This is a genomic window from Streptomyces sp. NPDC056600, from assembly GCF_042792855.1.
GTDB lineage: Bacteria > Actinomycetota > Actinomycetes > Streptomycetales > Streptomycetaceae > Streptomyces.
The window spans coordinates 1-57671 of the sequence record NZ_JBHTVQ010000043.1; the positions used below are offsets into that span (position 1 = coordinate 1).

The following is a 57671-nucleotide window of genomic DNA, read 5'->3' on the forward strand; positions in this document are numbered from 1 at the left end:
GGGGCGCGCGGGGGGGGGGTGCGGGGGGGGCCGGGCGCGCCCGGTTTGCCGCCCCCCCGCCGCCCCCGCCGCCCCCCCCCCACGTCCGGCGCTCAGGCCGTCACGGCGTGTACACCGACGGCCGCGGCGCGGTGGGCATGCCGTCGCCGAGGAAGAAGCTCGGGTGCGGGGGCTGGTTGTAGGCCGTGTTCTGCCAGGCCACCGCCACCCGGTACTGGGTGTCGTGCATCAAGGTGGTGATGCGCCGGCTCGTCTCGTTCGGCGAGGAGTACACGCGCAGGGCCCGGTTGTCGGTGGTGGGCCAGACCGCCTCCTCACGCCAGTCGCCGAACAGGTCCGCGGTGAGGGCCGGGTTGGCCTTGGTGCCGTTGTTGGAGTGGACGCCCGAGGCGGTCAGCAGGCGGGTGTCGGAGCCGGTGCCGTACTTGTCGATGTGGGTGCCGTCGAGGAGTTCGCGCACCGGGTCGCCGTCCCACCAGATCACGAAGTTGCTGGAGGACGGCTTGCGGCCGATGTTGCGGCCCTTGGTGTCGGACAGGCCGGAGACCGCCGAGGACCAGGACTCCGCCCCGGGGCTGCCGGCGTACACGTCGGCCGAGACACCGCGGCCGTTGTCGCAGCCGCAGGAGGCGTGGCTCCACAGGATCTGGCCGGTGCGGGCGTCGGCGACCCAGTCGGCGTACTTGCTGCCGTCCTCGTCGACCTTGAACACCTCGAGACCCGCGTGGGACGGGTCGAGGTCGCCGACGTGCAGGGCGTCGCCGTGGCCCTGTCCGGTGTTCCACAGGCCGCGGCCGGTGTCGTCCAGGGTCATCGCCCCGTAGACGATCTCGTCCCTGCCGTCGGCGTCCACGTCGGCGACCGAGAGCTGGTGGTTGCCCTGGCCCGCGTAAGAGCTGTTGCCGCTCGCGTTGCTGTCGAAGGTCCAGCGGCGGGTGAGCTTGCCGTCGCGCCAGTCCCAGGCGGTGACGACGGTGCGGGTGTAGTACCCGCGGGCCATGACGAGGGAGGGCCGCTGCCCGTCGAGGTAGGCGGTGCCGGCGAGGAAACGGTCCACGCGGTTGCCGTAGTTGTCGCCCCACGAGGAGACCGTGCCGCGCGGCGGCTCGTAGTTCACCGTCTGGAGGGCCGCGCCGCTCTGCCCGTCGAAGACGGTCAGGTACTCCGGGCCGGCCAGGACGTAGCCGGAGGAGTTGCGGTGGTCGGCGCTCGCGCTGCCGATCACCTTGCCGGCTCCGTCGACGGTACCGTCGGCGGTCTTCATCGCCACCTCGGCCCTGCCGTCGCCGTCGTAGTCGTAGACCTGGAACTGCGTGTAGTGGGCGCCGGAGCGGATGTTGCGGCCGAGGTCGATGCGCCACATCCGGGTGCCGTCGAGCTTGTACGCGTCGACGATCGTGTTGCCGGTGTACCCGGACTGGGAGTTGTCCTTGGCGTCGGTCGGGGTCCACTTGACGACGAACTCGTAGCGGCCGTCCCCGTCGAGGTCGCCGACGCTGGTGTCGTTGGCCTCGTAGGTGGAGGAGCCGCTCGCGTTCGAGCCGCCCGGCGGGGGCGAGATCGGCACGTCGCGGTAGCCGCTCGCGAGGGCAAGGGAGGCCGGGGAGGCGGCCTGCTCGGCGCCGCCCACCACGGCCCGCACGGTGTACGAGGCGCTCGCGGACGCGCCGGCGTCGAGGAGGTTCGTGGCGCCGGTCAGCGGGGAGGAGTTCACCTTCGTCCCGTCGCGGTACACGTTGAACGCGACGTCGCCCGGGTCGGTGGCCAGCCAGCGCCAGGACACCAGGTTGCCGGTGCCGCTGCGCACCGAGACGACGCCCCGGTCGAGCTTCTCGACCTGCCGGCCCTGGCCGGCGGGCGCGGTGGGTCCGCCCGTCGAACCGCCGGTGGTGCTCCCGCTCGTGGCCCCGGAGGTCGACGACCCCGAGGTGGTGCCGGACGTGGTGCCGGACGTGGTGGAGCCCGACGTCGAACCCGACGTGGTCCCCGAGCTGGTGCCGCCGCTCGTCGTGGAGCCGTCGCAGACCGTGCCGTTGAGGGTGAACGAGGACGGCACCACCGGCGTCGCCGAGCCGGACAGTGAGCCGTTGAAGCCGAAGCTCACCGTGGCGCCGGAGGCGATGGACCCGTTGTAGCTCAGGTTCTTCGCCGTCACCTCGGTGCTGCCCAGGGTCACGTCGGCGCCCCAGGCCTGGGTCACCGCCTCGCCGCCGGCCATCGTCCACCGCAGCGACCACGCGGTGACCGGGTCGCCGAGGTTGGTGATCTCGACGTTGGCGCCGAACCCGCCCTGCCAGGCGTTGGTGACGGAGTAGTTCACCCGGCAGCCGCCCGCCGCCTCGGCGGCGCCGGCCGACAGCTGCGTGGCCCAGATCGCGGCGCCCGCGACGAGGGCGCCGGCGGTCAGCACCGCGGCCGGGCGTAAGGCCGAGGACACACCTCGGGGAGTCTTGGTTCTCACTGGTCCTCCGGAGGACATGGGGGGGAGACGGGAGCCGTCCCGCGCCCCGGAACGGACGGTGGGAGCGCTCCCAGGAAGTCGGGGACCATCAACCCAGACACCGCTGCCGCCGTCAACGGCCGGGACCCGGTTGGCGCGAAAGTTTCGGACCGGGAGGGTGGAGCGGCTGCCGCACGGCGGAGGGGAGCCCGCGGCACCGGGCCTCCCCTCCTCTCCCGCGGCGGGCAGGTGCGGTCAGTAGGCCCGCCGCGCCTCGGCGAGGCGGCCGGTGATCAGGTCCTCCGCCTCCGCCACGATGCGCTGGACGAGCCGGCGGACCGTGGGGATGTCGTCGATCAGGGCCTGGGCGAGACCGGCGCTCCAGATGCCCGCCTCCAGGTCGCCCTCCTCGAACACCCTGCGACCCCGCGCACCGGCCACCAGGTCCCGCACGTCGGGGAACTGGCCGCCCTCGGCAAGCACTTCGACGACCTTGCGGCTGACCGTGTTGCTCGCCACCCGGGCGGTGTTGCGCAGCGGACGGAAGATCAGCTCGGTGTCGAGTTCGCCGGCCTCGACGATCCGCTCCTTGACCCGCCGGTGCACCGGCGCCTCCTCGGTGCACAGGAAACGGGTGCCCATGGTGACGCCCTCCGCGCCCAGCGCGAGCGCCGCGACCAGTCCGGCCCCGTCGGTGAAGCCGCCGGAGGCGATCACCGGGACGCTCAGCCGCCGGGCGGCGGCCGGGACGAGGATCAGGCCGGGGACGTCGTCCTCGCCGGGGTGGCCGGCGCACTCGAAGCCGTCGATGCTCACCGCGTCCACGCCGATGCGCTCGGCCTTCACCGCGTGCCGGACGCTGGTGCACTTGTGCAGCACCTTGACGCCGTGGGCGTGCAGGTCCGGGAGGTGCTCCTCGGGGCTGGCGCCGGCCGTCTCGACGATCCGCACCCCGGACTCGACGATCGCCCGGCGGTACTCGTCGTAGGGGGGCGGGCTGATCGACGGCAGGATCGTCAGGTTGACCCCGAAGGGCTGGTCGGTCATCTCGCGGCAGCGCGCGATCTCCCGCGCCAGCGCCTCGGGCGTGGGCTGGGTGAGCGCGGTGAGGAAGCCGAGCGCGCCCGCCTCCGCGACGGCGGAGACCAGCTCCGCCCGGCCCACCCACTGCATCCCGCCCTGCACGATCGGGTGCCGCACCCCGAACATCTCGGTGAAGCGTGTCCTCAGCATCGCCGCCCCCGCCGCCTACAGTCCGTACGTCTTGCCGATGATGTCCCGCTGGATCTCGCTGGTGCCGCCGTACACCGTGGAGACGACGGTCTGGCGCAGCAGTCCTTCCATGCCGTACTCGGTGGCGTAGCCGTAGCCGCCGAGCATCTGCATGCCCTCCAGGGCGACGTGCTTGGCGAGTTCCGTGCACTTGAGCTTGGCCATGGACGCCTCGCGGGCGAAGACGCGGTCCGGTGCGGCGTCGATCGCGGCGGCGGTGTCGTCCAGCAGCAGCCGGGCGCACTCGAGTTCGGTGGCCATGTCGGCGATGCGGTGCTTGAGGGCCTGGAAGGAGCCGATCGGCCGGCCGAACTGCTCGCGCCGGCGCACGTAGTCGAGGGTGTCGTCGAAGGCGCGGCGGGCGACGCCGAGCATCAGCGCGGCGAGGATCATCCGTTCCAGGTTGAGCCCGGCCATCAGCTGGCCCCAGGCCTGGCCGACCGTGCCGACGACGGCCGAGTCGGGCAGGAAGCAGTCGGTGAAGTAGAGGTCGTTGACCTCCTTGCCGCCCATCGTCTCGATGCCGTGGATCCGCAGGCCCTCGGCGTCGGTGGGCACCATGAACTGGGTGAGCCCCTGGTGCTTGGAGTCCTCCCGCGAGGTGCGGGCGATGAGCAGGATGTGGTCGGCGAAGTGGGCGTTGGAGCACCAGGTCTTCTGGCCGTTGACCAGGTAGCCGCCGTCGACGCGCTCGGCGCGGCAGGTGAGCGCGCCCACGTCGGAGCCGGCGCCGGGCTCGGACATCGAGACGGCCTCGACCCGACCGCGCACCACCCCTTCGAGGATGACGCGCTTCTGCTCCTCGGTGCCGAACTTCTCGTAGGCGGCCGCGGTGATGATCGTCGTGCCGAAGCCGCTGATGGGGGCGCGCCCGTAGGCGGTCTCCTCCAGGAAGAGGCACAGGTCGACCATGCCCTGGCCGGCGCCGCCGTACTCCTCGGGGAGGGCGATGCCGAGCCAGCCGAGGTCGGCCATCTTCTCGTACAGCCGCTGGTTGTGCGGTTCCTGGCCGTTCGCGGTGAGCTTGTCGCGCTGCTCCTTGGTGCCGCACTCGCGGCGGCAGAAGTCGCCTATCGCCTTGACCAGGTCGCGGCGCTCGTCAGTCAGGACTCGGGGCATGGGGGTGCTTCCTCCTTGAGAGGCGGTTCGGTCACTCGTCGTCCCGCACGGCCGGGAAGACCGTGTTCACCAGGTGCAGCACGGTGCGGGTCAGCATCACGTGCAGGTCGCTGCGGCTGAGCGTGGAACGCACCAGCCACTCGCGGGAGGCGGCCTTGAGCATGCCGCCGTGGGCGCGGATCATCGCCCGGAGCTTCTGCCGTCCCTCGACGACGTCGGTCATCATGGCGGCCTCGAGGACCCGGTCGGTGGCGATCTCGTCGGCCTCGAGCATGATCTGGTCGATCTCGGGGTCGTTGCCGAGGGCCTCCAGGCCGATCGCGGAGAGCCACATGTCCCGGTTGCGCTCGACGACCTCGAGCCACCGGTCCACGCAGATGGAGACCCGCTCCTCGGCGGTGGTGGGCGGCAGCCGCTCGGAGACGGAGGCGGGGATCACCATCATCTGGCGCACCACCTCCAGGTACAGCTGCCGCTTCCCGCCGAAGTAGTGGTTGATCAGCGCCCGTGCCACCCCGGCCTCGGCCGCGATGTCCGAGGTGGACACCGTGGCGTAGCTGCTGGCCCCGAAGAGCCTGCGGGCGACGGCGAGGATCTCCGCCCTGCGGGCGTCCGGATCCATCCTGCGTCGTTGTACCTGGCGCTGACCGCCCATGGCGTCCATCCCTCTCGTCGGTCCGCCGTCGTCGTGTCGACGGCCGACCTATGTGTACATCGACTCGATCGTCGTGGCGTGCAGCCGGTCGACGTCCCTGCGGCGCAGGCTCAGCTTCGGGGTCAGCTCGCCGGACTCCGCGGTCCACGGGCCGGGCAGGACCCGGTGCCGCTTCACCTGCTCGGGGCGGGCCAGCCGCGCGTTGGCCTCGGCGACCGCGGCGTCGAGGGCGGCCAGCACCTCGGGGTGGCGGGCCAGTTCCTCCAGGCCGCCGGCGTCGATGCCGTTGGCCTTCGCCCACAGGGGCGCCATCTCCTCGTCGAGCACCAGCAGTGCCGTGATGTACGGGCGCCGGTCGCCGATCGCGACGGCCTGGGCGACCAGCGGGTGGGCGCGCAGCAGGGACTCCACCTTGGTGGGGGCGATGTTCTTGCCCCCGTCGGTGATGATGATCTCCTTCTTGCGGTCGGTGACGGTGACGATGCCCCGGTCGTCGATCGTGCCGACGTCGCCGGTGGCCAGCCAGCCGTCCGCGTCGGCAGCCGGCTCGATGCCGCCCTCGGCCCGCAGGTAGCCGGGGACCACGACCGGGCCGCGGACGAGGAGTTCGCCGTCCTCGGCGGCCTTCACCTCGATGCCGGGGCCGGGCCGGCCGACCGCACCGAGGGCGAACGCGCCGGGGATGCTCACGGTCGCCGCGCCGGTGGTCTCGCTCAGTCCCCACACCTCGTACACCGCGAGTCCGACGCTCGCCAGGAACTCCAGGACGGCGGTGGGGATGGGGGCGGCGCCGCTGAAGGCGCGGCGGCACTCGTCGAAGCCGACGGCGGCGCGGATGGGCAGCAGCACCTGTTCGTCGGCCTGCCGCAGCGAGTCGGCGACGTCCTCGGGCACCTCGCGGCCCTCGGAGCGCAGCCGGAACGCCTCCAGGGCGAGCTTCTGCGCCTGCCCCACGGCGGCGGCCCGTTCCCCGGTGAGCGTGGAGAGCTTCGCCCGCAGCCCGGCGGCGAGTTTCTCCCAGACCCGGGGGACGCCGAAGAAGCCGTGCGGGCGCACCTGGAGCAGTCCGGGCAGGAGTTGGGCCGGGTCGGGGCAGATCGTGACGTGGCCGGCGTTGCAGATCGGCATGTAGATGCCGAGCACCCGTTCGGCGATGTGCGCCATCGGCAGGTAGGCCAGTGTCCGCGGGTGCTCGGGGACGGCGACCAGTTCGTCCTGCATGAGCGACTCGTAGATGACGTTGCGGTGGGTGAGCACCACGCCCTTGGGGTCGCCGGTGGTGCCCGAGGTGTACACGACGGTCAGCGGCTGGTCGGTGGTGACGGCGTCGGTGAGCGCCTCGAAGGCCGCCTCGTCGGGCTTCACGCCGCCGCGCACGGCCTGGTAGCTGACGAACCGCTCGTCGCCCTCGGGGGCGACGGACCAGTCGAGGACGACGACGGCCCGCAGGTCGGGAAGGTCGTCGAGGACGGGGCCCCAGCGGCGCATCTGCTCCTCGCCCTCCAGGACGAGGACGGTGGCCGCGCTGTGCCGGGCGACGAAGCGGATCTGCTCGGTGCTCAGGGTGTCGTAGGTCGAGCAGGACAGCGCCCCGAGGTGGACGGCGGCCAGGTCGGCGACCCAGTGCTCGGCGCGCTTGGACATCGCGATCAGCATGCGCTCGCCCTCGCGCAGGCCGAGCGCGGCGAGACCGCGGGTCAGGGCGGCGACCTCGGCGCGCAGCTGGAACCAGGTCAGCGTGCCCTCGTCGGGGCCGACGCCGGTGGTGAGTGCGGGAAGTGCGGGGAACTGCTCGGCGTTGCGCCGTAGCAGCCTGGGAATCGTCGACCCTTCGACGGTCTGCTGCAGTTGCTCTGCTATGGCCACGGCGGGCTCCCTCCATCGCGAACCGTGAGCGGACTCCTCGAGCGGGGCCCACAGTGGACCGGGGATTGGCCGGGTGTCAATAGACCGCGCGCCGACGAGCGTGACTTCCTGCTGAAGCCCACAACTACCTTGCACCAACGGGCTTGTGTCGCAACGGGAGCTATTGACATAGCGCCAACAACTGCCCTTTCCTGTTGCTCGCCGGATGCTCCCGCGGGCCGTCGCACCGCTTCTGCGGCCGGCTCCGCGGGAGCACGTCGCACCGACAAGAGGAAGTGCGAGGACAGTGACCGAGGCATTCATCTACGACGCGATCCGCACCCCACGCGGCAAGGGCCGCGGAGGCGCACTGCGCCACGTCAAACCGGTGTCGCTGGTGACCGGGCTGATCGACGAGCTCCGCCGCCGCCACCCGCAGCTCGACCCCGCCCGGATCGACGACATCGTGCTCGGCGTCGTCTCGCCGGTCGGCGACCAGGGCATGGACGTCGCCAAGACCGCCGCGCTGGTGGCCGGGCTGCCGGACCACGTGGCCGGGATGCAGCTCAACCGCTTCTGCGCCTCCGGCCTGGAGGCCGTCAACGTGGCCGCGCAGAAGGTCCGTTCGGGCTGGGAGCAGCTGGTGCTGGCCGGCGGCGTGGAGTCCATGTCGCGTGTGCCGATGGGCAGCGACGGCGGGGCGATGGCCGCCGACCCGGAGACGGCGTACGACACGTACTTCGTGCCGCAGGGCGTCGGCGCGGACCTGATCGCGACGATCGAGGGGTTCACCCGCGAGGACGTCGACCGCTACGCGGTGCGCTCCCAGGACCTGGCCGCCAAGGCCTGGTCCGGCGGGCACTTCGCCAAGTCCGTGGTGCCGGTGCGCGACCGCAACGGGATCACGGTGCTCGCCGAGGACGAGCACCCGCGTCCGGGGACGACGGTGGAGACGCTGGCCGCGCTGAAGCCCTCGTTCGCCGCCGTCGGCGATCTGGGCGGCTTCGACGCGGTGGCGCTGCAGAAGTACCACTGGGTGGAGCGGATCGAGCACGTCCACACCCCGGGGAACTCCTCGGGGATCGTGGACGGTTCGGCGCTGGTCCTGGTCGGCTCGGAGCGGGCCGGGGCGGAGCTCGGCCTGACCCCGCGCGCCCGGGTGGTCGCCACCGCGGTCAGCGGCGCCGACCCGACGATCATGCTCGTCGGCCCGGCCCCGGCGACCCGCAAGGCGCTGGAGCTCGCCGGGCTGACGGTGGACGACATCGACCTCTTCGAGATCAACGAGGCGTTCGCCTCGGTGGTGCTCCGCTACGTCCAGGACCTCGCCCTGCCCTGGGAGAAGGTCAACGTCAACGGCGGCGCGATCGCCATGGGGCACCCGCTCGGGGCCACCGGGGCGATGCTCGTCGGCACCGTCGTGGACGAGCTGGAACGCCGCGCGGCGCGGCGCGCGGTGGTCAGCCTCTGCGTCGGCGGCGGCATGGGCATCGCCACCGTGATCGAGCGACTGTGACCCCGCCGCGCCCGCGGGACCTGCCGGACCCCCTCGGCTCGCTGGACCCGCCGGACCCGCTGTGGTCCGTGCCCACCTGGAGAGGAACGCCGTACCGATGCCGCACACGAACATGATCGCCTGGGAGCAGGACGCCGACGGCGTCGTCGTGCTGACGATGGACGACCCCGGCCGGCCGGTCAACACGATGAACCGCACCTGGACCGACTCGATGGGCGCCACCCTCGACCGGCTCGAGGCCGAACGCGACGGCGTCACCGGTGTCGTCCTCACCTCCGCGAAGAAGAGCTTCTTCGCGGGCGGCGACGTCGACTTCATGAGCCGGGCCCGGCCGGAGAACGCCGCCGAACTGGCCGAGACCTGTGCCCTGCTGAAGTCGCAGCTGCGCCGCCTGGAGACGCTGGGCCGGCCGGTCGCCGCGGCCGTCAACGGCACGGCGCTGGGCGGCGGGCTGGAGGTCGCGCTCGCCTGCCACCACCGCGTCGCGCTGGACGTCCCGGACAGCCGCATCGGGCTGCCGGAGGTGACGCTCGGACTGCTGCCCGGCTGCGGCGGGGTCAGCCGGACGGTGCGGCTGCTGGGGGTGCGGACGGCGCTCACGGAGGTCCTGCTGCAGGGGCAGCGCTACCGGCCGGCCGACGCGCTGGCCAAGGGCCTGGTCCACGAACTCGCCGCGAAGCGCGATGAGTTGCTGGCGAAGGCCAGGCAGTGGGTGCTGGACCATCCGGACGCCGCCCAGCCCTGGGACCGTCCCGGCTTCCGGATCCCCGGCGGGGACCCCTCGCACCCGAAGCTCGCGGCGGCCCTTCCGGCCTTCGCGGCGAACCTGCGCAAGCAGCTCAAGGGGGCGCCGATGCCGGCGCCCCGCAACATCCTGGCCGCGGCCGTCGAGAGCGCGCAGACCGACTTCGAGGCCGGGGAGCGGATCGAGACCGCCTACCTGGTGGAGCTGATGACCGGCCAGGTCGCGAAGAACATGATGCGGGCGTTCTTCTACGACACCCAGCACATCGCGTCCGGCCGCAGCCGCCCGGCCGGGCACCCGCCGCACACCGCGCGCCGGGTCGCCGTGCTGGGCGCGGGCATGATGGGCGCGGGCATCGCGTACTCCTGCGCCCGAGGCGGCCTGGAGGTGGTCCTGAAGGACGTCTCGCCCGAGGCCGCCGAACGGGGCCGGCGGTACTCCGAGAAGCTGCTCGCCAAGGCCGTCGCGCGCGGCCGGACGAGCCGGGAGGAGGCGGACGCCGTCCTTGCCCGGATCACCCCGACCGCCGAGGCCGCGGACCTGGCCGGCTGCGACCTGGTGATCGAGGCCGTCTTCGAGGACCCCGCCCTCAAGCACCGGGTGTTCGCCGAGATCGAGCACGTGGTCGCACCGGACGCACTGCTGGGCTCCAACACCTCCACGCTGCCCATCACCCAGCTCGCCGAAGGGGTGGGCCGGCCGGAGGACTTCATCGGCCTGCACTTCTTCTCGCCGGTCGACCGGATGCCGCTGCTGGAGATCGTCACCGGCGCGAAGACCGACGAGCGCACGGTGGCCCGGGCGCTCGACCTCGCGGCGCGGATCGGCAAGACGCCGATCGTGGTCAACGACAGCCGGGGCTTCTTCACCAGCCGTGTCATCGCCCGGTTCCTCGACGAGGCGGTGGCGATGGTCGGCGAGGGCCTGCACCCCGCCTCGGTGGAGCAGGCCGGCTCCCAGGCGGGCTATCCGGCGCCGCCGTTGCGGCTGATGGACGAGCTGACGCTGACGCTGCCCCGCCGGATCCGGGAGGAGACCAGGGCGGCGGTGCTCGCCGAGGGCGGGCAGTGGCGTCCGCACGGCTCGGAGGCGGTGGTGGACCGCATGATCGACGAGTTCGGGCGCGGCGGGCGCTCCTCGGGCGCCGGCTTCCACGCCTACGAGGACGGACGCCGCACGGGTCTGTGGCCGGGCCTGTACGAGCACTTCACCAGGCCGGGACGGGAGATCCCGTTCGAGGACATGAAGGAGCGGATGCTCTTCGCCGAGAGCCTGGACGCCGTGCGCTGCCTCGACGAGGGCGTCCTGCGCTCGGTGGCGGACGCCAATGTCGGATCGATCCTGGGCATCGGCTTCCCCGCCTGGACCGGCGGCGTGCTGCAGTACGCCAACGGCTATCCGGGCGGCCTGCCCGGCTTCGTCGCCCGGGCCAGGGAGCTGACCGACCGGTACGGGGAGCGGTTCGAGCCGCCCGCCTCCCTGGTGGCGCGGGCGGAGAGCGGGGAGCTCTACGAGTGAGCCGGGCGCGGTGGCTCGAGCATCGGCACCAGGAACCGCCGGGCCACCGCGCGCATCTGCTCGTCGTCCTCGAGGTCGACGACGTGACTCGGGATGACCAGGAAGGACGCGGAGATCCGCACCATCATCTCGGCCACCAGATCGACGTCGACGTCCTCGGAGACGTTCCCGGCCTGCTGCTCGCGGCGCAGCCCTCCGGCCAGGAACTGGCGGACCGCGGCCAGGGTGCGGCCGCCGTCGCTGGTCATGGACGGCACCACCGCGTCCGGCTCGACGGCCATCAGGCCGCCGATGAGGGCGTTGCGGCGGATGGCGCGCAGCGAGCTGACGAAGCCCAGCTCGACCCGGTCGGCGACCGTCTCGGCGCCCTGGACGTCGTGCACGAACCGGTCGAAGTAGCGCCGGAACTCCCGCCGGACGACCTGCTCGACCAGTACGTCCTTGGTGGCGAAACGGCGGTAGACGGTGATGCGGGAGACGCCGGCCAGCTTGGCCACGTCCGCCATGGTGGACCGCTTGATGCCGATCCGGCAGAACTGCTCGTAGGCGGCGTCGAGCAGGCGCGCGGCGATGTCGTCGTCCGGATCCGCGCCCTCGACGGCCTCGGTGAACGCTATCTCGATCAGCGACGGGACGTCCGAGGAGGTCATGAGCACCGACCGTACAGGCTGCGTGCGGGCTCCCGCCCCCTCCGGTTGTGCCAGTGCCACGGGTTCCTCCCTGATGCCGTCGAACCTCTGGCGTTCATGACCCGCTTGTGCTCATCTGGAGATACAAAGAAACGGGTCGTGTTTCACGATATCAAACGGGACGAGCGCGGCACGGGACCCGAGGAGGAGTCGGAAGTCATGGACGGACTCAGCAGGCGCAGGATGCTGCTCACCGGCGGCACGCTGGGGGTGTTCGGGGCGCTGGGCCTGGCGTCCCCGGCCGGGGCCAGGTCCCTGTGGACCTGGTCGCCGGCCGGATCGGTGGCGGGCGCCGGTGCGGGCGTCGACCCCGAGTGGGTGTGGGACGAGGAGGTCGACCGGCTGATGGCCTCCGTGCTCGACCGGGGCGACGTGGCCCGGGTCAACGAGGCGCTGCGCGGGTGGACCCGCAACGACCAGCCGGCGCCCACGGGCCTGCCCGCCGACGTGCGGGACTGGGCGGAGGAGGCCCGCCGGCTGCCGTCCTGGGCGGACCGCTCGAAGCTGGAGCTGGCGGCCGACTTCAACAAGCGCCGGGGCGTCTACCTCAACCTGCTCAACGGGGTGGGCGGCGGCATGCTCAGCACCGCCATCCCCCGCGAGGCGCGAGCGGTGTACTGGTCCAAGGGCGGCGCCGACATGGAGGACCGGGTCGCCAAGACCAGCCTCCTGGGCTTCGCCGTCGGCGCCCTGAACGCCTACCGGCCCGACGGCAAGGTGATCGTGGAGTCGGTCAAGACGCGGATGGTGCACGCCGCCGTGCGGCACCTGCTGCCGCGGTCGCCGGGCTGGGCGGCCACCAGCGGCGGCCAGACCGTCCCCATCAGCCAGGCCGACATGATGGTCACCTGGCACAGCCTGCCCACCTACGCGATGCGCACCCTGCTGCAGTGGAAGGTGCCGATGCCCGCCGCCGACAAGGAGGCGTACCTGCACCTGTGGCAGGTGAGCGCGCACATGCTCGGTATCCGGGACGAGTACATCCCGGCCACCTGGGACGACGCCAACGCCCAGTACCGGCAGGTGCTCGAGCCGATCCTGACCTCCACGCGCGAGGGCGTGGAGCTGACCGACATCCTGCTCGGCCAGCTCGCCGAGCAGACCAGCCCCGGCGGCATCGACCGGCCGCTGTGCGACGCGCTGGCGCGGTACCTGGTCGGCGACGAGATCGCCGACATGGACGGCATCGGGCGCGAGCCGTTCTGGGAGGGGGCGATCCGCACCGCCTGGCCGGCCCTGGTGGCCTTCCGGGAGAAGCTGATCCCGCTCCCTCTGGTGCCGCCGCTCGCCTGGACGATCGACGAGGCCGTCCGCCAGTACATCCTCTTCTACCTGACCAAGGGGCAGGGCACGCACATCGAGATCCCCGACACCAACCGTCCCACCGACGCGTGACATTCCCGAAGGAGTTCACACCATGGCAGACATCGACAGGCGGAGATTACTGCTCGCGGGCGCGGGCGGCGCGCTGGGCGCGTTCGGCGCGCTGAGCCTGGCCTCGCCGGCCCGGGCCAGGTCCCTGTGGACCTGGTCGCCGGCCGGCTCCGTGGCCGGCACGGGCGCGGGCGTCGACCCCGAGTGGGTGTGGGACGAGGAGGTCGACGCGGTCGTCGCGAACCTGATCGACCGCGGTCAAGTGCCCCTCGTCAACGACCTGCTGCGCGACTGGGTGCGCAACGACCAGCCGCTGCCGGCCGGCCTCCCCGGGGAGCTGCGGGCCTGGATGGAGGAGGCCCGCAAGCTGCCCACCTGGGCGAACACCACCAAGCTCCAGGCGGCGGTCGACTTCACGAAGAAGAAGGGGCTCTACACCGGCGCCCTCTACGGCCTGGGCAGCGGCCTGCTGTCCACCGCCATCCCCCGCGAGGCCCGCGCCGTGTACTACTCCAAGGGCGGCGCCGACATGAAGGACCGGGTGGCCAAGACCGCCCAGCTCGGCTACGACGTCGGTGACGTGTACGCCTACAAGCCGCAGGGCGGCATGATCGCGACCACCGTGCGCACCCGCCTGGTGCACGCGGCCGTGCGCCACCTGCTGCCGCAGTCCCCGGGCTGGTCGCAGACCAGCGGCGGGCAGAGCATCCCGATCAGCCAGGCCGACATGATGGTGACCTGGCACAGCCTCCCTACGTATGTCATGAGCAGGCTGAAACAGTGGAGGGTGCCGATCTCGGCCGCCGAGTCGGAGGGCTTCCTGCACGTGTGGCAGGTGACCGCCCACATGCTCGGCATCAAGGACGAGTACATCCCCGCCACCTGGGCCGACGCCAACGCCCAGTCCGCACAGGTCCTCGACCCGATCGTGGCCCACACGCCCGAGGGCGCGGCGCTCACCGACGCGCTGCTCGGCATCATCGCCGAGGTGGACGCCGGCCTCACCGAGCCGCTGATCAACGCGTTCTCCCGGTACATCGTCGGCGACCGGGTCGGCGACCTCATCGGCCTGGACCGCGAGCCGCTCCTCCAGCCGATCGTCAGCGGCGCCTGGCCGCTGGTCGTGGCCTTCCGCGAGGCCCTCATCCCGTTCCCGGGCGTGCCCTCCATCGCCTGGGTGCTGGAGGAGGCGCTGCGCAAGTTCGTCCTGCTCTTCATGGCCGAGGGACGCCCCATCCACCTCGAGATCCCCGACGCCAACCGCCCCCTGTGACCCGCTCCGCCCGCTGACCCGCCCCCCACGAGCGAGGGGGCCCCGGTTCCTTCACGGGACCCCCTCGCTTCCTCCCTTGCCGTCATGGCGCGCCCATGGAAAGGTGCGCGCCTGAACCGTTCCTGTGCAGTGAGTGGGAGTGAGCCCACTCACTGGCGCGCCCCGAACGGTCTTGGGCGAACTGGTCCCCGGCGTACTCAACCCCGGGTGGCGACACGCATCCTGTGCGTGTTCCGCTCCCGGGAGGCCAGTTCCCTGCACGGCCTGGCCCGACGGGTGGGCCAACGGCGGGCGGAGAGGGCCTGCCCCATCACTCCGGTGGAACAGGAGCCCCGCTCGCTGACGCCGCACCCGGCGATCCAGATCGCGAAACCACGCTAACCCACCCACGTCAAGCACCCACAAGCCCCGCCGACATCAATCGCACGATCGAGCTAATTCGACTTTGTACCCGATACCTGACAGCCAGCTCGAACCCCCCTTCCACGACGGGACGTCGACGAACATGCGCAGTGACGAGCGGGAGCCCGGGTCCGCCGCGCGGCCGGCTCCACCGCGCGGCGGGCGGCCCCTGGGCCGGCGCCGCTTCCTCGGCTACGTGCTGGCCGCGCCCACCCTGGTGACCGCCGCCGAGATCGTGGCGGCCCCGCCCGCCGGTGCGGCCACGCCGCCCTCCGAGGGCGCGGCCGTGGAGATCCCCTCCCCCGAGATCACCGAACTGGTCGACCTCAACGACGTGATGACCCTGGCGGCGCTGCCCACCTCGGCCCTGATCACCGTCGAGGTGCACCAGGACGGCACGGTGTCCTTCGCCCTGCCGCGCGCCGAGGTCGGCCAGGGCATCACCACCTCGACGGCGATGCTGATCGCCGAGGAGATGGACGTGCCGGTGGACCGGGTCCGGGTCACCCTGGCCGACGCGCGCCCCGAGCTGCTCTTCAACCAGCTCACCGGCGCCTCCAACACCACCATCTCGACGTACACGCCGATCCGGGTGGCCGCCGCCGTCGCCCGGCAGCGGCTGCTGCTGGCCGCGGCCGGGCGGCTCGGCGCGCCGGTCGGCGACCTTACGCTGAAGGCCGGCGTCGTCACCGGACCCGGCGGGAGCCGCGTCGGCATCGGGGACCTGTCCGCGCCGGCCGCCGCCCTGCGCACCGAGCGGGTGTCCGTGGAGCTCAAGGCGACCGACGAGTTCACCGTCGTCGGACGCCCGCACAACCGCGTCGACGCGCTCGCCGCGGTCACCGGCCGCAAGAGGTTCACCATGGACCTCGACGTCCCCGACGCCCTGCCGACCATGGTGTGCCGCCCGCCGACGATCAACGGCAGGCCCGGCGAGGTCGCCAACCTCGCGGAGGTCCGCGCCATGCCGGGCGTCACCGACGTGGTGACGGTCTCCACGGGCGTCGCGGTGCGGGCGCGGACCTTCGGGCGGTGCATCGACGCCGTGCGCGCCCTGCGGGTGGCGTGGCGGCCGGGCACCGCGGAGGGCAAGTCCGACGCGACCGTGCTGCGCGAGCTGCGCTCCGCCGAACCCCCCATGGGGCTGCCGCCGTTGACGCCGAGCGTGGAGGGCGAGTTCACCTTCCACTTCCGCAGCAACAGCGCGCTGGAGACCAACTGCGCGATCGCCGACGTGCGGTCGGACCGCGCGGAGATCTGGGCGTCGCTGAAGTCGCCGGTCGTCGCCCAGGAGACCCTCGCCGTCAAGCTGGGGCTGCCGGTGGGCTCGGTGCGCGTCCATGTCACCGAGGGCGGCGGCTCGTTCGGCCGCAAGCTCTTCTTCGACGCCGCGCTGGAGGCCGCCGAGGTCTCGAAGAAGATCGGCAAGCCGGTCCGGCTGATGTGGCACCGCGCCGACGACTCCCGGCAGGGCCGCACGCACCCGATGGCCCGCTCGCGGGTGCGCATCGATCACCTGGGCCCGACCGTGCTCGGCTACAAGCAGCGGCACACCGGCGTGGCCACCGACCTCGGCCACGGGCTCGGCGAGCTGCTCACCTCGGTGGCCGCGCAACTGCCGATCGGCGACGCCACCTTCGCCCAGACCTTCTTCCAGCTCTCGCAGTCGATGCCGTACCGCTTCGGCGCCAACAGCCGCCTGCTGAACGAGGTGGACAAGGGCTTCAACACCGGCAGCATGCGCAACGTCTACTCCCCCGACGTCACCTGCGCCCGGGAGCTGATGGTGGACAAGCTCGCCGCGAAGCTGGGACGGGACCCCTACGAGTTCCGGCGCGACGTCCTCCAGGACGACCGGGCCCGGGCGGTGCTGGAGGCGGTCGCGGAGGCCGGGAAGTGGGGGCGCGCCATGCCGGCCGGCACGGCGCAGGGCATCGCGCTGCACACCGAGTACCACTCCGCCAACGCGGTGCTTGTGGAGATCGACTGCCGCCCGGAGACGGTGAACCGCCCGGTCCGCGACGGGGTGGCCGGGCCGCGCGTCACGCGGGCTGTCGTCGCCGTGGACGTGGGGCTGACCGTCAACCCGCGCGGCCTGGAGGCCCAGATGCTGGGCTGCCTGATGGACGGCATCGCCCTGACGCTGACGTCGAGCCTGCACCTGCGCGACGGGTACTTCCTGGAGGCCAGCTGGGACAACTACTTCTACACCCGGCAGTGGAACGCCCCGCCGGAGGTGGAGGTGATCGTCATGCCGGACACCACCGGCAAGCCGGGCGGCGCCGGAGAGCTGGGCGTGGCCGCCTCGATGGCCGCGGTCGCCTGCGCCTACGGGCGCGCCACCGGCACCATGCCGACCAGCTTCCCGGTCAACCACGGCACGCTCTCCTTCGAGCCCAAGCCGACCGTCCCGCCCGTCCCGGCCTCGCCCACCGACGGCCTCGACCACGTCCGCTGACTTCTGGGAGCGATCCGTGCCCGTGCACACTTTCCGGCTCAACGGCGAGCAGGTCACCGTGGAGGCCGACGACGACGAGCGGCTGCTGTGGGTCCTGCGCGACCTGCTGGGCGTCACCGGACCCAAGTACGGGTGCGGCATCAACGTCTGCAAGGCCTGCACCAGCCACCTCAACGGCCGTGCCATGAACCCCTGTTCGGTCCCGGTGAAGGACCTGTCCCCCGGCGACGAGGTCACCACCATCGAGGGCCTGGCGGACACGGTGGACGCGGAGCTGCACCCCATGCAGCAGGCGTGGCTGGACCAGGACGTCGCCCAGTGCGGCTACTGCCAGCCGGGCCAGATCATGGCCGCCGTCGCCCTGGTCCGCCGTGTCGCCGAGGAGGGCCGCGGCATCACCGAGGCCGACCTCGACACCATCCGCAACATCTGCCGCTGCGGGACCTACCCGCGCATCCGGGCCGCCATCAAGGCGGCGGCCGGGATGTGACGGGAGGCCCCGCGGGGGGCCGGCCCCGCAGGCGGCCAGGACTTGCGGGCGGTCAGGGCTTGCGGGCGGTGTCAGGGCTTGCGGGCGACTCCGCACACCGCGTGGGCCGGGGCCTCCGGCATCGGACCGGACAGGTGCGGCCGCCAGTCGGCGGACCGGACCACGCCCGGCTCCACCAGCTCCAGGCCGTCGAAGAAGCGGGCGATGTCCTCGGCGGGGCGCAGGTGGTAGTTGTGCGCGGACTGCGCGTTGTACGCGGCCACCGCCGTGTTCAGCGCCTCGCTGGTGTCCGTGCCGTCCGAGAGGGCCAGGTAGCTGCCGGACGGCAGGGCCTCCACCAGCGTGCGCACCACGCCCCAGGGGTCGTCCTCGTCGGGCAGCTGGCCCATGATCCCCAGCAGCGTCAGGCCCACCGGCCGGCTGAAGTCGAGGGTGCGCGCCGCCTCCTCGAGGATCCGGTGCGGATCCTTCACGTCGGCCTCGACGTAGTCGCAGGCGCCCTCGGGCCCGCTGGTGAGCAGGGCCTGCGCGTGCACCAGGACCAGCGGGTCGTGGTCCACGTAGACGATCCGGCTCTCCGGGGCGATCCGCTGGGCCACCTCGTGGGTGTTGTCCGCGGTGGGCAGACCGGTCCCGATGTCCAGGAACTGCCGCACGCCCGCCTCCCCGGCCAGGAACCGCACGGCCCTGCCGAGGAAGACCCGCTGCTGCCGGGCGACCGCCGCGAAGTCGGGGAACGTGGTGAGGATCGCCTCACCGACCTCGCGGTCGGGAGGGTAGTTGTCCTTGCCGCCGAGGAGGTAGTTCCACACCCGCGCGGAGTGGGGGCGGTCGGAGCGCAGCCGGTCCGGCTTTTCCTGTTCGAAGAGACCCATGCGCGCAGCCTCACACGAGCCGGGCGATCTTCGCCATAGCTTGCGGGAATCCAACAGGCTTTCGCCTACGTCTCGTTGTCAGACGACTCCCTGCCCGGCGGACGGTGCGACGGCCGGGGCCTCCTTGCGCAGGTGGACCATGCCCAGGTGCGGGGCGACCCGTTCGGTGCGGAAGGGGCGGTACCCGGCGGCGGTGTACAGGGCGATCTGCTCGGTGCTGCGGTCGCCCGTGAACAGCTCCAGCCGCTCCGCGTCGCCCGCCCGTTCCTCGACCGCCGCCAGCAGCCGGCGGCCGAGGCCGCGCCGCTGGAGGCGCGGATGGACCACGAGCCGGCCGATGTGGAAGGCGTCGCCCTGCCGGCGGCCGCGGACGGAGCCGACCACCTCGCTGCCGAGCCTCACCACGAGCAGCACGCCGGCCCGGTGGTCCTCGCGCACGCCCGCCAGGTCCTGGGTGAGGGGCGGGAGCGTGTGGTCGTCGTACCGCACCGCCTCGCCCTGGTAGGCGAGGTACTGGAGTTTCAGTACGCCCTCGAGGTCGTCCGGTGTCGCGTCCGACACCGTCAACTCCCCTGTGTCCGGCTGCATCCCGGCCCCCCGTGTGATCGTCGTGGCGCGTCACCCTGGCACACCGCGGCCGGAGGCATCCATTCCCGGGAGGCTTTCCGGTCAGCCGCGGCGGCCCTTGCGCAGGAAGCGGCGCAGGCGGGTGAGCGGCCAGGTGGTGATCACCTCGTCCGCGGTGAGCCGGCCCCGTCGCGCGGTGCCCACGCCGAAGCGCAGGTGACGCAGGTCGGGGACGGAGTGCGCGTCGCTGTCGATCGCGAACCGCACGCCGTGCCGACGGGCCCGCAGGATGTCCTCGTCGCGCAGGTCGAGGCGGTTGGGGTGCGCGTTGATCTCCATGGCGGTGCCGGTGCGGGCGCACGCGGCGAACACCTCGTCGAGGTCGAACTCGATCCCCGGCCGCTTGCCGAGGATGCGGGTCGTGGGGTGGCCGATGATGTTGACGTGCGGGTTCTCGCAGGCGCGGACCAGTCGCCGGGTGAGTTCCTCGCGGCTCTGGCGGAAGTGCGAGTGGATGGATGCCACGCACACGTCGAAGCCGGCCAGGAACTCGGCCGGCCAGTCCACCTCGCCGTCGGGGTCGATGTTCAGCTCCACCCCGTGCAGCAGCCGCATCCCGCCGCCGCGGTCGGTGCGGCCCCGTTTGCCGTAGGCCCCGTCGAGGGCGCGGACCTGCTCGCGCTGGGCGAGGATCCGCTCCTCGGTCATCTGCTGCATGGACAGGTCGGGCGCGTGGTCGGTGACCGCGTAGTAGGCGTGCCCGAGTTTCGCGGCCTCGGCGACCATCTGCTCCAGCGGGGCGAGGCCGTCGGTGAGGTCGGTGTGAGTGTGCAGGTCGCCGCGGAGGTCGGACTCCTCGATCAGCTCGGGCAGACCGTCACCGCGCCCGGCCCTCTCCTCGCGGGCTGCCTCGATCTCGCCGCGGTCCTCCCGCAGCTCGGGCGGGATCCAGGGCAGGTTCAGGCGGGCGTAGACCTCCTCCTCGGTCCGCGAGACGATCTTCTCGCCGCTCTCCGCGTCGAACAGCCCGTACTCGGACAGCTTGAGCTTCTCGCGCACGGCGATCTCCCGGACGCGGATGTTGTGCGCCTTGGAGCCGGTGAAGTACAGCATCGCCGCCCCCCAGGAGTCGGGCGGCACGACGCGCAGGTCGACGGCGAGGCCCCTGGCCGTGCGGACCGAGGTCTTGGCGGGGCCGCGGGCGGTCACCTCGGAGACGTACGGCAGGGCGGCGAAGGCCTCCATGAACGGCTCGGAGTCCTCGGCCGCGACCAGCACGTCGACGTCCCCGATGGTCTCCCGGCCCCGGCGCAGCGACCCGGCGTACTCGCACCGCAGGCAGCCGTCGATCCGGGACAGCGTGGCGACCACGTCCTCGGCGAGGTCGAGGGCCGCGTCGATCAGCACCCGGTCGCCGGCGGATCTCATGAGCTCCACGCCGTGGAGGATGTTCTCCTCGGTCCTGGGGCCGAATCCCTTGAGGTCGCGCAGCCGCTCGGCGTGGATCGCCTCGACGAGCTCGTCGACGGAGGAGACCCCCAGTTCCTGGTGCAGGGTGTAGGCCTTCCTGGGGCCGAGCCCCGGGATCGCCGTCAGCCGTCGCACGCCCTCGGGGATCTTCGCCCGCAGCTTCTCCAGCGCGGGGAAGTCGCCGGTGGAGAGGTACTCGGTGACCTTGTCGGCGATCGACCGGCCGACCCCCGGGATCTCCCGCAGCCCCTTGGCGTCGAGCGTGCGGACGTCGGCGTGGTGCCCGCCGACCGCGCGCGCCGCCTTCTCGTACACGCGCGCCTTGAAGGCGTCTCCCCCGGTGATCGCGATCAGGTCCGCGTACTCCCGCAGGAGCTCGGCGACCTCGTCGTTGGACCTGGCCATGGGGGACGAGTGTGCAGGATCGGCGGCTTCATGCACGGCGGGGCGCCCGGGCCGGGCATCCGGGCGGGGAGGAGGCTCAGGCCAGGCCGCCGTTGGCGAAGAGCACCTGGCCGTTGACCCAGCGGCCGGGCCCGGCGAGGAAGGCGACCGTCTCGGCGATCTCCTCGGGGGTGCCGAGCCGCTCCGCCGGGTTCATGGCGGCGATCGCGTTGATCTGCTCCTCGCTCTTGCCGTCCACGAAGAGCGGCGTCGCGGTGGGGCCGGGGGCGACGGCGTTGACGGTGATGTCCTTGCCCCGCAGTTCCCGCGCCAGGATCAGGGTCATCCCCTCCACGGCCGCCTTGGAGGCGACGTACGCCGCGTAGGCGGGGAACTGGGTGCGGGTCACCGACGTGGAGAAGTTGACGATCGCCCCGCCCGGCCGGAGCCGGAGCGCCGCCAGCTGGGACACCACGAAGGCGCCGCGGATGTTGGTCCGGTGCATCCGGTCCAGGTCGGCGAGGTCCAGCGTCGCGACGGACGACAGGAGCATGATCCCGGCGGTGTTCACGACGACGTCGATCCCGCCGAAGGCCTCCTCGGTGGCGTCGAACGCCCGGGCCATCGCCTCCTCGTCGGCGACGTCCCCGCCCACCGCGATCGCCCGGCCCCCGGAGGCGGTGACCTGGTCACGGGCCTCCTCGGCCCGCGCCGCGTTGCCCGCGTAGTGCACGGCCACGGCGTACCCGTCGGCGGCCAGCCGCTCCACGACGGCCCGCCCGATGCCGCCGGACCCGCCGGTCACCAGGGCCACCCGTCCTGCGGTGTTCTCGGTCATGACTGCACTCCTCATAGAATATGGACGTACTGTTCATATGAAAGGCTACGGCGAAATGAACAGACTGTCCACAAGACGAGCGGGGTGACGTGAGTGATGTCCGAGAACGAGACCGCCACGGGCGGGCGGCCCGGCCGCGGTCGGCGGCCGGCGGCCGAGGTGCGCGCTGCCGTGCTCGCCGCGGCGGGCCGGATCCTGCTGGACGAGGGCCTGCAGGCGCTCACCTTCGACCGGGTGGCCCGGGAGGCGGGGGCGAGCCGGACGACCCTCCACAAGTGGTGGCCCTCCCCCGGCGCGCTCGCCGCGGAGGCGTACTTCGCCCGCAGCCGTCCGGTGCTCGACTTTCCCGACACGGGCGACCTGCGCGCCGACCTGATCACCCAGCTCGGCGCCTTCGTCCGCTGGCTGAAGGAGGAGGGCGCGGAGCGGCCCGTCTCCGAACTGGTCGGCGCCGCCCAGCTCGACCCCGGCCTGGGCCGCGCCTTCGCCGAGGAGTACGGGCGCCCCCGCCGCGAGCTGGCCCGCGCCCGGCTGCGCACCGCCCAGCGGCAGGGGCTGCTCCGCCAGGACGCCGACCTCGACATCGTGGTCGACCAGCTGTGGGGCGCCCTGTACCACCGGATGCTGGTCCTCAAGGCCCCGTTCGACGCGTCGGTCGTCCCCCGCCTGGTCGACCACGCCCTCCACGGGGCGGCGCCTCGGTAGACCGGGGTGTCCGGGCCATGCCCTGCGGTCGCGCGGCGTTCAGCGACGTGGCACGGCACCGTCGCCCGCGGCGTCGACCAGCACCTGGCCGGCCCGGGTGCGGGAGTACAGCACCTCCCTGCCCGAACGGTGCGAGCTCACCAGGCCGGCGGCGCGCAGGGCAGTCAGGTGACGGGAGACCCCGCCGGGCGTCAGGCCGGTGCGGGCCGCGAGGGCGGTGGTCGAGGCGGGGGCGGCCAGCTCGGTCAGCAGGATCGCGCGGGAGCGTCCCACCACGCCCGCCAACGCGTCGGGAACCCTCGTCCGCCGGGCCTGCCACAGGGTGCCCACGGCCCGTGGCGGGTAGCGCAGCGACGGCTGCCACGGCTCGTCGAGCACGGAGAACACACGGGGCCACACGAAGGCGGAGGGCACCAGGAGCAGGCCCCGGCCGTCGAGCCGACGGGACCGGCGCACACTGCGGTGCGCCAGCCGCAGGCCTCCCTCCGTCCAGGTGACCTGGGGGTCGAGATCCGCGAAGAGATGCTGGGCCCCTCCCTCGACCAGGCGTCCGGCGCGGTAGCGGATGTCGTCCTCGAGCATGGTGACGACACGCGGCCAGTACGCGGCGAGCGCCAGCTCCCAGTAGGCCTCCACGGCGTCCGCCAGCCGCCGGAGCTCACCGGCCGGATCGGCCCGCAGGGCAGCCATCCTGGCGGGCGGCACCTCCGCGGTGGTCCGCAGCAGCTCCGGCGGGGTGGCCCGGACGGTTGCCAGTTCCATGTCCAGCGAGGGCAGCGGAGTCGTCGGAGGCGGGCAGAGGAAGCCCGGAACGGCGCCCACCCACGGCGATCCGGCCGTGGCCGGCACGAGGTCGAACAGCGGCCGCAGGACGGTCCGCGCCGATGCCAGCCGGGGGCGCACGCGCTCGGTCCAGACACGATGGATGCCGTGGTCGTCGGCCCCCTTGACCACCCGCACACTCGCGACGGCCTCCCAGAGCGGAGAGATGGCGAAGCGGGTCCGCGCCACGTCGGCGACGTCGAGCGCAATCTCGATCATTGACCCCACGGTAAATCAATTGGCCGCGGTGGAAGTCCCGTTCAGCATCCCGGACATGACCGGCACCCTTCCTTCCGCGTCCTCGCCATGGCGGCTGCGTGACTTCCGCGTCCTGTTCGCCGCCGCCTCCCTCAGCCATCTCGGCGTCAACGTCGGCTACGTCGCCCTGCCGCTGCTCGCCGTCACCGTCCTCGACGCGGGGCCCGGCCAGGTGGGCGCACTGGGCGCGCTCTCCACCGTGGCGTTCCTCGTCCTGGGGCTGCCCGCGGGCGCATGGGTGGACCGCCTGCCCGCCCGGCGGGTGCTGGTGGCGGCCGACGCCCTGCGCGCGGCGCTGTTCGCCTCGGTCCCGGTCGCCTGGTGGCTCGGCGTGCTGTCGCTCCCACAGCTCTACGCGGTGGCGGTCCTCAACGGCTGCGCCACCGTCTTCTTCGACGTCGGCTCCCAGAGCGTGCTGCCCCAGCTCGTCGGCCGGGAACGGCTGGTGCGCGCGAACTCCGCCATGGTGGGCCTGATGGCGGGCGCGCAGATCGCCGGGCGCGGCGCGGGAGGTCTGCTGGTCCAGTTGCTGGCGGCGCCGCTCGCGATCCTGGCCGCGGCCGTCGCCTACCTGGCCGCGGCCTTCGGGCTGACCGGGATCGGCCGTGGACAGAGGGGCGACGGCCGGCCCACCGCGCAGGCAGGGCGGCACCCCGGTGCGCCGACACGGAACCGAAGCCCTCGGCTGCGCACCGAGATCGGCGTAGGGCTGCGCCACGTCCTGGGCGACCGGGTGCTGCGCGCACTGGTGCTGACCGCCGCCCTCGCCAATGTCGGCTCGCAGACCGTCAACGTCATGCTGCCGGTGCTGTTCAGCCGTGAACTGGGCCTGCCGGCCGGGGCACTCGGTACGTACTGGGCGGCAGGGGGCGTCGGCCTGCTGCTCGGCGCGGTCCTCGCCCGTCCTCTCGCCGCGCGCCTGGGACACGGCCGCGCACTGGCCTGGTGCGGATGCTGCGTGGCTCCCGTGGCGCTCGTGATCGGCCTGGTGGGCGAAGGGCCCCGGCTGTGGGCGGCGGGCGCGGCCTGGACGGTCGTCATGGCCAAGATCGGCGTCGACAACGTCCTCGGGGTCTCGCTGCGACAGCAGGTGACGCCCGACGCGCTGCTCGGCCGGATGAACGCCACCTTCCGGTTCGCGCTGACCGGTTCCATGGCCGTGGCGGCCGTCCTCGCAGGGCTCCTGGGGCAGCTCGCGGGTGTCCGCGCGGCGGTCTGGGCAGGTGCGGTCTGTATGGCCGGCGCGTTCCTTCCCGTCTTCCTGTCCCCACTCAGAACCCTGCGGAAGCTCCCCGCCGCACCCACCTCCGGATGTGGTTCCGCCTCCGGTGCGCAGGGGACGACGACCGAGGCGTGAGGTGCCGCGAACGGCCGGCTTCCCGACCGTGGGCCCCGAGCGGAATCACCGCTCCCCCTGCGCGCGGCGTCGAACAGGGGGAGTGCGTGCGGGGCCCTGTGCGTGATCCGCCGGGCAGGTCCCCGGGGACGGGCGCCGGCGGTCAGAGGAGGCCGTGGCGGGGTGGGCGGGTGCCGTGGAGGGTGTGGCGGCCGATGTGCTGGATCTTCCAGCGGGCGGGGTCGTGCAGGGTGTGGGTGCGGGCGTCGCGCCAGTAGCGGTCGAGGCGGTGGGAGGCGAGGGCGGAACGGGTGCCGGAGACCTCGAAGAGGGCGTCGGCCACCTCCACGGCAGCCTTCCCGGCCGTCACCTTCGCGGCCGCCACGGCGATCGACGCCTCGGCCGCGGTGTCGTCGGTCAGGTCCGCGCGGGCCGCGTCGACGGCGCGGGACGCCGAGCTCAGCAGCGCCTCGGCGGCTCTCACCTGGACGGCGAGCTCGCCGAAGCGCTGGATCAGCAGCGGGTCGTCGAAAGCCTCGGGGTAGCCGGCCTCCACTCCCTCGAACCACGGGCGGGACTTGGTCCGCACGAACGCCACCGCCTCGCCGAGGGCGCCGTCCGCGATCCCGGCGTCGATCGCCGCGTGCAGCAACTGGGCCACGGCGCCGTGCAGTTGCGGGCCGCGGAAGGTGAGGTGGTGGGGCAGGATCCGGTCGGCGGGCACCCGCACCGCCGCGAGCCGGACGGTGCCGCTGGCCGTGGTGCGCTGGCCCATGCCGTCCCAGTCGTCGACGACGGTCACCCCTTCGGCGTCCCGCGGCACGTAGGCGACGTGCGGTTCGCCGTCCTCGGCCCGGGCCAGCACGGGGATCCAGTCGGCGAACAGGGCGCCCGTGCAGTAGTCCTTGGTCCCGGTGAGCAGGTACGAGCCGTCACCCAGGGGCTCGAGCCGGGTGCGGATGTCCTGGACGTGCCGGGTGCCTGCCTCGGACTGGGCGTTGCCCAGGCGGGCTCCGGCCAGGATCTCGCCGAAGAAGAACTTCCGCTGCTCGTCGGTGCCGTGCCGGCGCAGGACGTTGACGTACACGAAGTGGCTCTGCGGGATCTGCGCCAGGCTGGCGTCCGCGGAGGCGAGCAGGCGGAAGATCTCGGTGAGGGTCTCCTGACGCACGTCCGCGCCGCCGTACTCGGCCGGCACGGTCACCCCCAGCAGGCCGGACGCCGAGAGCTCCCCCAACTCCTGTTCCGGAAGCCGCCGTTCGGCGTCCCGGTAGGCGGCCTCGGGCCGGAACAGCTCGGCCAGCTCAGCCGCGACGGCGAGGGCCTCCGCGTCGTCGGCGATCACGTGGGCGGGCGGGGACAGGTACGGGACGGTGGCTGTCATGGTCTCTGCTTTCCGTCGGGAACGCCGGGTGGCGTGGGTGGGGGGTGGGGGGTGCGGTGCGGGGGCGCAGGTCGAGGGCGGACGCGCGGGGCGACTCCCGGCAGTCCGCTCCCGGCCGGCTCCCGGTTCCTGCCCCCGGGCCCTTCCCGCCGGGCGGCGGGGGCGACGACGGCTGCTATGGCCCCGCAGCCGTCGCGTCGACAGGTGGGCCGTGCGACGAAGGGCCCCATCCGGTTCACCGGTCCTTGCCCAGCGACGGGGGATGCCGACCGAGCGTCCTCGGCTACGACCGGGACACGGGAGCCCCATCGGGACGGACGGGGAGCAGGGCGGGGAGCGCGCGGTGCGGGCGACCTGGCGGCACGGTGGAGGCCGGGTGCGCGGGTGCGCGGAAAGGCCGGGGCGCCGGCTGCGTCAGTACGTGCGACAGAGTGCCGCGGCGACCCTGACCAGGTCGACACAGCGGCGGGAGGTGAGCGTCCGGCGCAGCATGCACCGATGCAAGCACGAAGCCCGCGCACCGTCAACGACCGCTCCAGCATGCGGAATTGACGGCGCCGTCCGGCTGCGGCGGGGTGCGCGGCACTCCCCCGCGGTGGGGTGGAACGGTCCGGGGGCGGAAGCGGGAGCGGGAACGGTGGTGCGGGGCGACCCGTCCGGGGGGCGGAAGCGGGGCAGGCCGGCGACCCCGTCGGTCACCGCGCGGGCCCGGCAGAGCGAGACGGGCACGGGGGCGGGGCCCGACCGGAACAGGCGGTCACCGGCGCGGGACGGCGAGGGGAGCGGGTCCGGTGCGGACGCCCGACGGCCCGCGCCGCGCCGGCGGGGACGCCGGGACGCGGTGCGGGTCGTGGGAGCGGGGGGCGCTGGGGCCGATCGGGCCGGGCCTCAGCCGGAACCGGCCCGACCGGGCCGAGTCAGGGTCGGGGCCGGAACCGGGGCCGGGGCCGAAGCCGGAGCCGGGGCCGGAGCCGACGCCGGAAGCGGGGCCCGAGCCGGAGCCGACGCCGGAAACGGGGTCCAAGCCGGGCCGACCGAGGCCGAGCCGGGGACCGAGGCCGGCCGATCGGGGCCGAACCGGAACCGGAGCCCTGACCCCTGCCCGGGCGGAGGTTCAGCTCAGCAGGTCGCCCAGGAGCTCGGCGAACTCCTCGGGGGTGAGGACCCGCACCCCCAGCTGCTCCGCCTTGACGGCCTTGCTGCTCGGCTTCCCTCCCACCGAGGGCGCCGCCACCAGGTACGCCGTCTGCGCGGTGACGCCGTCGCCGGACTTTCCGCCCGCGCGCTCGATCAGGTCCTTCATCGCGGTGCGGCCGAGCTCCGCGAGCGGGCCGGTCATCTTCCCCGTGACGACCACCTTCATCGGGCGGCCGTCCTCGCCGACGAGCGGACCCTCGCCCGCGCCCTCGCCGACCGGTTCGGTCATGGTGGCTCCGGCGGCGATCATCTTGTCGATCACCGGTGCGAGTTCGGCGAAGGCGGCGACGATGCCCGGCGCCTTCTCCGGGCCGATGCCCTCGACATCCCGCATCGCCTCCGCGTCCGCCGCGCGGATCGCGTCCATGGTGCGGAAGTGGGCGGCGATCCGCTGCGAGAGGCGACGCCCGGTGTTGCGGATGCCGAGCGCGCACACCTGGCGGCTGAGCGGCTTCAGCCGGGCGGCCTCGAGCTGCGCGACCAGGTTCGCGCCCCGCTTCTCGCTGCCGGCCGCGGCCGACAACGTCTCCAGGTCCAGCGTGTACAGGTCGGCGATGTCGGCGACCGCGCCGGAGGCGACGAGCGCGTTCACGTACATGGTGCCCAGACCGTCGATGTCCAGGCAGTCGCGCTGCGCCGCGTAGGCGATCAGCGCGGGCAGGCGGCAGGCGGCGCCCTTCACGCACCGCCACCGCTCCTGGCTCCGGTCGATGTCGCCGCCGCAGTGCGGGCACGCCTCGGGCAGCGGCACCTCCACGGCGTCCGCCGGGCGCAGCCCGACGACGGCGGCCTGGACGCGCGGGATGATGTCGCCGGCCTTGTACACGGTGACGGTGTCCCCGATGTGCAGGTCGCGCCGCCGTATGTCTGCCGGGTTGTGCAGCGTGGCGTACTCGACGGTGGTGCCGTCGAGCTCCACCGGCTCCAGCCGCGCCCGCGGGGCGAGCACCCCGGTGCGGCCCACGTTCCACTCGACATCCAGCAGCCGGGTGGTCCGCTCGACGGCCGGGAGCTTGTACGCGATCGCCCAGTAGGGGAAGCGGGAGCCGAACCCCGCCGCGCGCTGCTCGGCGACGTCGTCGGCCTTGACCACGACGCCGTCGATGCCGAACGGTAGGGTCGGCCGCATCGCCTGGATCTCCTCGACGCGCGCCTGCGCCTCCTCGATCGTGCGCACGCACCGCAGCGCGGCCGGGTTGTCGCGGGTGGTGCGCACGCCCGCCGCCGACAGCAGCGCCAGCACCTCGCTGTGCGGGGCCGCCGCGGGCAGGAACGCTCCGCCGTCCAGGTCGACGGCGCCGTACGCCCAGAAGGTCAGGGCCAGCCGGTAGGGCCGGTCCTTGGCGCGCAGGGTGCCGGCCGCGCCGTTGCGCGGGTTGGAGAACACCTTCGCGCCGTGCTCCGTGCGGATCCGATTGGCGTCCTCGAACTGGGCCTGGGTGAAGAGGACTTCGCCGCGCACCTCGACGGTGGCCGGGGTCTCCAGCCGCTCCGGGAGCCCATCGACGGTGCCGATGACGTGGCTGACGTCCTCGCCGAAGCGCCCGTCGCCGCGGGTGACGACCTGGACCAGCCGCCCGTCGCGGTAGCGGGCGGCGATCGCCGCGCCGTCGAGCTTGGGCTCCACGGTGTAACCGCCCTCGACCGGGCGGCCCAGTCTGCGCTGGAGGCTCTCGCCCCAGGCGGTCAGCTGCTCGGCGGAGAAGGCGTTGTCCAGGGAGAGCATCGGCACCGTGTGCGCGACGTCGCCGACCGGGGCGGCCCCCGCCGCGACCTGGTGGGTGGGCGAGTCGGCGGCCGCCTGGCCGGGGTGGGCCTCCTCGTAGGCGGCGACGGCCAGGAGCTCGCGGTCGTACGTCGCGTCGTCCATGACGCTCTCGGCGGCGATGTCGCCGTCGCCGCCGTAGTACGCCTGCGCGGCGGCGCGGACGCGGGCGATCGCGGCCTCGTACTGGGCAGGGGTGGTCAGCGCCTCGACGGCGGGAGAAGTCGTCATGGGGAACACTCTTCCGCAGGGGTCCGACAATCCGGAACGCGCTGTTCAGCTTCCGAAGCGCGCTGTTCAGCTTCCGAAGCGCGCTGTTCGGCTCCCGAAGCGCGCGTTCAGCGCCCGAAGCGCGCTGTTCGGCTTCCGGGGCGGCGGGCACGGACGCGGCGACGCCCGTGCCCGGCGGCGGCCCCGGCCGCGCGGGCTCAGTTGCTGCTGCCCTGCATACGGCGAAGGATCGAGGCCAGGTCGGAGTCGGCGGGCCGGGCCGCGTTGTCCGCCCGGCTGGGCAGGATCACCAGTTGGTCGCTAAAGCGGTCGCCGAACTCCCGGTCCAGACCGACCCCGATGAAGCCGCGCCTGACGTCGGCGTCGGCCTCGCCGTCCCCGGACCGGTGGGGCAGCGACACCAGCGCCGCCTGCGAACTGAGGGCGCTGCCGTGGACTCGCTGCCAGCGGTCGGCGACCATCCTCCGGCACTCCTCGGTGCTCATCTTGCTCAGCATCGTGTTGGCCCGCATCGACGCGCTGGAGAGGCTTCCCGCCAGGTGGAAGAAGTTGTTGATGGTGTACCTGCTGCGCCGCCACATGTAGGCCCGGTAGGGGACGCTCCGCGGCAGGTAGCCGGGGGTGACGTTCAGCCACAGTTCGTCGTAGCTGCGGTTCTCCTCGTTGTGGAAGTCGTTGTCGAGCTCCTCCAGCCAGATGCCGGAGGTCCAGCCGTAGGTCTCGCCCTCCATGATCAGGATGCGGGTGAACTTCTCCTCCAGCTCCTGGGTGGCGTAGTCGAAGAGCGCCCCGATCGCGCCGAGCGTCAGGGCGTGCCTGCCTCGCATGTACCGCAGCAGGAGATTGGCGTACTCGAGCAGTTCGTTCTGCTCCGACTTCGGGAACTGCTCGATGTAGTTGCGCTGCCGGGCGATGCCGACGATCTCCTCCGGCGTGATGCCGGGGGGCACCTCGCTGGAGAAGTCGATCCCGGTCGGTGTGGGCCGCAGCAGCAGGCTCCAGGGGTTCGGGAACGTCTTGAAGTTCTTCAGCAGTTCCGGAGTGGTGTCCGCGAAGTGCTGGGTGCACGCGGTGCAGAAGCAGCTCGCCTCGACCCTGCCGACTTCCCCGCTCATCCCCCACAGATCGGTGACGTCCAGGGCGACGCCCTGGAGCCCGTAGCCCGGCTTGCGCGAGGCGACCTCCTGGACGATGTCGATCCCGGTGCCCAGGATCGCCCCCAGCACCTCGGTGGACCGCGGGTTGGCGATGCACGGCTGCGGGGACGTCACCCCGCTGATGTCGCAGATCTGCAGGCCCTCACCCGGGATGTACCCCATGCTGGGGCAGAAGGTGAGGATGATGTCCTTTCTCGCCGTGAGGAACTCCTCCACCACGTCCTCGAAGCCCTTGAGGCTCTGGGAGGGCTGCGCGTGGGACGACAGCGGCACCCCCCTCAGCCCTTCGACCTCGTACAGCAGTCCGTCGGCCTCCGAGACGGGCAGCGCGACGGCCTTGGGATCCACCCCCCAGGTGTCCTTGAACTCCTTGAGCAGGACGGCGGGACTCTTGTACCGCAGGACGGACAGGCTCGGGATGTCGAGGACCCCCTCGCCCGCCGACCGTGACACGTTGGAGATGCTGAAGGTACGGCGCTTGTGGCTCATGTGTTCTTCCTCCATCGCACCAGGGCCCGAAGCCCTTCCGGTGACACTTCCAGCCGACCGCCGGGGCTCCTGCGCAGGTAGCCGCGGCGCAACAGCGAGCCGACGACTTCTCGGACGCCTTCACGGGTGAGGTGCGGAACCGCCTCGGCGGCCAGCGGCCCGACGTCCGCCTCGGCCGTCCGGCCGTCGGCGCTGCGGGCCCCGTGGCCCGCGATGGCGCGCAGCAGGTCCCGCTCCACCTTCGGGAAGGTCCACTGCAGACCGTCGGCGACCAACGGGAGCGGTTCCCGCCGCGGCGAGCGGCCCTGGGGCGACACGTGGGCCGTAGCGGGTTCCCGTTGCCCGGTCCGCGGGTCGAACAGGGCGAGCAGGGCCACCGCCGCTTCCGCGGCCTTCGCCGCGGCCGCCTTCTGGGTCCCGGCCGCGTCCGCCACATGCTTCTCCGCGTCCGCCTTGTCGCTGATCCCGCGCACGACCAGGGCGTCCAGCCCGTCCGCCAGGTGCGCGGCCTCCGCCAGCCCGGCGCCCTCCATCTCCAGGGCCAGCGCGTCGTTGTAATGCCCGCGCAGGTGCGTGGCGATGTCGGACGCCGCGTCGGCGAGCACCACGTCGCCGGACGCCACGGCACCGACGTGGACGTCCGGCCGGCCGCGGACGGCGGCACGGACGGCCTGTTCCAGACGGTGGGCGACGGGCCAGGCCTGCGGACGGACCAGGAAGCCCTCCGGGGTGCTCTTGCCGCCGTGGATGCCGTACACCTTGCTGCCGAAGACCACGTCCCCGATCTCCACGTCGCCCTTGAGGGATCCCGCGACGCCGACGAACAGCACCATGTCCGCCTCCAGCCAGGCGACCAGCCGCTCGGTCAGCACGGCCGTCGTACGGGACCCCATGCCGGCCTCGACGAGGGCGACCCGCCAAGCCGTACCGCTCAGGCGGCCGTACTCGACGCGGGTGCCGTGGGGGTGGACGAGTACCTTCTCCACCGTGACGTGTTCGCGGACCGACAGGTACTCAACGGGCAGCGCCGTCAGAACCAGCGCAAGCGGTGCAACGTCCGACATTCGCCTAGTGTAGGGCGAACTGGGCTGTGGGAGACCGTAGTTGTTGCCGATTTGTGGGGGGGCTCGATGGAATCGGGGCGAGAGGATCAGGCCGGTGGCGGGCTGGGGCCGGCACACCTTCTGGTCACGGAGTACCAGGTGATCAAGGAGGAACAGAAGGCGAGGATCGGGTTCCGGGACAACCTGCTGTACGTGACGCTGGCCGCGGTCACCGCCGTCATCGCCGCCGCGGCACAGGCGAAGTCGGTGGTCCTGCTGCTCTCGCTGCCACCGGTGTGCGTGATCCTCGGGTGGACCTACCTCGTCAACGACGAGAAGATCTCCGCGATCGGCCGGTACATCCGCACCGACCTGGGCCCGCGCCTGGCGGCGACCCTCGGAGCGCCGCCGGCGGCGGCGGGCGGCCCGCACGTGACGGCGGCGGCCGGGACGGAGCTCTTCGGCTGGGAGAGCGCCCACCGCACGGACGCCCGCCGGGGGTCCCGGAAGCTGATCCAGTGCGTGGTCGACCTGAGCGCCTTCTGCCTCGTCCCACTGGGCGGCCTCGTGCTGTTCTGGGTGGACGGCGACCGGGAGGCCGCGCTGCTGGCCGTCTCGGCCGTCGAGGCGCTGAGCACGCTCGTTCTCGCCTGGCAGATCCTCCTGTACGCGGCGCCGTTCGGCACGCCGCCGGACCCGGACGGCGCCCGGCCGCCCGGGTGATCTGCCGGGCGCGCCCGGGTCCGGGCGCTCACGCCCTCACGCCCTCACGCGCTCAGGGCCTCCGCACGGGCGGGCGAGGGGACGGGGGCGGCCGGCAAGGTCCCCTCGCTCCAGGTCCACAGGCGGGACACGGCGTCGAGGTCGAGGTCGTGGCCCTCGGTCCAGATCCGGGCCGCCGCCCCCAGCACCGACTGGCGGTCGGCCTCCGCCGTGCCGGCGCGGGACGGCAGCAGCGGGGTGACCGCCCCGGCGCCGAGCCGCACCGAGCGGTGGCGGCGGGCGAAGGCGGTGAGGGTCTGGCGGGGGCCGGCCTCGACCAGCAGGACGTCGTCGGCGGCGAGCAGGTCGTCCAGCGCGTCGCGGAAGTGGACGGTGTCGGTGATCTGGCGGGCCCAGAACCGCGGGTCGCGGGCGTCGTCGGGGCTCATCGGGCCGCCGGTGTAGCCGGAGTACAGCGCCGCCCGCGGCTCGCGCAGCGGGAGCGAGCGGTAGTCGGCCTCGACGGCGTCGGAGGCGGGCGCCATCGCCGGGGAGTGGAAGGGGCTGGTGGCCGGGACGGTCACTGCGGTGAGTCCGTCGGCCTTCAGACGGGCCGCCACGCCGGCCAACGGCTCGCTCGCGCCGGCCAGCATGACCTGCTGGTTGGCGTTGACCGCGGCGATCGCCACCCCGTCGACGAGGTAGGGCCGCAGCCGCTCCTCGCTCGCGGCGACGGCGAGCATGCCGCCCGCCGGGATCTTCACGGCCTCCCTGACCCGCGCCATGACCATCGCGACGGCGTCGGGCAGGCCGACCACCCCGGCGAAGGTCGCCGCCACCAGCTCGCCGGCGCTGTGGCCGAGGAAGGCGACCGGCTTCACGCCCCAGCCGAGGATCATGCGGCCGAGCGCGTAGTCGACCGCGAACAGCAGCGGCTGGGCGCGCCGCACGTCGTCGATGTCGATCGCCGCGTTCCTCGGGTCGAGCCAGTCGGCGCGGATCCGGGCGCCCTCCTCCCCCATGTGGGACAGGGCGGCGTCGACGGCCGCGGTGAAGACGGGCTCACGGCGGTAGAGGCCGGCGGCCATGCCGGCGTGCTGGGAGCCCTGGCCGGGGAAGAGCAGGGCGACGGGGCGCGGCCGGGCGGCGTCGGCGGCGCGGGCCCGCCGGACGGTGGGGGCGGCGAGCGCGGAGACGGCGACGGCGGCGCCCCGCACCGCTCCGGCCGGGGCGCCGCAGGGCAGCGCCGCGGGGAGGGAGGGGAAGGCCCGGCGGTCCATGTGCTCGAGCGCGGTCAGGAGTTCGCCGCGCACCCGGGTCTCCTCGTCGGCGGTGCGGCCGGACCACAGGACCAGCCGGTGGCGGTCGGGGTCGGAGCCGCGCGGCACGGGCGGCAGCGGGCGCAGCGGCGGGGCGGTGTCGGCGCCGCGCGGGGCACGCACGTCCAGGACGCCGAGCACGGAGTCCGCGTCGGCCACCGCCTCGGCGGCGCGCTTGACGGCGTACACGGTGATGGTCTGGGCGTCGGGTTCGCCGAAGCCGGCGACCAGGACGAGGTCGGCGGAGCCCTCGTGGAGTTCGTGGTGCGCGCGGCGCAGGGCGGCGCCGGGCGCGGTGGTGGTCCGCACGGCGAAGCCCTCGTGCTCCGCGCCCAGCGCGGGGTCGATCGTTGCGGAGCCGACGACGACCACGGTGCGGGCCGGCAGGTCCTCGGGGGAACGGCCGAAGGCGCGCAGCACGGCGGAGACGGCGGTGGCGGACGCCGCGACGGGGGCGGTCCCCCGCGGGGCCGGGCCGGGCCTGACGATCAGTCGGCGCACGACGGCGCTCTGGGACGTGAGTGACATGGGTGCCTCCTCGTGGAGCGCGGATCCGGCCGCGTGTGCCCGTGGTCCTTCTGCGGGGGGGGTGCGACCGCCCCGCCCCCGCCGGGGGAGTGCGGGGGCGGGGCGGCCGCGCGGTGTCCGGCTCAGGCGGCGGTGGCCGAGCCGGCGTTGATGAGGGCGAGGAGCGCGCGCGGGGTCTCCGCGTCGACCACCGCGTCGTCGGGGATGCTGATCCCGTAGTCGCGCTGGATCTCGCCGATGACCTGGAGCAGGGCCAGGGAGTCGTAGCCGAGGTCCATGAAGGGCGTGTCGATGACGTCGCCGTCGAGGTCGACGCCCTCCTCCTCACCGGCGCTCTCGCGGAGCATGCGGGTCAGGTCGGCCAGGGTCACGGTGGCGGTGGTGGTGGTCATGGCTGGTGCCGTCCTCTCGGTTGGGCGCGATGGGTGGTGCGGGACGAAAAGGGCGGGCGCGAGGAGCACGGAGCCGCCCCGGGCACGCGCGGCCACAGGCGGGCCGTGCGTGCCCCCGGAGCCCGAGGGCGCCGGTTCCGGACCGCGGCGGTCTGCCGCGGGCGGGGTCCTGGGCGCTCCGGCTCAGCCGGCGCGGCGCAGGACGAGCGCGGCGTTGAAGCCGCCGTGGCCCCGGGCGAGGACGAGCGCGGTGCGCAGGTCGGCCTCACGCGCCTCGGTGACCAGGTCGATGGTGTGCTCGGGAGCCGGTCCCGCCACGTTGACGGTGGGCGGGACGACGCCGTCGCGCAGGGCGAGGAGGGCGGTCGCCGCGTCGAGGGCGGCGCCCCCGGCGAGCAGCCGGCCCGTCATGGTCTTGGGGGCGGTGACCGGGACGCCGCCCGGGCCGAACAGTTCGGTCAGCGCCTGGGCCTCGGCCCGGTCGAGCTCCGGGACGCCGGAGGCGTCCGCGAAGACGACGTCGACGTCGGCGGCGGTGATCCCCGCGTCGGCGAGGGCGTTCTCGGCGGCCCGGCGCAGGCCGGGCGGGCGTCCGGTGCCGGGCGCCGGGTCGAGGGTGGCGGCGTAGCCGGCGACCTCGCCGTAGACGTTCCCCGCGTCGCGGGCGCCGGCCGAGCCGGCGTCCTCGACGACCAGGATCGCGCCGCCCTCGCCGGGCACGTATCCGGCGGCGTCGGCGGAGAACGGGAGGAAGGCGCGGGCCGGGTCGCCGACCGTGCTCATCAGGCCGGAGGCGATCTGCGGCACCCAGCCCCAGGGGCACAGGGCGGCGTCGACCCCGCCGGCGACGACGGCGGAGAAGCCCTTGCGGATGTGGCGGCGGGCGTGGCCGATGGCGTCGATGCCGCCGGCCTGCTCGGTGAGCAGGACGCCGCTGGGGCCGCGGAGCTTGTGCCGGATGGAGATCTGGCCGGTGTTGACCGCGTAGAACCAGGCGAAGGACTGGTAGGCGCTGACGTACTCCTTGCCCTTGCTCCACAGGTTCTGGAGCTCGCGCTGGCCGAACTCGACGGCGCCACCGGACGCGGAGGTGACCACGCCGATGCCGTACTCGGGGAACTCCCCGACGTCCAGGCCCGCGTCGGTGAGGGCCCAGTCGGCCGCGGCGAGCGCGAGCCGGGTCATGTGGTCGGTCTGCGGCATCAGCCGGCTGGGGATGTGTTCCTCGGCGACGAAGCCGGGCACCTCCCCCGCGACGGTCGAGGGGTACTGGGCGGCGTCGAAACGGGTCACGGGCCCGAGGCCCGACTCGCCGGCCAGGGTGGCCTTCCAGTAGTCCTCGGTACCCAGGCCGTTGGGGGCGGTGATCCCCAGGCCGGTCACCACTGCGGTGGTCATGCGGTCCTCCTGTCCGGACGGGCCAGCACCATGGCGCTCTGGAACCCGCCGAAGCCGCTGCCCACGCTGAGCACCACGTCGGCCCTCTTCTCGCGGGCGGTGAGCGGGATGTAGTCGAGGTCGAGGTCCGGGTCGGGCTCGTGCAGGTTGGCGGTGGGCGGCAGGACGCCGTGCTCCATCGCCAGGGCGCAGGCGGCGATCTCCAGGGAGCCGATGGCGCCGAGCGAGTGGCCGATCATCGATTTGATGGAGCTGACCGGGGTGCGGTACGCGTGCTCCCCGAGGCTGCGCTTGAAGGCGCCGGTCTCGTGCCGGTCGTTCATCTTGGTGCCCGAGCCGTGCGCGTTGACGTAGTCGACGGTGTCCGGCGCGAGGCGGGACTCGGCGAGGGCGGCGTCGATGGCCTCGGCCATCTCGATGCCCTCGGGCTTGAGTCCGGTCATGTGGTAGGCGTTGCAGCGGGAGGCGAAGCCGGCGATCTCGGCGTAGATGTGCGCGCCGCGCCGCTTGGCGCTCTCCAGCTCCTCCAGGACCAGGATGGCGGCGCCCTCGCCCAGGACGAGGCCGCTGCGGGTGCGGTCGAAGGGCCGGCAGGCGCTCTCCGGGGTGTCGTTGCGCGGGGTGGTGGCCAGGATGGCGTCGAAGCAGGCCGAGGTGATCGGGGAGATCGGGGCCTCGGTCGCGCCGGCGATCATGACGTCGGCCGATCCCTCCCGGATGAGTTCCACCGCGTGGCCGAGCGAGTCGAGTCCGGAGGTGCAGCCGGTGGAGACGACCGCGGCCGGTCCCTCCGCCCCGGCGGCCCTGCCGACCTCGGCGGCGATGGAGCTGGGCACGAAGTGCCGGTACAGCTCGGGCACCGCGTACTCGTGGTCGACGTTCCACTTGCGGCCGCTGTCGCTGACCACGGCGTACTCGCGCTCCAGGCTCGTGGTGCAGCCGACCGCGCTGCCCACCGCGGTGCCGACGCGGCCCGGGTCGAGGGAGGCGATCTCCAGTCCGCTGTCGGCGAGCGCCTCGCGGGTGGAGACGACCGCGAACTGCGCGGCCCGGTCGAGTCTGCGGGTCTCCTGCTGGGACAGGCCCGCCAGGAGCGGGTCGAAGTCCGCCTCGGCGGCGACCTGGGAGCGGAACGGTGAGGGGTCGTAGAAGGAGATCCTGCGGGTGGCCGTGCGGCCCGCGGTGAGCAGGTCCCAGTACGCCTTGACACCGACCCCGCCCGGCGCGACGACGCCCAGGCCGGTGATGACGACTCTGCGCGTGGTCTGCCTGGCCTTCGACGAAGCCGGGTGCGCGGCCGCGCTCCGGCCGGCTGGCACTGTGGGGGTCACTGTCGATCCCTTCGTCCGTGCTGTCGGGCTGTCGGGGTTGTCGCGTTGCTGTACGGCGGGCCGGAGGGGGTCCGGGGGTGTGAACCCCCTCGGCCGGCCTGCCCGGCGGCGGCCCCTTCGTGACGGGCCACCGGTGTCCGGTGAAGCCATGGAACGTCCGGCCCCTAGAACCGGACTCGTGTTCGCGTGGATGGGTCCGCGGCCCGCTCAGGTGGGGACGTTCCCGTGCTTGCGCGAGGGCGTCTCGGCCCGCTTGGCGCGCAGCATGGCCAGCGAGCGGATCAGCACGGCACGGGTCTCGCCGGGGTCGATGACGTCGTCCACCAGGCCGCGCTCGGCGGCGAAGTACGGGTGCATCAGCTCGGTGCGGTACTCCTCGACGCGGCGGGCGCGGACCGCCTCCGGGTCGTCGGCCGCGGCGATCTCGCGGCGGAAGATGACGTTGGCCGCGCCCTCGGCGCCCATCACCGCGATCTCGTTGGTGGGCCAGGCGAAGGACAGGTCGGCGCCGATGGACCGCGAGTCCATGACGATGTACGCGCCGCCGTACGCCTTGCGCAGGACGAGGGAGATCCGCGGCACGGTCGCGTTGCAGTAGGCGTACAGCAGCTTGGCGCCGTGCCGGATGATGCCGTTGTGCTCCTGGTCGACGCCGGGCAGGAAGCCGGGCACGTCGACGAGGGTGACCAGCGGGATGTTGAAGGAGTCGCAGGTCGACACGAACCGGGCGGCCTTCTCGCTGGCGTGGATGTCCAGCACGCCGGCCAGCGCCGAGGGCTGGTTGGCGACGATGCCGACCGGGTGACCGTCGAGCCGGGCGAGCGCGCACACCACGTTGGGCGCCCAGGCCTCGTGCACCTCGAAGGTCTCGCCGTCGTCGACGATCTCCTCGATGACCGCGCGGATGTCGTAGCTGCGGCCCGGGTCGGCCGGCACCAGGTCGGTGAGGGCGTCGGTGCGCCGGTCCGCGGGGTCCTCGCAGGGCACGACGGGCGGCAGTTCGCGGTTGTTGGAGGGCAGCAGCGCGAGCAGGAAGCGCACGTCCTCCAGGCAGTCGGCCTCGTTGTCGTAGGCGAAGTGGCACACCCCGGAGGTGCCGGCGTGCACGTCGGCGCCGCCGAGCCCGTTGTGGGTGATGCTCTCGCCGGTGACGGCCTGGACGACGTCGGGGCCGGTGATGAACATCTGCGCCGTCTCGCGGACCATGAACACGTAGTCGGTGAGGGCGGGCGAGTAGGCGGCGCCGCCGGCGCAGGGGCCGAGCATCACGCTGATCTGCGGGACGACGCCGGAGGAGGCGACGTTGCGGCGGAAGATGCCGCCGTAGCCGGCGAGGGCGGTGACGCCCTCCTGGATCCGCGCGCCCGCGCCGTCGTTGAGGCTGACCAGCGGCGCTCCGGCGTCGGCGGCGAGGTCCATCACCTTGTGCACCTTGGCGGCGTGCGCCTCGCCGAGGGCTCCGGCGAAGACCCGGAAGTCGTGCGCGTAGGCGAAGACGGTGCGGCCGTGGACCAGGCCCCAGCCGATCACGACGCCGTCGCCGTGCGGCTTGCGCTCCTCCAGGCCGAAGCCGTGGGCGCGGTGCCGGCGCAGCGGCTCGATCTCGGTGAAGGTGCCCTCGTCGAAGAGGAGTTCGAGCCTCTCGTGGGCGGTGAGCTTGTTCTTGGCGTGCTGCCGCTCGGTGGCCGCCGGGTCGGGGCCGCGGCTCACCTCCTCCTTGAGGCGCCGCAGTTCCGCGGTGGCGCGGCGCAGGTCGGGGGCGGCACGGCCGAGGGTGATTTCGTCGAGGATCGTCATCGGCCGAACGTAGGAACGCGGCCTTGAGACGTGCTGGAGGAGCCCTCCGATCGCCTCCCCCCGCGTCCCGCCGGCGCCCCGTGCGCCACCGGCGTCCCTCGCGCCCCGGGTGGGCGGGGCGCCGGGCGCCAGGCCCCCGCCGGGTCAGCGCTTGGCGGACACCGGGAGGTCGAGGGCCGGGTCGGCGGAGAGGACCGCCTGGTGCAGTCGCTTCAGTCGGGCCGAGGGCTCGAGGCCGAGTTCGTCGACGAGGGCGCCGCGCAGCCGCTGGTAGGCCTCCAGGGCGCGCCAGGCCCCGCCGGCCCGGTGCAGCGCGGTCATCAGCTGGGCGCAGAAGTTCTCGTGCATGGGGTGCCGGGCGACCAGCACGCGCAGTTCGGGCACGATCTCGGCGTGCCGGCCCATCCGCAGGTCGGCGTCGATCCGCCGCTCCAGCGCGGCCATCCGGTCCTCCTCCAGGCGCAGCACCTCCAGCTCGAGGACGGTGCCGACCCGGACGTCGACGAGGGCGGAGCCCTGCCACATCTTCAGCGCCCCGCCGAGCAGTTCGGAGGCGGTGCGGTGATCGCCCGCCTCGTGGGCGGCGCGTCCCGCGGCGGCGATACGGGCGAACTCGTGGGCGTCGACCTGGCCGGGCTGGACCTGCAGGAGGTATCCCCCGTGCTGGGTGACCAGGACGTCCTTGGGCCGGCGGGTCGGGTCGCCGTCGAGCGCGGCGGCGATCTTGCGGCGCAGCTGGAGGATGTACGTCTGCAGGGTGGTGGCCGCGCTGCGCGGGATGTCCTCCCCCCATATCTCCTCCATGAGGGTCGCCACCGTCACCACCCGGTCGGCCTGCAGGGCGAGCAGCGACAGGATCTGCCGGGGCTTGGCCGCGGTGGGGACGACGGACACCCCGTTCTCACGGGCCGCCAGTGGTCCCAGGACCTGGATCTCCATGTTCACGCCCTCCTTCGGTGCGTACGGCAAGTCCCTGGGTGGGCCCTGCACGGGCTGCGGAGTCTGCGGCGAGCCTCGCACCTGCGGCGTTCGAGTCCCAGTGAGCGCGTCACGTGGGCGGGCGTGAAAATGTCATGCCCCGCAGGTGACGTCGGCACTGTGCCGTCCGGCACGGCGCGCACCAGAATCCTGGCCATCGGGAAGTGAACGCAGCTTCGTGAGTCCGAACCCAACACAGAGGGATCATCATGAACACCGTCACGCACCTCTCCGCGCCGGCCGTCTCCGGGGCCGGCACGCTCCCGCTGACCGGCGATCACCGCTTCGCCCTGCTGACCGCCCGCGCCGGCCTCGAGCCCGAGCTGGCGCAGCGTTACACGAGCGACCCGGTCGCGGTCCTCGCCGAGTTCGGGTTCGCGGCGTCGGAGCCGGTGTACGGTGACGACTTCGCGGAGGCGTTCGGCGCCTCCCTCGCCGACGGCGGCATCGGCCGGACCCTGGTCATCGACCACCTGGACCGGCCGGGCTCCGGCGCGGCCGGCGGCTGCTACGGCTGCGCCACCATCATGGCGCCGCTTCCCGGTGAGTCCGGGGCGGCGCCTGCATGACCATCGCCGACGGGGGAACCGGCACGGAGCTGCCGGTGGGGTTCAAGAGACATCTGCGGGTGGAGGCCATCGACGGCGACGCCGTCTACCTCCTCTCGGAGCGGGGGACGACGGCGCTGCAGGGCCGTGAGGTCCAGGAACTCGCGGCGCTGCTGGACGGCACCCGCACCCTGTCGGGCGTGCTGCGGGAGGCGGCGGCCACGGTGCCGCCGGCCACCGCGGCGCGCGTGATCGCCGAACTGGCGCGGGCCGACCTGGTCGGCTACCACGACCCCGCCTCGGACGCGGCGGCCGAGGCGTACTGGGAGTTCGCGGGACTGAACCCCCGGAGCGCGTCGGCCTCGTTCCGCCTCAACGCGGTGCGGGTCGTGGACCTGGGCGGCCGCCGGGATCCCGCCGCCGCGGAGGCCGAGTGCCGGGTGGCCGGACTGCGGGTGGTCGGCGCCGCTGAGCCCGGCGAGGAGGCCGCCCTCACCCTCGTCCTGTGCGACGACTACCTGGATCCCCGTCTCGCCGAGGTGGACGCCTGGCACCGAGCGGCCGGCCGGGTCTGGCTGCCGGCCAAGCCGTCCGGCGCGGAGACCTGGGTGGGCCCCGTGTTCGGCGAGGACGGGGCCGCCTGCTGGGCCTGTCTGGCGCACCGGCTGCGCCAGCACCGCACCTCGTCCGCGCCGGTGCTGCACGCCCTGGGCCTCGACGGGACGGTTCCGGTCCCTGAGGTCTCCTTCGCCACCGTGCGGGCGCTGGGCCTGCACACCGCGGTGCTGGAGGCGGCGAAGTGGGTGGCGGGAATGCGGTACGAGGGGCAGCGCGCGGTGTGCACCCTGGACACCCGCACCCTGGCCACCGAGCGGCACCCGGTGTCGCGCCGTCCGCAGTGCCCCGTCTGCGGGGACCCGCGGCTGGTCGCCCGGCGGGTGCGGCGGCCCTTCGTGCCGGCCTCCAGCCCCAAGGCGGGCGTGGTGGGCGGCAACCACCGCTCGCTGAGCGCGGCGGCGGTGCTGGCGCGCTACCGGCACCTGGCCGATCCGGTCACCGGGATCGTCTCGGAGCTGAGACCCGCCCCCGGTTCGCCGGAGGGCCTGAACCGCTACCTGGCCGGCCGCAACCTGGCCCTGGGCGACAGCCGTTCGCTGGCCGGTCTGCGGGGCGGACTGCGCGGACGCAGCGGCGGCAAGGGGACCACGCCCGAGGAGGCCGAGGTCGGCGCACTGTGCGAGGCGCTGGAACGTTACTGCGGAGCGCGGCAGGGCGACGAGCCCGTGGTGCGCGACTCCCTCGCCGGGCTCGGCGAGGCGGCCCTGCACCCCAACTCCTGCCAGCTGTACGCCGACCGGCAGTTCGCGGAGCGGCACCTCTGGAACCCGGTGCACGCGCAGTTCCAGCAGGTCCCCCCGCCGTTCGACCCGCACGCGCCGGTCGACTGGACGCCGGTGTGGTCGCTGACCGCGAACGCCCACCGGCTGCTGCCCACCTCGATGCTCTACTTCGGCCCGCCGCCCGGCGGCGTCGCCGCGGCGCCGTGGGCGGACTCCAACGGCAACGCGGCGGGCAGCAGCCCGGAGGACGCCGTCGTCCAGGGGTTCCTGGAACTCGTGGAACGCGACGCGGTGGCCCTGTGGTGGTACAACCGCACCCGTCAGCCGGCCGTGGACCTCGACGCCTTCGACGAGCCGTGGCTCTCCCGCACCCGCCTCGCCTACGAGCGGCTCGGCCGCGAGCTGTGGGTGCTCGACCTCACCGCCGACCTCGGCATACCGGTCATGGCGGCGGTGACCCGCCGCTCCTCGGGACCGGTCCAGGGCATCTCCTTCGGCTTCGGCGCCCACTTCGATCCGCGGCTCGCGCTGCGCCGAGCGGTCACCGAGGCCGGCCAATTGCTGCCCGCACAAGCGGAATCGGCCGATCTCATGTCCGACGACGTGGACCTGACCCGCTGGTGGCACGGGGCGACGGTGGAGAATCAGCCATACCTTCGCCAAGATCCGGCCGAAGCCCCGCGCGCCCCCGCGTCCTACGCCTTCTCGCACCGTGAGGATCTGCGCGAGGACGTCGAGTTCGCCGAGAAGCTCGTCCGCGACCGGGGCATGGAGATGCTGGTGCTCGACCAGACCCGTCCCGACGTGGGACTTCCCGTGGTAAAGGTCGTCATCCCGGGGATGCGTCACTTCTGGGCGCGTTTCGCCCGTGGCCGCCTGTTCGACATCCCGGTCGAGCTGGGCAGGCTGTCACGTCCCACGCCGTACGAGGAAATCAACCCGATCCCCCTGTTTGTCTGAGTTCTACGGTGACCGCGCACCGTTGGCCTGTGTCCGGCGTCACGGCTTACCATGCGTCCGCCATCACGGATCCCTCGCTAGGAGGCGGCGATGCCGACGAGGAACGTCCTTCGGGTCTCACCCCGGACGCAGGCACCGGCTCCACGGCTCGCGCAGGCGATCATCGTGGTGGCGCTGGTCCTCTACGGCACCATGACGGTGCTGAACGTCGTGCGCACCAGCCCCCCGGTGGGCGAACTGACCGTCTGCGTCGGGCTGGTGCTCGCGCTGTTCGGCGTGCAGTTCGCGGTGTCCTCGCCGGGGGCCCGGCAGTGGCCCCCGGCCCGGAAGGCGCTGATGCTCGCCCTCCAGGCGGTGCTCACCTTCGCGCCGCTGGCCTGGTTCGGCGTCAGCTGGGGCAGCATGGAAGGGCCGCTGGCGGCCTCGCTGCTGCTCACGCTGCCGGCCCGCTACGCCTGGCCGAGCTACGCGGCACTGATCGCGTTCATCCCGGCGTACAACCTGCTGGCGGGAGCGCCGGTGGACCTGGTGGTCTACTACACCCTCGCCGGCACGCTGACCGGTCTGGTCATCTACGGCCTGACCCGCCTGACGGACCTGGTCCGCGAGGTGCACGACACGCGCGAGGAGCTGGCCCGCATGGCCGTCGCGCAGGAGCGGCTGCGGTTCGCCCGCGACCTGCACGACCTGCTGGGCTACAGCCTCTCGGCCATCACGCTGAAGGGGGAGCTCATCCAGCGGCTCATCACGACGCGGCCCGAGACGGCGCGCAAGGAGATCGCCTCCGTGCTCCAGGTGGCGCGGCAGGCGCTGGCCGACGTGCGGCTGGTCTCCAGCGGCTACCGCGACATGTCCCTCGCCGAGGAGGCCGAGTCCGCCGGGTCGGTGCTGGCCGCCGCCGACGTGCGGGCGCGGGTGGACGTGGAGTGCGGTCGGCTGCACCCGGTCGTCGACACCGTCCTGGCGACCGCGCTGCGCGAGGGCGTGACCAACATCCTCCGGCACAGCCGGGTGCGGGTGTGTTCCATCGAGGCGGAGATGGACGACGAAACGGTCCGTCTGCGTCTGACCAACGACCAGCCGCACGAGCACGGCCGGATCTTCTCCGACCACTCGGGCGGCAGCGGACTGGACAACCTGCGGTCCCGGGCGGCCGCCATCGGCGGCGGGCTCTCCGCGGGCCTCCAGGACGACGGCGGATTCCTGTTGGAGGTGTGGGCGCCGCTGCGGCCCCAGAGCGCCGAGGAGACGGAGCCGCTGATGTTCGAGCCGGCCCGCATGGAGAGAACCGCTGTGGCATGACGTCCATCTGACCGGGGGTAAGGATGTTGTCGGTGAGAATCCTCCTGGCCGAGGATGTTCACATGGTCCGGGGCGCGCTCGTCGCGCTGCTCCAGCTGGAGCCGGACCTGCACGTGGTGTCCACCGTCGACCGCGGGGACACCATCGTCGAGGCCGCGCTGGCCTGCAGGCCGGACGTGGCGGTGATAGACGTCGACCTGCCGGGCATCGACGGACTGACCGCGGCCGCCGAGCTGCACGAGCGGCTGCCGAGCTGCCGCACGCTGATCCTGACCACGCTCGGGCGCCCGGGCACGCTCCGCCGTGCCCTGTCGGCGCAGGTCTCCGGCTTCCTGCTCAAGGACTCGCCGCCCGACCAGCTGGCGCTGGCCGTGCGGTCGGTGGCGTCCGGCCGCCGGGTGGTGGACCCGCAGCTCGCGCTGACCGCGTGGGACTCGCCGGAGAACCCACTGTCACCGCGCGAGCTGGAGGTCCTACGCCTCGCCGCCCGGGGCGCCGACGCCGCCGAGATCGCCGGCTGCCTGTACCTGTCGAAGGGCACCGTCCGCAACTACCTGACGGCCATCGTCGGCAAGCTGGGGGCCCGCAATCGCATCGACGCCATCCGCATCGCCGAGGAGGCGGGCTGGCTGCCCTGACCGGGCCGGGCCGCGCGCCGGGCCGCCGGCGCCGAGCAGCGCGTCGAGCATGCCGTCGTCCAGCATGGTGCCCACCGACAGGTCCGCCAGGTCGCCGAACCCGGCGTCCCAGACGGCGACGCTCAGCACGAATCCGGCGCCCGCCGGGTAGGTGCCGAACTGCCACTCGCCGCCGGGCACCGGCGTGCCGTCGGGCCGCACCAGGCGCGGCGCGGCGTCGTCCAGGGCGAAGCCGAACTCGGTGAACCGGAAGCGCAGTCCCTGACCGAGCGCCTTGCTGTAGGCCTCCTTCAGGGTCCACAGCCGCACCATGGTGGCGTTGCGCGTCTCCTCGCCGCCCGCGTCCAGCCGTGCCTTCTCGTAGGGGGTGCACGCCTGCCGTTCGGAGCCGGTGTGCGCCAGACGCCGGTCGGCGCGCTCGACGTCCACCCCGATCCGGCCCCGACGGGTGATGCCGACGACCATGACGTCCTCGGTGTGGCTGAGGCTGACGTCGATCTGGTCGCAGCCGCGCACGTAGGGGCGGCCGCCCGGCTGGTAGGCGAGGTCGACCAGTTCGGGCGCGGTGCCGAGGACCGCGGCCGCCGAGCAGCGCAGCATGAGCCGCGAGGCCGCGAACCGCTCCCGCGAGCGGGCCCGGCCCATGCTCTCGTAGCGCCGCCAGTCGCGTCCCAGCCGGCGCCGCAGGTCGGCCTCCGAGCCGCCGTCGGGCAGCCACGGGCCCATCCGGGCGTACAGCACGACGGTGCCGGTGCGCAGCAGTTCGGCGCGCGCCTCGTCCCAGGGGCCGTCCGGGTCCGCGGCCTCCAGCGGGCGACTGGTCCGTCCCCTCACCGGGTGCCTCCCGGCAGGGCCGCGGCCAGCGGACCGGCGTCGAGGGCGGAGATCACCCCTGCCAGGTCGACGGCGTCGCTCTCCGGTCCCTGGCACACCGGCAGGCAGACAGGGCCGCGCGGGCCTCCGCCCATCCGCCGCAGGTAGGGGGTGAGCACCGCGCGCGGGCCGATCTCGACGACGTGGGTCGGCGTCTGCTGGGCGAGCATGCCGCGGGCCGCGTCGGCGAAGCGGACGGGCGCGGTGATCTGCTCGCTCCAGTAGGAGGTGTAGAGCGGCTCGGTGGTCAGCCGTCCGTGGACCGTCGAGTAGAACGGCACCCGGGCGGCCGCCGCGCGGATCCGGCGCAGTTCGGCCTCGAACGGGGCGACCACCGGGGCCATCAGCGGCGAGTGGAAGGCGTGCGAGACGGCCAGGTGACGGCAGCGGACGGAGCGCTCCGCGAGCCGGCCCTCGATGCGGGCCAGGGCGGCCCGGTCGCCGGACAGCACGACGGACTTGGCCGCGTTGACGGCGCCGATGCCGGCGGCGGGCTCCTCGGCGACGAGTTCGGCCGCCTCGTGCGGGGTGACGCAGACGGCCATCATGCCGCCGCCGGGCGGCAGTTCCTGCATGAGGGCGCCGCGCGCGCAGGCCAGGCGGGCGGCGTCCGGGAGGGTCAGCGCGCCGGCGACGGCGGCGGCCGCGAACTCGCCGATGCCGTGGCCCAGGACGGCGACCGGGCGCACCCCGGCCTCCTCCAGGGTGCGCGCCAGGGCGTAGCCCACGGCGAACAGGGCGGGCTGCGTCAGCGCGGTGCGGTGGACGGCCTGGTCGCCGGTGAGGATCAGCTCGACCACGGACCGTCCCGTCCAGGGGCGGACGGCGGCGTCCGCCTCGTCCAGGAAGGTCCGGTAGCCGGTGGAGTGGCGGTAGAGGCCGGTGGTCATGCCGGGGTGCTGGGAGCCCTGTCCGGTGAAGACGAACGCCGTCCGCACCCGGTGGCCGTCCCGGCCCGCGCCGCGCATGGCGAGCAGCTCGGCGAGCCGGCGCACGGTGGGGTACGCCTGGACGTCGTCGGGTTCGATGAGCTCTCCGAACTCCTCCTCGATGTCGCCGTACAGGCTGAGCGCCGCGACCGAGTCGAAGCCCTCCTCGGCCAGCGGCACGCTGTCGTCGACGGGGTGTCCGATGTAGTGGGCGACGCGTTCGCTCAGCCATTCCCGGTGCGCGACGGCGAAGTCGTCCTGTTCTCCGTGTGGTTGGTCCTTCATGGGGTGCTCCCTGACGTGCTCTGCGGGGGGACGGGGGGTCAGGCGAGCCGGGAGGCGTAGAGGTCGTAGCTGCGGCGGTTGTGCAGCCGCGCGACGACCTCGTCGAGCACCAGCCGTTCCTGCCCTTCCGGACGGTCGGGCAGCGGCAGCCCGAGGCGTTCGACGAGGCGGTAGAGCGCCGCGGTGATCCAGGCGGGCGTGGCGAGGAAGGCGCTCGCGGGGCCGGTGGGGGCCCTGCGCTCCTCCCGCCACACCCCGAGGCAGGCCGCCGCGGCGAGGACGAGGGTGTAGCGGTCCGCGAGTCCGAAGCTGCGGGGGCTGGACAGCGCCTCGCGGTCCCCCTCGGCGACGTCCTCGAACGCCTTCTTCAGTTCGGCGAGTTCGCCCGTGAGGACCCGCACCAGGAACCGCAGGACGGGGCCGCCGTCGTCGCACGGCGGCCGGGCCGCCTCCAGGAGGTCGGTGGAGGCGACCAGCGTCGCGGCGAGCGGGTCGCCGTCGCCGAGGAGCACCAGCTGCGAGAGGTCGAGTGGGGGGATCGCCTCGTCGTGCCGGAACAGGGAGGGCGGCGGTTCGGGGTCGGCGAACCAGGCGTGCCGGGCGAAGTAGGGCAGCTGCGGCAGGATGCTGACCTGCCGGCCGGCGCTGCCGGCGTGCCCGAGGGAGGTGACCGGCAGGTCGCGGCGCTGCTTCTGGAACATCCCGTACGCGCCGTCCTGCGCGAAGGTCTCCTCGCCCAGCACGGAGGACATCTCGTCCATGCTCTCCGCGACCAGCTTGGGGGCCAGGTAGGCGGCGGCCGCCGCGTACGCGCTCATCTGCCCGGGCAGCAGGTGCAGCGCCCGGGTGGCGACCAGGGCGAGGCAGTCGATGACCAGCAGGTCGAGGAAGCCGCCGGTGAGGACGTCCCGCACGTGCCGCACGTCCAGGGAGGAGCGGCCGTCGGCGCGGGGGCGGACGGCGAAGCGGACCACGGTGCGCAGCGCGGTGTCGGCGCCCGCGAGGACGATCGACGGGATGAGGCCGCGGATCAGCAGGGAGGAACGCAGCGAGAGTTCGTAGCCGTCGCCGATCTCCCCGAGCACCGCGTCGGCGGGCACCGGGCAGTCGGTGATCGCCAGTCCGCCGAACTCGGCGCTGCGCATGCCGGTGGTGGTGCGGCGGGCCAGGTCGGTGACCCGGTCGGCGGGCAGCTCGTCGCGGTCGAGCAGCAGGACACTGTGGCTGCGGCCGCGGGCGGCCGTGCCCGTGCGGGCGAAGACGACCAGGCCGGTGGCGCGGGAGGCGTTGGCGATGGCCGACTTGCTGCCGTCCAGCACCAGGCCGCCGGGGACGGTCCGGGCGGTGAACTCGTCGCGGACGAAGTCGTTGCCGTGGGCGACCTCGTGCCGGGCGACGGCGATGCGCCGGCCGGTCAGGAGGAGCCGGGCGGCGTGCCGGCGCTGCTTCTCGTCGCCGGCGGTCCATACCGGGGCGGCGGCGAAGAAGCAGTTGAGGCCGTAGCCGAAGCCCAGGGAGGCGTCGCGGCGGAACACCGGGCGCAGCAGTCTGCCCAGGTGGTCCATCCGCTCGAGCCGGCCGCCGACGTCGGCGGGGACGAACTCGGCGTTGAGCCCGAAGTCGTCGAGCACCCGCTCGGCCTCGGGCAGCATCTCGCCGGCCGCGTCGGCGGCCAGCAGGGCCGCGGCGCCCAGCGGGTTGTCCGGGTCGTCGAGGGCGCCGAACGCCAGCTCCAGGGTGGCCGCGCGTTCGGGTGCGCCGGTCACCGCCCACCCCCGGCCACCAGCAGCCGCTCGACCTCGGGTTCCACCCGCTGGTGCAGCGGGGCGAGTTCGCCGCGCAGGAACAGGCGGCGCATCGCGGCCCGTTCCACCTTGCCGCTCGTGGTCCGGCGGACCGTGCCCGGCCGCACCAGCAGGACGGCAGCGGCCCGCACGTCGTACTCCTCGATGATGCGCTGCTGCACGGCGGCCACCAGAGCGGCCAGGTCGACGTCGTAGCGGCTGCCGGCGCGCAGCTCCTGGACGACGACGATCCTCTCGCGGACGCCGGGCACGGCGAAGGCGGTGGCCGCGCCGAACACCCCGCTGACCTGCTGGACGGTGCGCTCCAGGTCCTGCGGGTAGAGGTTGCGCCCGGCGACCACGATCATGTCCTTGAGGCGGCCGGTGACGTACAGCAGGCCGTCGTGGAAGGCGCCGAGGTCTCCGGTGCGCAGGTACCCGCCGCCCTGTCCGGCGATCCGGCAGCCGAACGCGGCGTTGGTCTCGGCGGGGCGGGCCCAGTAGCCGGGGCCGACGCCGGCGCCTCTGACCCAGATCTCGCCGACGTGGCCGTCGGGGACCTCGGCGTGGCTGTCGGGGTCGACGATCCGCACGTCGGCGGAGGCGGGCGGCCCGCAGTGCGCGAGGAGGCGCACCTGGCCGGCGGGCTCTTCGAGCCGGCCGCTCTCCAGGGCCACGGCGTCGACGGGGAGCGGTGCGGCGGCGCCGTCCTCGCGGGAGCCGGAGACCATCAGGGTGGCCTCGGCCAGGCCGTAGCAGGGCGTCAGTGCCCGCGGGTCGAGCCCGGCCGGGGCGAACCGCTCGGCGAACGCGGCCAGGGTGGTGGCGTCGACGGGTTCGCCGCCGTCGACGGCGGTCTCCCAGCAGGACAGGTCGAGGCCGACGAGCTGGGAGTCGTTGACGCGGCGCACGCACATCTCGTACGCGAAGTCCGGGGCGGCGCTCACGGCGATCCGGTGACGGGAGATGGTCTCCAGCCAGTTGGCGGGGCGCCGGACGAAGGCGGCCGGGGTCAGCAGGACGGCGGTGCCGCCGAGCCACAGCGGGTGCAGCAGCTGCCCCACCAGGCCCATGTCGTGGTACAGCGGCAGCCAGCCGCCGACCCGAACGCCCTCGCGGGTGCCCAGCGCCTGCCGGATGGCCCGCTGGTTGGCGAGCAGGCTGCGGTGGGTGACGACCACGCCGCGCGGGTCGCGGGTCGAGCCGGAGGTGTACTGGAGGTAGGCGACCGCGTCGGCGTCCGGCGCGGACGGCTCGTCGGAGCCGGGGCCGACGGCGGTCGGGGCGTCCGCGGCCGGACCGTCGGTGGGCAGGCAGACGACCTCGCCGTGACCGGTGCGGGCGAGCAGCCGCGACACCTCGCCGGCCTCGTCGGTGGAGGTGAGCACGCAGACCGCGGCCGTCTCCCGGACGATCCCGGCGACCCGCTGGTCGTGGTGGCCGCGCCCGTCGGGCGGGGCCACGGGGACGGCGACCGCGCCCGCGTGGAGGCAGGCGAGGAACGCGGTGACGAACAGCTCGCGCGAGCGGTGGGCGACCAGCACCCTCTCGCCCGGGCGGACGTGCCGGGCCAGTACGGCGGCCAGGCCGCGCACCGAGCGGTCGAGGGCGGCGTAGGTGATCGTCCTGGGCCGCAGGCCGCCGCGATGCTCGGTGAGGAGGATCAGCGCCTCCCGGTCCGGCGTCCTGACCGCCTGGGCCCGGATGTGCTCCGTCAACGTCCGGTGAACGGTCACGTCTCCCCCTTCCCCGCCGTGCGCCCGTCCTCCGGGACGGGTGGCGGCCGGCTCTGCTGTCGGCGGGCGGAGTGCCTGTCCCTCGGCGCTCTCGTCGAGGAGGGCTCCGCCGCGCGTGGATGTGCGGCCTCGCCGCGGGCTCCCGGTCACGGCGTGGTCCCCGCGGGCACGGGCCGGTGGCCGTCGCTCCGCACGGTCCAGCCGGCGTAGGCCGGCCGGGCCGGCGCGCCGGGTTCGCCGACGCGGCGCGACAGGGCGAGCAGCACGGCCGTGACCGCCGCCAGCTCGGCCGCGTCGGGCCGGCCCCGGACCACCTCGATACGCATCGGATTCGCCATGCCGACAGCCTGCGCCCGGGCGCTCGAAGCGGGCTCGCGTCCCGGACGCGCCGGAGCCGAGGCCCCCGGGCCGTGTCCGGCACGGTCGGGTCCTCGGCTCCGGCGGGGTGCGCGCCTCAGGACAGGAGGCGTTCGTAGGCGACGTGCCGGGTGCGTTCCACCTCGACGTCGGCGGTGTTGCGCATCCGGGCGAGCAGCGAGACGTGGCCGCGGCCGGCCAGCGCCCGCTCGCAGTCCCCGGTGTCGCGCCACCAGTGCACGCCCGTCCAGGTGCCCGGGTGCAGCGTGGAGCGCAGCAGGTCGCTGCCGCCGAAGCCGTCGAGTCCGGCGAAGTACTCCGTGGTCTCGGCGAACAGGCGCCGGAAGGCGGAGGAGTCGCTGCCGCCGAAGGTCCTGGCCCGGGTCAGGACGACGTTCTCCGCACCCACCAGGGCCTCCCCGCGCAGCACCCGGCCCTCGCTGACGGCCTGGTCCGCCTCGGCGTCGACCATGGGGCCGAGCTTCCTGACGTAGCCGTGGAAGTCGTCCTCGTGCACGGTGTCCAGGAAGCCGCGGGTGGTCCGCCAGTGCCCCAGGTGCACGTACACGTCGGGACGCTCGACGAGCCGGACGGTGACCAGGAAGTCGAAGTCGGGCCGGCCCCGCAGGTACTGGGAGTGCTCGCGGAACGCCCGCTCGAAGCGTCCGGTGTCGCCCCGGACCGTGAACCGGTTGATCACGGTGAGCGGGGTCTCCTGCCTACGCCCGGGCACGCGCTTCCTCCGCGAACCGCTTGGCGTGCTTCAGGGTGGTCGAGCTGTTGGTGCCCAGCGCCTTGCGCACCAGCGCGCGGGCCTCGGCGAGGGTGGCCTCGGGGCCGAGCGCGGTGCGCACGCCCTCCGGGTCGAGGGTGACGGTGTGCCAGGAGGTGGCCCGCACGTTGCCGTCGCCGAGGGTCTCGATCACCCAGCGCCCGGTGTGGCCGCTCATCGCGACCGGCACCTTGAGCTGCTTGTAGACGATCACGTTGCGGTCCTCGAAGACCACGCGCACCGACGTGGTGTTGTGGGTGGATCCGTCCGGGCTCGCGGTGTCCATGTCCATGTGCTGGATGCCGGTGCCGTCCTCGGTGAGGTCGAGGCGGGCCACGTGCGGGAGGCGCTCGGGCCACAGGTCGGCGCGGTCCAGGAAGGCGAAGACGTCGCCGGCCGCGCCGAAGACGGTCTCGGAGTCGCTGAAGGTGAAGTGCAGTTCCTCGCGTGCGTCGCCGAGTTCGGCGGTGTTCTTCAGGGCGAGGAGTTCGGCGCGGCTGTTGCCGTCCACGGCGCGCTCGATGAGTTCCTCGGCGGCCGGGTCGCCGTCCACGGCGCGGTAGTCGTGCAGCAGCGTGACGTGGGTGGTGCCGTCCTCCAGTTCCCGCAGGCGCCACTCGCCGCCCATGGAGGCGACGGGCGCGGCGGTGACGACCTGGCGGAAGGTGATGGTGCGGGCGGCCGGGTCCAGTTCGCGGCGCGAGGTCCAGGTGCGGACCCGGTCGCCGGCCACCGCCCAGATGCGCAGGAGCTGCTCGCCGCCCTCGGCGGGGGCCTCCTCCAGCACCTCGACGTGCACCGTGGGCCCGAAGACCTGCGGCCACCCGGCGACGTCGGCCACCAGCGCGTAGACGGTGTCGGCCGGCGCGGCCACGGTGATGGAGTGCTCGGTGACGTGCAGAGCTTCGGTCTCGGACGCAGCGGTCGGTGCCACGGCGAAACTCCCTTCAAAACGGTCCGCCGGAAGGGCGGAACTCGAGGCTGGCATGAACGGCTGGAGCGGAACTGGAGCCGCGGTGGACCGCCGGTGGGGCCGGAGCGGTCGCGGAGGCCGGTCGGCAGGTCGGGCGGCAGGTCAGGCGGGACTCTCCCCGGCCCAGGAGGGCCGCTCGAGGACGTCGACGACGGCGCAGCCCCAGCTGTAGCCGGCGCCGACGCTCACCAGGACCACCCGGTCGCCGGGCGCCGCGCGGCCGGTGGAGACGAGGTGGTCCAGGCCGGCGAACTGGTCGCCCGCCCCGAGGTGGCCGACGGTGCGGCTGAAGTCCCAGGTGGTGCGGGCGGGGTCGATGCCGAACGGCTTGTAGTAGATGGCGGTCAGCCGGCGGCGGCCGAAGTGCGGCAGCACCACCCAGTCGGCCTCGGCCAGGTCGGAGCCCGCGTCCGCGAGGGCCTGCTTGATGACGGTCTGCTGGCCGTTGTGGGCGCGGGTGATGGCGTAGGACAGGCCGGTGCGGCCGACGAAGGCCTTCTTGGCCGCCTCGAAGTCGACGGGCATGCGGTGGCCGAAGGGCGCCGTGGTGAACGGGTCGTCGCCGCGGTGCAGCGGCTCCAGTTCGGGGTCGGCGTGCAGCGCGAGGGAGACCAGGCGGGCGTAGCCGCCGCGCCGGGAGAGCACCAGCGCGGTGGCGCCGTCGGCGTAGGGGGTGCCCGGGTCGGTGGTCCAGCGGTCGATGCCGGGCGCGCAGAAGCGGTCCGCGGTGGTCAGCAGGGCGTCACCGCGGCCGTGGCCGGCCGTGAGGTAGGCGGCGGCGAGGTCCAGGGCGGCCAGTCCGCCGTTGGACATCTGGCGGATCTCGACGGCCGGGCAGCTGTTGCGCAGCGCCTCGCGCTGGATGTACGAGGCGACCGGCCACAGGTCCTGGCCCTGGTGGTAGGTGTCGGCGTGCAGCAGCAGGTCCACGTCGCCGCCGCCGCTGTCGGCCCGGCCGAGCGCGGTGCGGGCCGCGGCGGCGGCCATCTCGGCGGCCGACTCCTCGGGCGAGTACGCCACCGACTCCATGCCGGTGGCGGCGGCCGTCCCCGGCGGGCACGCGCCGGAGGCGACGGCGTCGGCGAGCGTGAGGCGGGAGGGGAGCCGGGTGGAGGTCCCCCGTATGTAGACGTCTTCGGGACGCACTGTCTCTCCAGCTCTGCTTGTCGGGGGGCTCGTCGGTCAGGGGCGGAGCGGCTCGGACCCGTCCGCCGCGGCGGGGGCGCCGGCCGTGCCGGGCGCGACGGCGGTGCGGCGCCCGGCCGTCAGGGCCGCCTGGGCGGGTGCGGTGTCGAGCAGGACGTAGTGGACGGCGTCGAGCAGGGCGTGCCAGCTCGCCGCGGTCGTGTTGGCGTCCACGCCGACGGTGTTCCAGCGGCGGCCGCCGTCCTCGTAGGAGATGAGGACGCGGGCGGCGGCGCCGCTGCCCCTCTCACCGCCCAGGACCCGCACCCGGTAGTCGACGAGCCGCAGCCGGGCGAGGGCGGGGAAGCACGGGTCGAGCGCGGCGTGCAGCGCGGTGTCCAGGGCGTTGACCGGGCCGTTGCCCTGGCCGGTGGCGGTCACGGACCGGCCGTCGACCGTCAGGGACACGCTGGCCTCGGTGCGGACCTCGTCGTCGCCGACGCCCAGGACGCCCACCGACCACGACTCCACCGCGAACGGGCGCGGCCGCGGGGCGCCCGACAGCTCCTCGCGCAGCAGGAGTTCGAAGGAGGCGTCGGCCGACTCGAAGCTGTAGCCGACGTTCTCGAGTTCCTTCACGCGCCGCGCGGCGCGGGCCACCTCCTGGGAGCCCGCGGCCACGTCGTAGCCGAGTTCGCGGGCCTTGAGCTCGATGGAGGAGCGTCCGCCCATGTCGGAGACCAGGGTGCGCATGGCGTTGCCGACCAGGGCCGGGCGGGTGTGCTGGTAGAGGTCGGGGTCCACGCGCAGCGCGGAGGCGTGCAGCCCGGCCTTGTGGGTGAAGGCGGAGGCGCCGATGTAGGGGGCGGCGACCGCGCCGGGCAGCTGGGTCAGCTCGGCCACCGCGCGGCCGGTCTCGGCGAGCGCGGCCAGCCGCTCCAGCGGCACGATCTCCCGTCCCCGCTTGAGCACCAGGTTGGCGACGACGGTGAACAGGTCGGCGTTGCCGCAGCGTTCCCCGTAGCCGTGGGCGGTGCCCTGGGCGTGGTCGGCGCCGGCGTCGACGGCCGCCATGGTGTTGGCGACGGCGCAGCCGGTGTCGTCGTGGCAGTGGATGCCGATCCGGGCGCCGGTGGCCGCCAGCGTGTCGGCGACCACGGCGGCCACCTCGTCGGGCAGCGAGCCGCCGTTGGTGTCGCACAGCACGACGGTCTCCGCGCCCGCCTCCGCGGCGGTGCGCACCACGCCAAGGGCGTAGTCGCGGTCCAGCTGGTGCCCGTCGAAGTAGTGCTCGGCGTCGACGAAGACGCGGCGGCCGGCGCGCACCAGGTGACGCACGGTGTCGTCGACCATGGCGAGGTTCTCCGCCAGGGTGGTGCGCAGCGCGTGCAGGACGTGTCCGGTGTGGCTCTTGGCGACCAGGGTCACCACGGGCGCCCCGGAGTCCAGCAGCGCCTGCACCTGCGGGTCGTCGGCGGCCCGGACGCCGGGCCTGCGGGTGGCTCCGAAGGCGGCCAGTTCGGCGTGTTCGAGGCGCAGTTCGGTGCGGGCTCGGCGGAAGAACTCGGTGTCCCTGGGGACGGCGCCGGGCCAGCCTCCCTCGATGAACCCGATGCCGAGTCCGTCGAGCAGGCGGGCGACGGCGAGCTTGTCCTCGACCGTCAGCGCCATGCCTTCCTGCTGGGCGCCGTCGCGCAGGGTCGTGTCGTAGAGCTGGAAGCCCCGCTCGGCCATCGCCCCTCCCTAGTTCTCGCGTGCCGGCTTCTCCGGCCGCTCTCGGATGCTGTCCCCCACCGTCCGGCGACGGGCCGGAGGACCGCTGGAGCGTGGATGGACCGGGCGCAGGACGACGCGGCGGGACCGGGGGACGCGTGTCCCGTCCGGTCCCGCCGCGCGGGAGGTGGTGCGAGGCGTGCGGCGTGGCTCAGGAGGCCGTGGCGGTCTGCGGCTCCTCGCCTCCCTCGTTCTCCTCCTCCTCGGGCGCCTCCAGGCGCATCTGCCGCGGGATCGCGAACATCAGCGCGAAGGCGAGGGCGACCACGCCGGCGAACACCCAAAGGGTGGTCCCCAGGCTGAGGGCGAAGGAATCGCCCTGCGCGTCCTTGGCGTACTCGGCGACCATCGGGGCCGACCGCTCGTCCCGCAGGGGGGCCGCGGCGCAGCTCCCGGGCGCCACCGACGGGTCCTTCTCCTCGACCCGGTCGACCGCGCACGCGCGGTAGGCGGCCACGGTGGTGTCGGCCTCGCCGGGGGTGAGGTGGGCGGTGGCGACCAGGTCGCGTCGCAGGTTCGCGGCCTGGTCGTCGATCGTGGAGCCGGTGTTGCCGCCGAGGCCCGCGAAGAAGACCACGCCGACCAGCGCGCCGCCGACCGCGAAGCCGAGCTGGGCGTTGGTGTGCACGATGCCGGAGGCGGAGCCGGCGTCCTTCTGCGGCACCTCGGAGATGACGATCTGCGGCAGCGGGGCGGCGATCAGGCCGAAGCCGAGGCCCACCAGCAGCATCGGCACCACGAGGTCCCCGGAGCTGATGGAGCTGCCGTAGTGGCTCGATGCCCACAAGAAGTACAGCGCGCCGGTCACCGTGACGACCGCGCCGGCCTGCAGCACCTTGCGGCCGAACCTGGGCACCAGGACGACCATGGCCGCCGAGGAGGTCAGGAACGCGCCGATGCAGAAGGACAGGCTGGTCATGCCGGCCCGCATCGGGGACCAGCCGAGGCCGACCTGCATGTAGACGGTCCAGCCGATGTTGAACATGCCGATGCCGACGTAGAAGGCGAGGTTGACGCCGAGGCCGGAGGAGAAGCTGCGGATGCGGAACAGCGCGAGCTCCATCAGCGGCGAGCCGTCCAGCACCGTGCGGCGCCGCTGCCACATGACGAATGCGGCGAGGACCGGCACCGAGGCCGCCATCGACACGAAGCCCCACAGCGGCCAGCCCAGCTCACGGCCCTGCAGCAGCGGGAAGAGCAGCAGCATGAGGCCGACGGTGGCCAGGACGACGCCGCGGACGTCGAGCTTCAGGGCGTGCGGGGCACGCGACTCGCGCAGCACGCGCGGGGCGTAGATCATGCCGAGGATGCCGACCGGGATGTTGATCAGGAAGATCAGCCGCCAGCCGAGGCCGAAGAGGTCCCATTCGGCGAGCGGTCCGCCCGCGGCCATGCCGACGGCGGCGGCCAGACCGGCCACGCCTCCGTACATGGCGAACGCGCCGGCCCGCTCCTTGCCCGAGAAGGTGACGTGCAGGATGGCGAGGATCTGCGGCACCATGACGCCCGCGAAG

43 protein-coding genes and 1 pseudogene (1 of these 44 running past the window's edge) are annotated in these 57671 nt (G+C 73.6%); 13 read left to right on the plus strand and 31 right to left on the minus strand.

Going from position 1 to position 57671, the window contains the following annotated elements:
• Positions 1-100: 100 nt before the first annotated feature.
• From ACFRAV_RS21075 to ACFRAV_RS21095, 5 genes are all read right to left on the minus strand, one after another.
• Positions 101-2437, minus strand: a complete 2337-nt coding sequence (locus ACFRAV_RS21075) for a cellulose binding domain-containing protein (RefSeq protein WP_382557788.1) — start codon at positions 2435-2437, stop codon at positions 101-103.
• Positions 2438-2695: 258 nt separating this feature from the next.
• Entirely contained in the window at positions 2696-3673 is a 978-nt protein-coding gene (locus ACFRAV_RS21080) for an NAD(P)H-dependent flavin oxidoreductase (protein ID WP_382557790.1), read from the minus strand.
• Between the two features lie 15 nt (positions 3674-3688).
• A complete protein-coding gene (locus tag ACFRAV_RS21085; protein ID WP_382557792.1) occupies positions 3689-4831 on the minus strand; it encodes an acyl-CoA dehydrogenase family protein in 1143 nt (380 codons plus the stop codon).
• Between the two features lie 31 nt (positions 4832-4862).
• Positions 4863-5453, minus strand: a complete 591-nt coding sequence (locus ACFRAV_RS21090; protein ID WP_351113230.1) for a TetR family transcriptional regulator — start codon at positions 5451-5453, stop codon at positions 4863-4865.
• Positions 5454-5534: 81 nt separating this feature from the next.
• The gene (locus tag ACFRAV_RS21095) at positions 5535-7352 is read right to left on the minus strand and encodes an AMP-dependent synthetase/ligase (RefSeq protein WP_382557794.1); all 1818 of its coding nucleotides are present in this window, start codon (positions 7350-7352) and stop codon (positions 5535-5537) included.
• Between the two features lie 286 nt (positions 7353-7638).
• Between ACFRAV_RS21095 and ACFRAV_RS21100 the strand changes: the two genes are divergently transcribed.
• Together ACFRAV_RS21100 and ACFRAV_RS21105 are read left to right on the plus strand one after the other, a co-directional pair.
• A complete protein-coding gene (locus ACFRAV_RS21100) occupies positions 7639-8847 on the plus strand; it encodes an acetyl-CoA C-acetyltransferase (protein WP_382557796.1) in 1209 nt (402 codons plus the stop codon).
• A gap of 97 nt (positions 8848-8944) precedes the next feature.
• A complete protein-coding gene (locus tag ACFRAV_RS21105; RefSeq protein WP_382557798.1) occupies positions 8945-11110 on the plus strand; it encodes a 3-hydroxyacyl-CoA dehydrogenase NAD-binding domain-containing protein in 2166 nt (721 codons plus the stop codon).
• Here the strand turns inward: ACFRAV_RS21105 and ACFRAV_RS21110 are convergent.
• Complete coding sequence (locus ACFRAV_RS21110; RefSeq protein ID WP_382557800.1) at positions 11101-11760, minus strand: TetR/AcrR family transcriptional regulator; 660 nt, start codon at positions 11758-11760, stop codon at positions 11101-11103. The genes ACFRAV_RS21105 and ACFRAV_RS21110 overlap by 10 nt on opposite strands.
• A gap of 198 nt (positions 11761-11958) precedes the next feature.
• Between ACFRAV_RS21110 and ACFRAV_RS21115 the strand changes: the two genes are divergently transcribed.
• From ACFRAV_RS21115 to ACFRAV_RS21130, 4 genes are all read left to right on the plus strand, one after another.
• Positions 11959-13194: an oxygenase MpaB family protein gene (locus ACFRAV_RS21115; RefSeq protein ID WP_382557802.1), complete on the plus strand. Its 1236-nt coding sequence runs from the start codon at positions 11959-11961 to the stop codon at positions 13192-13194.
• A gap of 22 nt (positions 13195-13216) precedes the next feature.
• Positions 13217-14446, plus strand: a complete 1230-nt coding sequence (locus ACFRAV_RS21120) for an oxygenase MpaB family protein (protein ID WP_382557803.1) — start codon at positions 13217-13219, stop codon at positions 14444-14446.
• A gap of 505 nt (positions 14447-14951) precedes the next feature.
• A complete protein-coding gene (locus ACFRAV_RS21125) occupies positions 14952-17306 on the plus strand; it encodes a molybdopterin cofactor-binding domain-containing protein (RefSeq protein ID WP_382557805.1) in 2355 nt (784 codons plus the stop codon).
• Between the two features lie 16 nt (positions 17307-17322).
• A complete protein-coding gene (locus tag ACFRAV_RS21130; protein ID WP_382557807.1) occupies positions 17323-17796 on the plus strand; it encodes a (2Fe-2S)-binding protein in 474 nt (157 codons plus the stop codon).
• 71 nt (positions 17797-17867) lie between these two features.
• Here the strand turns inward: ACFRAV_RS21130 and ACFRAV_RS21135 are convergent, their stop codons facing one another.
• The 4 genes from ACFRAV_RS21135 to ACFRAV_RS21150 form a co-directional block, all read right to left on the minus strand.
• Complete coding sequence (locus ACFRAV_RS21135; protein WP_351113219.1) at positions 17868-18671, minus strand: SAM-dependent methyltransferase; 804 nt, start codon at positions 18669-18671, stop codon at positions 17868-17870.
• Positions 18672-18749: 78 nt separating this feature from the next.
• Complete coding sequence (locus tag ACFRAV_RS21140) at positions 18750-19232, minus strand: GNAT family N-acetyltransferase (RefSeq protein ID WP_382557809.1); 483 nt, start codon at positions 19230-19232, stop codon at positions 18750-18752.
• Positions 19233-19340: 108 nt separating this feature from the next.
• The gene (polX, locus tag ACFRAV_RS21145) at positions 19341-21113 is read right to left on the minus strand and encodes a DNA polymerase/3'-5' exonuclease PolX (RefSeq protein ID WP_382557811.1); all 1773 of its coding nucleotides are present in this window, start codon (positions 21111-21113) and stop codon (positions 19341-19343) included.
• 76 nt (positions 21114-21189) lie between these two features.
• On the minus strand, positions 21190-21930 hold the full coding sequence (locus ACFRAV_RS21150) for an SDR family oxidoreductase (RefSeq protein ID WP_382557813.1): 741 nt from the start codon (positions 21928-21930) through the stop codon (positions 21190-21192).
• Between the two features lie 96 nt (positions 21931-22026).
• On the opposite strand from ACFRAV_RS21150, the gene ACFRAV_RS21155 reads away from it, so the two are divergent.
• Positions 22027-22635 (plus strand): TetR/AcrR family transcriptional regulator C-terminal ligand-binding domain-containing protein, encoded by a 609-nt coding sequence (locus tag ACFRAV_RS21155; RefSeq protein WP_382557815.1) that lies wholly within the window; start codon positions 22027-22029, stop codon positions 22633-22635.
• A 39-nt stretch (positions 22636-22674) separates the two neighbouring features.
• On the opposite strand, the gene ACFRAV_RS21160 is transcribed toward ACFRAV_RS21155, so the two are convergent.
• Positions 22675-23676 carry a DUF5937 family protein gene (locus ACFRAV_RS21160; RefSeq protein WP_382557817.1) on the minus strand — a complete coding sequence of 334 codons (1002 nt, stop codon included), beginning with the start codon at positions 23674-23676 and terminating at the stop codon, positions 22675-22677.
• A 55-nt stretch (positions 23677-23731) separates the two neighbouring features.
• Between ACFRAV_RS21160 and ACFRAV_RS21165 the strand changes: the two genes are divergently transcribed.
• Positions 23732-25072 (plus strand): MFS transporter, encoded by a 1341-nt coding sequence (locus tag ACFRAV_RS21165; RefSeq protein ID WP_382557819.1) that lies wholly within the window; start codon positions 23732-23734, stop codon positions 25070-25072.
• Between the two features lie 142 nt (positions 25073-25214).
• Here ACFRAV_RS21165 and ACFRAV_RS21170 read toward each other — a convergent pair whose 3' ends face one another.
• The 4 genes from ACFRAV_RS21170 to ACFRAV_RS21185 form a co-directional block, all read right to left on the minus strand.
• A complete protein-coding gene (locus tag ACFRAV_RS21170) occupies positions 25215-26435 on the minus strand; it encodes an SfnB family sulfur acquisition oxidoreductase (RefSeq protein ID WP_382557821.1) in 1221 nt (406 codons plus the stop codon).
• Positions 26436-27549: 1114 nt separating this feature from the next.
• The gene (ligA, locus tag ACFRAV_RS21175; RefSeq protein ID WP_382557823.1) at positions 27550-29628 is read right to left on the minus strand and encodes an NAD-dependent DNA ligase LigA; all 2079 of its coding nucleotides are present in this window, start codon (positions 29626-29628) and stop codon (positions 27550-27552) included.
• Between the two features lie 197 nt (positions 29629-29825).
• A complete protein-coding gene (locus tag ACFRAV_RS21180; protein ID WP_382557825.1) occupies positions 29826-31274 on the minus strand; it encodes a hypothetical protein in 1449 nt (482 codons plus the stop codon).
• The gene (locus ACFRAV_RS21185) at positions 31271-32338 is read right to left on the minus strand and encodes a 5'-methylthioadenosine/S-adenosylhomocysteine nucleosidase (RefSeq protein WP_382557827.1); all 1068 of its coding nucleotides are present in this window, start codon (positions 32336-32338) and stop codon (positions 31271-31273) included. The genes ACFRAV_RS21180 and ACFRAV_RS21185 overlap by 4 nt, the downstream gene beginning before the upstream one ends.
• Positions 32339-32404: 66 nt before the next feature.
• Here ACFRAV_RS21185 and ACFRAV_RS21190 point away from each other — a divergent pair, with 66 nt between their 5' ends.
• Positions 32405-33040 carry a hypothetical protein gene (locus tag ACFRAV_RS21190; RefSeq protein WP_382557829.1) on the plus strand — a complete coding sequence of 212 codons (636 nt, stop codon included), beginning with the start codon at positions 32405-32407 and terminating at the stop codon, positions 33038-33040.
• 44 nt (positions 33041-33084) lie between these two features.
• Here the strand turns inward: ACFRAV_RS21190 and ACFRAV_RS21195 are convergent, their stop codons facing one another.
• The 6 genes from ACFRAV_RS21195 to ACFRAV_RS21220 all read right to left on the minus strand — a co-directional run bounded on the left by ACFRAV_RS21195 (position 33085) and on the right by ACFRAV_RS21220 (position 40723).
• Positions 33085-34866 carry an acyltransferase domain-containing protein gene (locus tag ACFRAV_RS21195; protein WP_382557830.1) on the minus strand — a complete coding sequence of 594 codons (1782 nt, stop codon included), beginning with the start codon at positions 34864-34866 and terminating at the stop codon, positions 33085-33087.
• A 122-nt stretch (positions 34867-34988) separates the two neighbouring features.
• Positions 34989-35258 carry an acyl carrier protein gene (locus tag ACFRAV_RS21200; RefSeq protein WP_108952142.1) on the minus strand — a complete coding sequence of 90 codons (270 nt, stop codon included), beginning with the start codon at positions 35256-35258 and terminating at the stop codon, positions 34989-34991.
• A gap of 183 nt (positions 35259-35441) precedes the next feature.
• A complete protein-coding gene (locus tag ACFRAV_RS21205) occupies positions 35442-36656 on the minus strand; it encodes a ketosynthase chain-length factor (RefSeq protein ID WP_382557831.1) in 1215 nt (404 codons plus the stop codon).
• A complete protein-coding gene (locus ACFRAV_RS21210) occupies positions 36653-37975 on the minus strand; it encodes a beta-ketoacyl synthase (RefSeq protein WP_108952140.1) in 1323 nt (440 codons plus the stop codon). The genes ACFRAV_RS21205 and ACFRAV_RS21210 overlap by 4 nt, the downstream gene beginning before the upstream one ends.
• Positions 37976-38194: 219 nt before the next feature.
• Positions 38195-39784, minus strand: coding sequence for an acyl-CoA carboxylase subunit beta (locus ACFRAV_RS21215; RefSeq protein ID WP_382557832.1), 1590 nt, complete (start codon positions 39782-39784; stop codon positions 38195-38197).
• A 144-nt stretch (positions 39785-39928) separates the two neighbouring features.
• A complete protein-coding gene (locus tag ACFRAV_RS21220) occupies positions 39929-40723 on the minus strand; it encodes a BTAD domain-containing putative transcriptional regulator (RefSeq protein WP_382557833.1) in 795 nt (264 codons plus the stop codon).
• Between the two features lie 248 nt (positions 40724-40971).
• Here ACFRAV_RS21220 and ACFRAV_RS21225 point away from each other — a divergent pair, with 248 nt between their 5' ends.
• From ACFRAV_RS21225 to ACFRAV_RS21240, 4 genes are all read left to right on the plus strand, one after another.
• Complete coding sequence (locus tag ACFRAV_RS21225; RefSeq protein WP_382557834.1) at positions 40972-41331, plus strand: hypothetical protein; 360 nt, start codon at positions 40972-40974, stop codon at positions 41329-41331.
• Positions 41328-43610 carry a TOMM precursor leader peptide-binding protein gene (locus tag ACFRAV_RS21230; protein ID WP_382557835.1) on the plus strand — a complete coding sequence of 761 codons (2283 nt, stop codon included), beginning with the start codon at positions 41328-41330 and terminating at the stop codon, positions 43608-43610. The genes ACFRAV_RS21225 and ACFRAV_RS21230 overlap by 4 nt, the downstream gene beginning before the upstream one ends.
• A 90-nt stretch (positions 43611-43700) precedes the next feature.
• Positions 43701-44912: a sensor histidine kinase gene (locus ACFRAV_RS21235; RefSeq protein ID WP_382557836.1), complete on the plus strand. Its 1212-nt coding sequence runs from the start codon at positions 43701-43703 to the stop codon at positions 44910-44912.
• Positions 44913-44935: 23 nt separating this feature from the next.
• Complete coding sequence (locus tag ACFRAV_RS21240; protein ID WP_351113202.1) at positions 44936-45550, plus strand: response regulator transcription factor; 615 nt, start codon at positions 44936-44938, stop codon at positions 45548-45550.
• 168 nt (positions 45551-45718) lie between these two features.
• Here ACFRAV_RS21240 and ACFRAV_RS21245 read toward each other — a convergent pair.
• The 10 genes and pseudogenes from ACFRAV_RS21245 to ACFRAV_RS21290 all read right to left on the minus strand — a co-directional run.
• Positions 45719-46276: pseudogene (locus ACFRAV_RS21245) on the minus strand (4'-phosphopantetheinyl transferase family protein); the annotation flags it as partial.
• A 104-nt stretch (positions 46277-46380) separates the two neighbouring features.
• Positions 46381-47637 carry an acyltransferase domain-containing protein gene (locus ACFRAV_RS21250; protein WP_382557837.1) on the minus strand — a complete coding sequence of 419 codons (1257 nt, stop codon included), beginning with the start codon at positions 47635-47637 and terminating at the stop codon, positions 46381-46383.
• Between the two features lie 38 nt (positions 47638-47675).
• A complete protein-coding gene (locus tag ACFRAV_RS21255) occupies positions 47676-49403 on the minus strand; it encodes an acyl-CoA dehydrogenase (protein ID WP_382557838.1) in 1728 nt (575 codons plus the stop codon).
• Positions 49400-51157: a fatty acyl-AMP ligase gene (locus ACFRAV_RS21260; RefSeq protein WP_382557839.1), complete on the minus strand. Its 1758-nt coding sequence runs from the start codon at positions 51155-51157 to the stop codon at positions 49400-49402. The genes ACFRAV_RS21255 and ACFRAV_RS21260 overlap by 4 nt, the downstream gene beginning before the upstream one ends.
• Before the next feature lie 146 nt (positions 51158-51303).
• Positions 51304-51495, minus strand: coding sequence for an acyl-CoA carboxylase subunit epsilon (locus ACFRAV_RS21265; protein WP_382557840.1), 192 nt, complete (start codon positions 51493-51495; stop codon positions 51304-51306).
• Positions 51496-51611: 116 nt separating this feature from the next.
• Entirely contained in the window at positions 51612-52247 is a 636-nt protein-coding gene (locus tag ACFRAV_RS21270) for a hypothetical protein (RefSeq protein WP_382557841.1), read from the minus strand.
• Positions 52234-53220 carry an aromatase/cyclase gene (locus tag ACFRAV_RS21275; RefSeq protein WP_351113196.1) on the minus strand — a complete coding sequence of 329 codons (987 nt, stop codon included), beginning with the start codon at positions 53218-53220 and terminating at the stop codon, positions 52234-52236. The genes ACFRAV_RS21270 and ACFRAV_RS21275 overlap by 14 nt, the downstream gene beginning before the upstream one ends.
• A gap of 141 nt (positions 53221-53361) precedes the next feature.
• A complete protein-coding gene (locus ACFRAV_RS21280; protein WP_382557842.1) occupies positions 53362-54405 on the minus strand; it encodes a ketoacyl-ACP synthase III family protein in 1044 nt (347 codons plus the stop codon).
• A 36-nt stretch (positions 54406-54441) separates the two neighbouring features.
• Positions 54442-56118, minus strand: a complete 1677-nt coding sequence (cimA, locus tag ACFRAV_RS21285) for a citramalate synthase (protein ID WP_382557843.1) — start codon at positions 56116-56118, stop codon at positions 54442-54444.
• A 190-nt stretch (positions 56119-56308) separates the two neighbouring features.
• Positions 56309-57671, minus strand: the 3' portion of a protein-coding gene (locus ACFRAV_RS21290) for an MFS transporter (RefSeq protein WP_382557844.1). It continues 410 nt past the right edge of the window; only the last 1363 of its 1773 coding nucleotides appear in the window; its start codon lies off the right edge, out of view — the gene reads right to left on this strand; it ends in the stop codon at positions 56309-56311.

Excerpts from the sequence above, each read along its gene's own strand:
- ACFRAV_RS21120 (WP_382557803.1), top strand. The coding sequence starts at position 13,217 with ATGGCAGACATCGACAGGCGGAGATTACTGCTCGCGGGCGCGGGCGGC.
- ACFRAV_RS21170 (WP_382557821.1), bottom strand. The coding sequence starts at position 26,435 with ATGACAGCCACCGTCCCGTACCTGTCCCCGCCCGCCCACGTGATCGCC.
- ACFRAV_RS21085 (WP_382557792.1), bottom strand. The coding sequence starts at position 4,831 with ATGCCCCGAGTCCTGACTGACGAGCGCCGCGACCTGGTCAAGGCGATA.
- ACFRAV_RS21155 (WP_382557815.1), top strand. The coding sequence starts at position 22,027 with ATGTCCGAGAACGAGACCGCCACGGGCGGGCGGCCCGGCCGCGGTCGG.
- ACFRAV_RS21110 (WP_382557800.1), bottom strand. The coding sequence starts at position 11,760 with ATGACCTCCTCGGACGTCCCGTCGCTGATCGAGATAGCGTTCACCGAG.
- ACFRAV_RS21195 (WP_382557830.1), bottom strand. The coding sequence starts at position 34,866 with ATGTCACTCACGTCCCAGAGCGCCGTCGTGCGCCGACTGATCGTCAGG.
- ACFRAV_RS21240 (WP_351113202.1), top strand. The coding sequence starts at position 44,936 with ATGTTGTCGGTGAGAATCCTCCTGGCCGAGGATGTTCACATGGTCCGG.
- ACFRAV_RS21080 (WP_382557790.1), bottom strand. The coding sequence starts at position 3,673 with ATGCTGAGGACACGCTTCACCGAGATGTTCGGGGTGCGGCACCCGATC.
- ACFRAV_RS21160 (WP_382557817.1), bottom strand. The coding sequence starts at position 23,676 with ATGATCGAGATTGCGCTCGACGTCGCCGACGTGGCGCGGACCCGCTTC.
- ACFRAV_RS21225 (WP_382557834.1), top strand. The coding sequence starts at position 40,972 with ATGAACACCGTCACGCACCTCTCCGCGCCGGCCGTCTCCGGGGCCGGC.
- ACFRAV_RS21185 (WP_382557827.1), bottom strand. The coding sequence starts at position 32,338 with ATGTCGGACGTTGCACCGCTTGCGCTGGTTCTGACGGCGCTGCCCGTT.
- ACFRAV_RS21230 (WP_382557835.1), top strand. The coding sequence starts at position 41,328 with ATGACCATCGCCGACGGGGGAACCGGCACGGAGCTGCCGGTGGGGTTC.
- ACFRAV_RS21250 (WP_382557837.1), bottom strand. The coding sequence starts at position 47,637 with ATGAAGGACCAACCACACGGAGAACAGGACGACTTCGCCGTCGCGCAC.
- ACFRAV_RS21200 (WP_108952142.1), bottom strand. The coding sequence starts at position 35,258 with ATGACCACCACCACCGCCACCGTGACCCTGGCCGACCTGACCCGCATG.
- ACFRAV_RS21090 (WP_351113230.1), bottom strand. The coding sequence starts at position 5,453 with ATGGATCCGGACGCCCGCAGGGCGGAGATCCTCGCCGTCGCCCGCAGG.
- ACFRAV_RS21165 (WP_382557819.1), top strand. The coding sequence starts at position 23,732 with ATGACCGGCACCCTTCCTTCCGCGTCCTCGCCATGGCGGCTGCGTGAC.
- ACFRAV_RS21265 (WP_382557840.1), bottom strand. The coding sequence starts at position 51,495 with ATGGCGAATCCGATGCGTATCGAGGTGGTCCGGGGCCGGCCCGACGCG.
- cimA (WP_382557843.1), bottom strand. The coding sequence starts at position 56,118 with ATGGCCGAGCGGGGCTTCCAGCTCTACGACACGACCCTGCGCGACGGC.
- ACFRAV_RS21220 (WP_382557833.1), bottom strand. The coding sequence starts at position 40,723 with ATGGAGATCCAGGTCCTGGGACCACTGGCGGCCCGTGAGAACGGGGTG.
- ACFRAV_RS21235 (WP_382557836.1), top strand. The coding sequence starts at position 43,701 with ATGCCGACGAGGAACGTCCTTCGGGTCTCACCCCGGACGCAGGCACCG.
- ACFRAV_RS21135 (WP_351113219.1), bottom strand. The coding sequence starts at position 18,671 with ATGGGTCTCTTCGAACAGGAAAAGCCGGACCGGCTGCGCTCCGACCGC.
- ACFRAV_RS21150 (WP_382557813.1), bottom strand. The coding sequence starts at position 21,930 with ATGACCGAGAACACCGCAGGACGGGTGGCCCTGGTGACCGGCGGGTCC.
- ACFRAV_RS21205 (WP_382557831.1), bottom strand. The coding sequence starts at position 36,656 with ATGACCACCGCAGTGGTGACCGGCCTGGGGATCACCGCCCCCAACGGC.
- ligA (WP_382557823.1), bottom strand. The coding sequence starts at position 29,628 with ATGACGACTTCTCCCGCCGTCGAGGCGCTGACCACCCCTGCCCAGTAC.
- polX (WP_382557811.1), bottom strand. The coding sequence starts at position 21,113 with ATGGCCAGGTCCAACGACGAGGTCGCCGAGCTCCTGCGGGAGTACGCG.
- ACFRAV_RS21215 (WP_382557832.1), bottom strand. The coding sequence starts at position 39,784 with ATGACGATCCTCGACGAAATCACCCTCGGCCGTGCCGCCCCCGACCTG.
- ACFRAV_RS21180 (WP_382557825.1), bottom strand. The coding sequence starts at position 31,274 with ATGAGCCACAAGCGCCGTACCTTCAGCATCTCCAACGTGTCACGGTCG.
- ACFRAV_RS21105 (WP_382557798.1), top strand. The coding sequence starts at position 8,945 with ATGCCGCACACGAACATGATCGCCTGGGAGCAGGACGCCGACGGCGTC.
- ACFRAV_RS21115 (WP_382557802.1), top strand. The coding sequence starts at position 11,959 with ATGGACGGACTCAGCAGGCGCAGGATGCTGCTCACCGGCGGCACGCTG.
- ACFRAV_RS21125 (WP_382557805.1), top strand. The coding sequence starts at position 14,952 with ATGCGCAGTGACGAGCGGGAGCCCGGGTCCGCCGCGCGGCCGGCTCCA.
- ACFRAV_RS21190 (WP_382557829.1), top strand. The coding sequence starts at position 32,405 with ATGGAATCGGGGCGAGAGGATCAGGCCGGTGGCGGGCTGGGGCCGGCA.